Below are 48698 nucleotides of genomic sequence, written 5' to 3'. Positions count from 1 at the left end.
ACGTTTAAGACGAAGACGTGGATAGGCTGGGTGTGTAAGTGCAGCGATGCATTGAGCTGACCAGTACTAATGAACCGAGAGGCTTAACCTTACAACGCCAAAAGGGTTTTGGTGTTCGGAAGACAGCAAACAGCAGTCGGAAGACAGCAGAGAGATGAATTTTCAGCTTGTTGAACAGATTGATTCGGTGGTTGTGGATGAAAGCGTCACAACGGCCGGAATAAAACCGAATATGCCTGGCGGCGATAGCGCGGTGGTCCCACCTGACCCCATGCCGAACTCAGCAGTGAAACGCCGTAGCGCCGATGGTAGTGTGGGGTCTCCCCATGTGAGAGTAGGACACTGCCAGGCTTTAAATACAGTGGAAACCCTCAGCGTAAGCTGGGGGTTTTTGCGTTTGTACGACATGCGATGCATACGACAGTCGCTTTGGTGCCATAAACGTTACGATATTTGTCGAAATTTGCTTTTGTTGACCATATTTATCAGCGGTGGTCCGAAGGGGAAACGGCAGGAAAGCCGTTCGTCGACTGCAAAAATTTATAAAGTTGTCATGTTGCCTGTTTAATAGCGGGCAGTTTTGTATTTAGCGGTACACTGTTGTTTCCCTCTGACTGGAATTTGCCTTGGGCAAAGTTTTTTCCACACTTCTTAGATAATATAAGGTGTGCTTGTTCCTATAACCGTTGAAATTTAAATTTTTTGGGGATTTGTTTCATATACCGTAAAAATTCTTCATAAATAAGCGATAGTGCGTTAATGAGATTTTCTATATTTCTGGTTAATGTTTTAAACATTCTGACGATGAGTATCTATAAGATCAAAGTCGAAGCATATAAGCAAGTGAAATAATATTTCAGAAATATACTTCTTAAGTGAATGGTGATATTTAATTTTCGCTGTTCGTTATAGTTTTTTAGGAATACATAATATTTCAAAATGGGATTACATCGATAGTTTTTTCAAATATATTTGTTCCTTTGAATTTCTTTCCTGAAAGGCTATATTCCTTGTAATATAATATTTAATTGAAAGTAAAACATCATTATAAAAAGCTATTTATTTTTTTGAAGAAACATCGGATATTTAAGTATCGAAGATAAACTTCATTATTCGAGTTTTATTTTTATCAGTTATTGGAAATAAATCTGAAAGAGGGGGTGCTATTTTCGCTTAATTTACTAGGAACTACTATCCTTATTATATAATATATGAAACTTTAAAATAGTATATGATTAATAAAGCATATGACCTGTGATAATAATATTTTATAAAGATAACATTAGGAAATTATGATCCGATAAAATTTTGTTAGAAGCGAGAGTTGAAATTTATCAGATTAAAGTTAGATGGTAAAAAAATCTCCCGAAATTATTCAATATCAGGAGATTTGATTTAGAAAAGATAATTCGCTTTATCGATTCAATTACAGAATACGACTAATCAGTTTGTCTACTCGGATACGGCGTAAACGGCGGATAAGTTTACGCACTTTGACTGGGTAAAGCTGGATGCTATCCAATTCCTGATAATTATTGACAACCGTAGTATAAGTACGGATACAATGCAGTTCTTTTATACGTTGCTCCTGCATTTCTTTATGAGGATCGTGGATAAGAATGGCATTTTCTAAATCCAGTCCCCAGGCACGAGGATTAAGATTATTTCCTGTAATCAATTGCCATTGATTGTCCACCCATACACCTTTTAGATGGTAGCTATTATCACCATCTTTCCATAACCTGATCGTCAGTTGATTGTTGTCAACATAACGCTGTAGTCTACTGATGAAACGGCGCAAATTAATTTCATATAAATAGGGTAATGCGCCGATAATTTTAAATGGTTCTTCCGGTGGAATATAAAAATCATTAGCAGTCTTATCGCCAACAATAATTTCTACATGTTTACCTTTCCGAAGCAAGTTAATAATCCGACGAACAATGATGGCGGGAAGATTAAAATACGGAGTACAAATAATCAATTTTTGTTCTGTGCTAGCGATCAGATGACTAATGGTTTTATTTAGTAGATTTTTCTTTCCCAAACCGGCAAGTGGAGTGACAGATAGTTCATCATTCGTTGCCTGATTATTTATTTTATAGGTAGTGTGCCGCAGAGAAAAACGTAATTGACGGATCAAACTTTTAATTTCAGGAATACGAGGACGGTTCTTACAATCCAGTTTCTGTACGGCTCCTGTAGCGATAATGTAATTATCAACAAAGTGTTTCATTGCTTCTGCAAGTTTTGCATTGTGAAGCAAATGGTAGCGATCATAACGATATTTATCATGTTGGTGGAGGTAAACATCATTAATGCTTGCTCCGCTATAAATTACAGTGTCGTCAAAGATAAAACCTTTTAAATGTAAAACACCCAGTGCTTCGCGGGTATTTACAGGCACACCTAGTACTGGAATTTTCACATCGGGATAAGCTTCTGCCATAGAGCAATACCAATCGGCATTCGTTGCCATTGCAGCGGCACCAATTCGTCCACGTTGTGCCCGATGCCAGTCAACGAGCACTTTAATGTCTAAGCCCGGACGTTGTTGTTTAGCTGCATAAAGTGCATTCAGGATATCTCTCCCTGCATCATCATTTTCCAGATAGAGAGAGATGATATAAATATGTTTTTCAGCGTTAGCAATTTTTTCCAGCAGGGTGCTGCGGAACACTTCAGGTTGATAAAGTGTTTTAACATCAGCAACTGACTGAGGTAGCTTAGGCAGTTGTGCAAGGTGTTGTTGATGTTTAGCTTGTTTGAATTTAGACAACATCACAGTGCGCTTTTTCTCTTATGTTGGATGGCTAAAAGACTACTATGTAAAGCAATGAATCAAATGATCTGGCGATAATACCATTAGTTTGACTAATTGTGAGCATGATTTAACGCTCTAATGCCTAATGATTCAAGTCTGTGCGATTCATCACGAAGTTGATTTAAAGTTCGAGGGATAAGTTTACAATGCTATCCTCAAATTGAACATCTATGGTAAATCCCAGTTTTTTAGCCAGTTTTATCATAGTACGGTTTTCTGGCATGGTGATAGCATTAAGGCGGTTTATGCCATGCTCTCGTGTATAGTTAATCAGTTTTATCATAAGCTGATATCCAAGGGTAATCCCTTTTAAGTCAGAACGCACTAGCACAGCGAATTCTGCTTCGACATTATCAGGATCAGCTATGGCACGAGTAACCCCGATAATTTCAGGGGTCGTTTTAGGATGTCGCACGGCCACAAATGCCATTTCGCGGTCGTAATCAATCTGAGTCATATTTGCCAGATCGTCGTGGGTAAATTCGCTGATTTCACTAAAGTAGCGGTAATAGAGATCTTCTTTAGTGACCTGGCCGATAAAATCTTTCAGCAACGGTTCATCTTCTGGCAGTATTGGACGTAGCAGGCATTCTGCATCCCCTCTGAGTTTTATCGTTTCTTCTAGTTCGCTTGGATATGGGCGGATAGCTAATCTGGTTCGTGGATCACCTTCTATGGAAGATAATTCCATTGAAACATCTAATAATGTGAATTCATCACCAGAAGCCAGTAACGGATGAATATCTAGTCGTACAATCTGTGGGCAATCAAGTAGCAGATTAGAGACTTGAACTAACAGTCGGCTGAGTGCCAGTATGTCTAATGATTGGGGAGCCCCTCTGAGCTTAATTTTTCTACTTTTAATCGCCTGAATAACCAGGTATCGTGCTAACGCCATATTGAGAGGTGGCAACGCGACGGCTGCTTGTGTCTCCTGTGACCACTCAATGCCTCCTTCACCTAACATAATCAGTGGACCAAATACCTCATCTTGTTCTACTGCAATACGTAGCTCTTGTGCGCCGGCACGGTTTGCCATGCTCTGAACTAACAGCCCTTGAATTCTTGCGTGCGGGAAATTTTGATTAACACGCTCGATAATCGCTTGAGCAGAAGCCTTGACCTCATTTGCATTTCGCAAATAGAGCATAACCCCCTGAACTTCTGATTTATGCGGGATATCTGGCGAGCGTAATTTCAGAGCGACGGGATAACCGATCTGTTGGGCAATATTGACTGCTTCATCACTGTTATGAGCAATCCATGTTGGCAATGTATTGAGGCCATAGGCTGCCAGAATAGGTTGGACTTCATGGGTATCTAGACGAGAGTTTCCTCGTTCCAGCGCTTGTTGTATGCATTGATGAGCATGTGCAGTATTAGCGGTGATGTTTGCTGGTAGAGCGGGTGTTTCTGTTAATTGTTTTTGATTGCGGCGATATTCCACCATGTGCATGAAAGCAGTAATTGCACCTTCTGGGGTGCGATAAGTTGGAATACCTGCTTCACTGAATAGGCGGCGGGCTTCTTGAGAAGAGTATTCACCGCACCAATTGGTAAGAATAGTGAGCCATTTTCCCCTTGGGTGTTTACGGATTGTTTCAATGACTTTTGTGGCGGTTTGAATACCGGGAGCAATTGCACTAGGAGAATGGATGAGTAACAGAGCGTCATGGTCGTGGCTGTCTAGTAACGGTTTTAACGCAGCGATATAACGTTCCACTGTGGAGTCATCTCTTAAATCCAGCGGATTATGTAGGGAGATAGTTTCCGGTAATTGTGTTTTTAATGCTTTCGTTGTCTCTTCACCTAATATTGCCAGCTTACCATTACGACGGAATAGTTCATCCAGCGCCATTGCGGTTGGAGCGGCACCATTACTGACGATAAATAGTCGTTCTCCCCGTAAAGGTGACATATGGCTTAGGGTTTCTACAGCCGAAAACATTTCATGCGTGTCTTGTACGCGTAATAATCCTGCTCGCTGAATTGCTGCATCATAAGCTGCATCCAGATTTTGTTGCTCACCAAGTAATTTCTGTGCTCGCTTGGTACGGCCGCTTTTGACCACCAAAATAGGTTTATTGCGGGAAGCACTTCTGGATGCTGAAAGAAAGCGACGGGCGTCATGGATATGCTCTAAATAGAGCAGAATGGCACTGGTTTTACTGTCACGAGCCAGAAAATCGAGTAGATGATCAATATCGATATCAACACTATCGCCTAACGCGATAAAGTAGGAAAATCCGACTCCCCGATGTTGCGCCCAGTCAAGAATCGTATTTGAGACTGCCGCAGATTGAGAAATAAAGGCTAATTTCCCTTTGAGTATTGGAATCGGAGAAAAGCTGGCATTTAGCCCTTGCCAGGGAGCCAGTAGTCCCAAACTGTTTGGTCCAAGTAGCCGGATGCTATAGCGCTGGCAGCACTGTTTTAGTTCAGTAAATTGGGGCTTTGGTGAAGAAAGAATAATCACTGTTTTGCAACCCAATTGCCCCAGTTGTTCCAGACATTGCAAATTACGGTGGTGGTGAGTACAGATAATAGCTAAATCTGGCGTGATTGGTAATTTATCGATTGAAGGATAAGCTAATACGCCTTGAACAGAACGGCTATTGGGAGTTACCGGTAGTATTGGCCCGGCAAAGCTTCCTGCAAGCAGATTGCGCATCATAACTGAACCCGCTCGTTCTGGTTTTTCTGAGGCACCAATTACAGCAATGGATTTAGGGCGTAATAAAGCTTCAAGTCCGCGCTGGCTCATCAGGAGGCTCCTTATTTGTGGTTAATTGATAACTGTAGCTGATTTCGCAAATCATTGCTGTGACTTGCGCTATTGGATGTAGTTGTTGAGAAGCAATGAAATTGTCAGCTTGTTCCAAAATGGTACCAGGCTGTAGCTTGAATATCTTCGGTGGGTGTCTGTTTCAATAGGCAGCCTGACTGTGCTCTCCATAGCAAGTACGGCATGTCTCGCCGAGGGCAGGAAAATTAAGGGCGCATTTTAGTGGATTGATTATGGTTGTCAGAGGTAGCTTAAGATGCGCACATCAGGTAATCTTCGCGCCGTAAAGCAGTTGGAGAAACGAATGAACGATTCATATAGTGGTAAAAATGGCAAAGTCAAAGTGATGTATGTCCGCAGTGAGGGCGATAATGACAGCCGCAGTAATAATAAACGTCCGTCTGGCAAAGGGCGCGATCAAGGTCAGCGTCGTCGAGACAATGAGCGCACATCCCGTTCTCCGCGTGCCAATGAGCGTGAAAGATCGCCTTGGAAAACAGTGTCACGCCCTGAGAGTGATTCTTTAACGCCAGTGCATGGTGGTATCAGTGGGAAAAGCCAGATTGATCCTGAACAGCTCCGTCGTCAGCGCATGGAAGAAACCCGGATTTATGGTGAAAATGCTTGTCAGGCGATGTTTAAAAATCGTTCTGAAGCGATAGTTCGTGCCTGGTTCGTTGAGTCAGTGACACCACGTTTCCGCAATGCGCTGAAATGGATGGCGGCTAATCGTAAAGCCTATCATGTTGTGGATGAAGCTGAACTGGCAAAAGTGTCGGGTACTGAACATCATGGTGGTGTTTGTTTTCTGATTAAGAAACGCAACGGCTTGGATGCAGAAACCTATCTGAAAGATGCTCCAGTAAAAGATTGTGTTTTGGCTCTTGAAGATGTGGGTAATCCTCACAACCTTGGCGCTATCATGCGAAGCTGTGCACATTTCGGTGTGCAAGGGGTGATTTTGCAGGATGTGGCCTTGCTGGAGTCGGGGGCGGCTATCCGTACAGCAGAAGGTGGTGCTGAGCATATTAAAGGTATTGATGCTGATAGCTTGATCACTACACTGGATAAATTTCGTCAAGCGGGTTACACCATTGTAACGACATCCAGCCATAAAGGTAGTACCGATTTAGCTAAAGCTGAATTACCGCAAAAAATGGTTCTGGTTCTTGGCCAGGAACGTGATGGCTTGAGTGACAGTGCTTGGAAACATGGTGATATGAGCTTGTTTGTTGGTGGCACGGGTTTAGTTGAAAGCCTGAACGTTTCTGTAGCAACGGGCATTATGCTAGCTGAATGGTGGCGACAGAATAAAGCTTGATAGGAAAAGCGGGGAATGTCATGTTCCCCGCTTTACTATTTAAGATTTAGTGCGCACCGCCAATGTTCTCTTTACTTCCTTGTGTGAATGGTGGTTTCGCGAACCAGACAAGTATGATTAATATCAGGAATACGCAGGCGGAGAGCCAGAAAATTTCATTCGCTGAAATTATGAGCCCTTGATGGGTAATCTCTTTTGCCAGATAAGCGGGAATTTGTTGGTTATTCATTCCCGATTCCGATAATTGTTGATAGATCTGTTGAGTATCAGGGCTATAAGGGTTGATGTATTCGGTAAAATGGGAATGATGCATTGATTCGCGTTGGGTCCACATGGTTGTGGTTAGTGATGTTCCTATTGAACCTGCCAATGTTCGGATAAAATTCGATAGACTGGATGCAGATGCCACTCGCTCTGACGGTAAGCCGGAAAGGGTAATGGTTGTGAGTGGCATAAAGAAACAGGCAATAGCAAACCCTTGGATAAATTGAGGCCATGCGACGGCGGCAAAATCCATGCCTGGCTCGAATGTATATGCACGCCAGTAATAGCAAATGGCATAAACAACAAAGCTGAATGTCACGATATAGCGCATATCTGCTTTGTTGCCAAATTTGCCAATCAGTGGAGAAATGATTAGTGGCAACAATCCTACCGGTGCTGATGCAAGACCTGACCAAGTTGCGGTATAACCGAACACTTCCTGTAATAACTGCGGTAATAACACAATTGTGCCGAAATAGAGCATATAAGCTAAGCTCAAACAGAAGCAACCAATGGTAAAATTACGTTCTTTAAACAGTGATAGGTCAATAATCGGGTTATCGTCGGTCAGTTCCCATACCACTAAAAATGCTAATGAGATGATTGCGATAGCTGCCAAAATGATAATTTCTGTAGAATTAAACCAGTCTAGCTCTTTACCTTGATCTAGCATGATTTGTAAACAAGCAACGCCGACAACCAGTAACATCAGTCCTATTGTGTCGATCGGTTTGATCTCTGTTTTAGTTTCACGCCCTTTCAGCGTTTGCATAGCAATCAGAATAATCGCTATACCAACAGGAACGTTGATAAAGAAAATCCATCCCCAATGGTAGTTATCGCTGATGTAGCCACCCAGAATAGGGCCAAAAATCGGCGCGACAATAATCGTGATTGACCATAGCGCCAATGCCATATTTCCTTTGGCTGGTGGATAATTGTTTAGAAGTAGACTTTGTGAAAGGGGGATAAGAGGACCTGCAACTAATCCTTGAATAACCCGAAAAAAGATTAGCATGTTAAGACTGTTGGAAATACCGCATAGCCAAGAAGCGATGGAGAATAGAGCGGTTGACCAGATGAATAATTTAACTTCGCCGATGCGTTTTGCCAGCCATCCAGTAATTGGGATGGATATCGCATTGGCAACGCCGAAAGAGGTAATTACCCAGATCCCTTGAGAATTTGATGATCCCAGATTACCTGAAATAGTGGGTATCGCTACGTTAGCAATGGTAGAGTCTAACACTTGCATGAACGTAGCTAAGGATAACGCAATGGTCATCCATGCCAGTTTGGCACCTGTAAGCGGCTGTCTTGTCACCTTGGCCTCCGGTATTATTTTCCAGCATTACTATTAATAATGTCATTAACTATCTTATTGGCAGGAGACATATCTATTGCCAGAGCCGTGGTGTGATAAGCCGATTTAGTGCGTGTTCTATCAGACAGAACGGGTCCATCAGGATTTGTAGTATCTACTTTGACTTTAGTCGAGAGACCGATGCGTAGTGGGTATTTTTCTAATTGCCCAGGATCAAGTTCGATGCGGACGGGTAAACGTTGTACAACCTTAATCCAATTGCCACTGGCGTTCTGGGCGGGTAATAAAGAGAAAGCGCTGCCGGTACCCATATCAAGGCCGGTAATTTTGCCGCTAAATACTTTGCTTTCACCATAGAAATCGCTGGTGATTTCCACAGGTTGACCAATGCGCATACCAGAAATTTGCGTTTCCTTGAAGTTAGCTTCAATCCACATGTCGTTTGCCGAAACTATCGCCATCAGTGGAGTATTTTTATTGATTTGTGCGCCAACTTGTACACTACGGCGTGAGACATAGCCATCGATTGGGCTGACTATTTTCGTGCGTTGTAGTGCCAGCCAGGTATTACGGACTTCCGTTGCAGCTTGTTCAACGGCAGGTTGTTTCTCTAGAGGCGTATTCAAAACAATTGCTTGATTAGCGTTATATTGTTCGATAGCCATATCCAGCGCAGCTTGGGCACTGGCGACAGCTTCCTGTGCATGTTGCAATTCTTCTTTGCCAATGACTTTTTGAAAGCTAAGTATTTCACGACGGCTAAGATCATTTCGAACTTTGGTTAATTCGGATCTGCGTAGAGCGATGTTAGCCTGATATTGTTTACTGTTGACTATTTGTTGATGAGTTTGACGAACACTGTTGGCTAATGCGGTTTTTGCTTTTTCTAATGCTAATTCTGCATCACGGGGATCGAGTTGTACCAGTACACTACCGCTTTTCACAAAGTCAGTATTATCAAAGTTAACTGTGATGACACTGCCAGCAACTTGCGACATGATCTGAACTTGATTACCTGTAACGTAGGCGTTATCTGTTTCTTGGTGGTGGCGTAAAATGAGAAACCAATAGAAAAAGTAGGCAACACCGAGTAGGGCGAAGACAAGGGTTAGTAACACTAAGGCACGGCTGCGTTGCCTTTTTTTGCTACTGTTTGGATCTTGTGCCGCTTGTACTTCTATTTCCTCATTTGCGCTCATAGTAAATCCCCATGCTTGTTATTTATCTTCTAGTAATACTATTTTTTTCAGATCACCTTCCAGTAGTGGTATATCGTCACTACTGGAAAGGTGAATGACACAGGATCCAATGTTATCGAAGAATAATAGTTAGCTTTTTGCAGAAAATATCATCTTAGCTAACAGGAAAATGTTTTCGAACAATTTAACCAGGAAAGTATTATTTGGATAAAAATTGATCGATTAAACAACAAGCTATTTTTTGATACAATCGCCCATTGTATCAAGTCTGACCAGTAATTTTCTCATTAACTTTTCTAACTGTTTTTGTTCCTCCTGGTCAAGGCATGACCAAAGTCTTCTCAGGCATTCGTGTTGAGGTGGAAGCAAACTATTTAAAAATTTTGTACCTTGTTCTGTCAGATGAAGATGAAGGCAACGGCGGTCGTTATGACTTTCCTTTCTTTCAATCCACTCCTGCTTTTCTAATTCATCAGCAATACGAGTGGCGTTAGTACGGGAAGAACCCAATGCGGCACTTAATTCTGATGGCTGAATGCTGTGGCTTTCCTTAGTATCAAGGATCATCAGGGCCATGAACAAGGTTTCATTGATTCCTTGAGCTTTCAGCATATTATTACGGTTTTCAAGCAATTTACTTTGGACGTGCATTGATAACCTAGTCAACAGGATCTCTTGATAAGGGATATCTTTATTTAATTTGGCTTGCTGTGCTGCACGAATATTCAGTAATTCTTCGGTAGGCGTAAACGAACTTTCCATTATTTAGATACCTTATTAGTTTCAACTGGTAAGATAACTTTTGTTATCAAACATCCAAATGGTATATTAAAAGATAAATTTAGCAATTGTAGTTATTTGTTATCATCATATTTCTTTTGATATTGATACCTAATTCATAAATATTTTGAATGTTAGTCCAAAAAGTAGTGCGCCAAATAACGTTGCGAGTATAATTTTCCTTGTTTTGTAAAAGATTAAGCAGATGGTTAGACAACCTATGAGGGTAGGAAATAGCTTTTGACTCTCTTTCATCACATCAGGTACACCCGATACCATGAGTAAAGAACAAATGGATGCAATGCCAATACTGTCAAGAATAATGCTTGTTTTTCCACCTTTCCTTCCGGCAGATTGGCGTGCTTTCCCAAATCGCAGTGGCAGATAGCGAAATGAAAAGTTAGCTAACCCAACAAATAGCCCAATAAGCAAAATCTTGCTGTCAATCATGGTGTCTCCTTTTGTTCTGAAGAGTTATCGCAACTGTTTTGCGGTTGTAACAGTGCTGCGATACAACCACCGACAATACCTGCCAGAATAGCAACTGGAATTGAAAAGAATGTAATCCCCAACAGTGCTCCGGTTAGCGCGGTTGCAACACAATAACTATTTTGCTTTCTGCAAGAAGCAAGAAGAAAACTGAGAAATAGGGCTGGTAACATGAAAATCATGGCAGCTTCTACGGCAGGATAGGATTCCAAATAACCATTGCCAAGAAATGCCCCGGCTGCGGTACCTGCGCCCCAGGCCAGCCAGGAGCAGATCGCAATAGCAACCATCCAGTTTTCACTCCAGCTTCGTTGGTTCTTAATGAGTTTTGCGGTAGCGGCGGCAAAAACTTCATCTGTCAGACCAAAAGCCCAGATAACGGTTTTTTTCTCCGTTAACTTATCTCTGATACGGTGCCTTAAAGATGGGCCATAAAGAACATGGCGAACATCCATTGCTATGATTGTTAGGGCAGAGATCCATAGTGATGTACCTGCACTTAATAAAGCTGTGATGACGAATTGACTTGCACCGGCGTAGATGATGCATGAAAAGAAAATGGCTTCTATTGGGTTGAAGCCAAGTTTTACGGCATTAAGACCAAAAGCAAAGGCTACGGGAATGTAACCGATGACAATAGGTAAACTGTCTATTATTCCTTCAGTAAAAGAAGATTTTTTACTGGTTAAGGGGGATGATGTATCAGAAACAGGCATAAAGTCCATCTGGTTATATAAATGTTATGTAACATTAACAAAAGGAAATCAAATAGAAAATATCATCCTTAATAAATGTTTCATAAATGTTTTTATTTAAGCATTTTTTATCATAGCCTGTTTTTTTACAACGTCTTTGGTTCGTACTTTTTGCCCAAAAACCATACGATTAGGCTGATTATACAGATAGCCATGCCAGCGGCGGCAACGCCATACCAACCTGCGTGTTTGTAAGCATAGCCTGAAACCAGAGAGCCAAAGGCCCCGCCGATAAAATAGATGGTCATGTAAGCGGCAGTGAGTCGGTTTCTGGCTTCTGGCATAATGCGGTATATCGTGCTTTGATTCGTAACGTGAACACCTTGAATCGCAATATCAAGGAGAAAAATACCAATCAGAAAGCCAATTAATGATTCTTTGGCTAAGCTGATCGGTATCCAGGAAAGAAGTAATAGCACCAAAGAAATGGTAGTGGTTAGAGGACCTTTCCCTTTATCAACGAGTTGTCCGGCTTTGGTTGCCATCAGCGCTCCGGCAGCACCGACTAACCCAAATAAGCCGATTACGCCTTCGGAATAGTTGAAAGGAGGCGCTGAGAGCAGGAATGCCATTGATGTCCATAGCAGGCTGAAATTGGCAAATGTCAGTGCTCCCAGTATAGAGCGCACTCTTAGAAGAGGGGTTGTAGTAACGAGTTTTGCAATAGAGCGAAGTAATTGGAAGTAATTGAGATCGGTTACTTGTTTATAACGGGGCAGGTAGCGCCATAATGTTAAAGAAAGGATCACCAATAAGACGCTGGCAACCCAAAAAACAGTTCGCCAGCCACCAAGAGTCGCCATTGTTCCTGATATGGTTCTTGCCAGTAATATTCCAAGCAGCAAACCGCTCATAATCGTACCGACAGCTTTTCCACGCTGGTGGGGGAGGGCAAGTGTTGCGGCCAGAGGAACCAGTACTTGGGCGACTACCGAAAATAAGCCTGTCAGTGCCGTTCCTAATAGCATTTGCCAGATGTTCTGCGATGTAGCGGTAATCAATAATCCAATGGCGGCTAATATTGTCATTGAGACAATCAGGCCACGTCGCTCAAACATATCACCTAGTGGTACAAGGAATATCAGGCCGACGGCATAGCTCAATTGAGCTGTAGTCACAATAAATCCCGCTTCATTGGCGGTCAGATTAAATTGTAACGCGATAGTATCGAGCAGCGGTTGTGCATAGTAGTTGCTGGCGACAGCTAGACCTGTGGCAATTGCTATCAGGGCAATCAAAGCTGGACTTAATGACGTGCGAGAAATATTTTCTTCCATAAAAGTTTTTTCTTATGTTTAAACGGCAGGTTGAGGATGAGTAAATAACTTGTTATAAAACTGTAGTCACTAGCTGGATTTTTTGCATTGTAATGAATTTGTATTGTCAAATTCAATGGTGGAACCGAGAGAATAGAATGTGAAATAGAAATTAATCCTAATTATTTGTCATAATTAGGATGAAAACACTATGGAATTATTAAAATATAAATTCTAATAAGAATTTTGCGTAAGAAAAAATAGCAGTAAAAAAACAGTGAATTGTTTTATATCAATTCACTGTTGCTTTAAATATTAATTTTTTCCGGCGGCTTCAATGGCAGTTTTAACCCAACCATCAAACAATTTTTGATGAGCCTTAATCCAACCATTGGCGTGACGTTCAATCTCCGCTTGTGATGCTTCACCATTATGCATCCGCAGGTTTTGGGCATTAATATCAGCGAGAGGCATTTTCATGATAGAAAATAGTTTGGCGGCGGACGGGTTGACTTCTGCCCACTTTTTATTGGCGGCAATGTGCATAATACTTGGTGGGAAACCATAGTTAGCACCATTTGGTAGTTTCGTATCTATTTTTTCATCGTTCGGCATAGCGGAGAAAGGAACTTGCAGCCAGACAACATCTTTACCCGGTTTCAGTACATCACTAACCCAATAAGGTGTCCATGTGTAATATAAGATGGGTTTGCCTTCTTTATAGCGGGTAATGGTATCTGCCATCATGGCTGCGTAGTTACCTTGATTATGCTCAACGCTATTGTTTAAACCATAAGCTTGAAGATGATGGTTAATGGCGATTTCACAGCCCCAACCGGGATTACAGCCAGTCAAATCGGCTTTGCCATTACCGTTAGTATCGAATAATTTGGCTATTTTAGGGTCTTTCAATTGGGCAATATTCGTGATGTTGTATTTTTCCGCTGTTTTTTTGTCGATTAAGTACCCCTGAGCGGCATTCTCTACATAGTTACCAACACGGTAGAATTTTGCATTACCACCTACTGCTTGATATTGGGTGTTGTGCAGTGGTTCCCAACTTACGGCCATAAAGGTTGCGTCACCGGAAGCGATAGAGGAATAGGCGACGTTATAGTCTACTTCTTTGATAGGTTTGACATCATAGCCAAGCTTTTCCAATGCCTTATTGACGATCAGCGTCTGGAATGTTTCTTCGCTAAGGGTGCTTTGTACAGGTTGTACGCTGATACCTTGACCTGGTAATTCGACAGCGAATAATTGAGAGCTTATCAGTGATGACAGGGATATAGCCCAGATAACTATTTTGCGCATGGTTTTTCCTCCTGTTGCAGTCATCATGTGTTTACCAAACTCTTGTGGTTTGATAGGTGTTTTTGAAGGTTATGCTTTTTGGCTGAATAAACGGGTAATTAATCCAATTGGTCCGGTGGCATACCAGCGATTTACCCCTTTAGTTCGGTTATCGCGGCCAAGAGACTGTGTTAGGCGATCAAGGAGAATCGCCAGAATAACAATCCCGACGCCACCTACTGCGGCAAGTCCCATATCAAGGCGGCCAATGCCTCGCAAAACCATCTGGCCTAAACCACCAACTGCAATCATTGATGCAATAACAACCATTGATAGGGCCAGCATCAGGGTTTGGTTGACACCGGCCATAATGGTTGGCATAGCCAGAGGTAACTGAACTTTAAACAGCATCTGGCGAGGGCTGGCACCAAAAGATTCGGCTGCTTCTATCAGATCTGTCGGAACTTGTTTGATGCCTAAAATTGTCAGACGGACAATCGGGGGTAGAGCAAAAATAATGGTGACGATAACCCCAGGTACGTTACCGATGCCAAACAGCATGACAATCGGAACCAGATAGACGAATGCTGGTGTGGTTTGCATGGCATCAAGCAGAGGTTGGATGATTTTTGCAGCTCTCTTGCTGTGTGCCAGCCATATACCAAGTGGTAAGCCAACGATAATGCAGAACAACAGCGATGTCAGAGCTAGTGATAGAGTGACCATTGCTTCAGACCATGCGCCTATTGCACCAATAATTACCAGAGAAATCAGCGCGGTAATACCCATACCAATGCCTGATAACTGCCAGGCAATCAGGGCAAAGAATAGAATGGCAATAGGGGCCGGTATTGAAGTCAAACATTGTTCAAAGCCACTGAGAACGAAATCAATGGGGACGCGTATTCCCTGAAATGCAGGACGAAAATTTAGCACAATCCAATCAATAGCATGGGTTACCCATGAATCTAAGGGGATAAGTGGGTGTTGGAATGGGTCCATGATATTGAAATGTTCAGGCTGTACCGTAGCTGCGGGGGCATCCAGCCAGTCAAAACCCGTTGAATTGTCAGCACTGGTCCCGTTGCTCCAGGGATCTGTATTATCGGCAGCGGTGGAAGGGGTATCCTGTGTATTCTGTTCAGGCTGAGTTTGATGTTCGTTTTGGTTACTCATTTGGTGTCTCCTTATCTAATGCCTGCAACAGCATCCCTTTGGAAATAACGCCGATATATTTGTCGTTATTTCCAACAACCGGAACCGCACAAGGTGATTGTGCTACAACAGCAATCAGCTCATTGAGGGGCATATCCGCGGCAACCGCGGGCGGTTCCGCCAATATGGCGTGTTCGATAGGTTTTTTTTCCCGTAATGCTTTTTCCAATGAATTTGTGGAAACTATACCGGCGAATTTTTGCCCATGTTCGATCAGGTAACCATAGTTTCTGTTTTCGTCATCGAGGACTTTCAATGCAGAAAGAGGACCAAAACCGGGTGCAATATGAAGCAGGGAGTCTGGACGACGACGGGCAATATCTTTAGCACTAAATACATGGCTGATATCTACGCCACGAAAGAAAGTTTTCACATAGTCATTTGCCGGATTATTCAGGATTTCGTCAGGTGTGCCGACTTGTACAACAACACCGTCTTGCATAATGGCAATCCGATCGCCGATGCGCATGGCCTCATCTAAGTCATGAGAAATAAAGACAATAGTCCGCGGCTGATTGCCTTGCAGACTGAGTAATTCATCTTGCATTTCTGTACGAATTAATGGGTCAAGGGCAGAAAACGCTTCATCCATTAGCAAAATATCTGGGTTATTAGCGAGTGCTCTGGCAAGCCCGACACGTTGGCGCATTCCACCTGAAAGCTCATCCGGATAGGATTGCGCATAATTTTCCAGGTTTACTTGCTTCAATGCGTCCAGCGCTTTTTGATCGCGCTCTTGTTTGGCGATACCAGCAAGTTCCATACCAAAGGCGCTGTTTTCCAGTACGTTTAGGTGTGGCATCAGTGCAAATGATTGGAAAACCATACTGATTTTGTTACGGCGAATTTCTCTTAACACTGTTTCTGAAATTTCAGAAATATCTTCACCGTCAATTAATACCTGGCCGCGAGTCGGTTTTATCAGACGATTGAGAAGGCGTACCATTGTGGATTTGCCGGAGCCTGATAATCCCATGATGACAAATATTTCGCCTTCTTCAATGGCCAGATTGGCATTTTGTATACCAACAGTCATGCCTGTCTTTTCAAATATCTGATCTTTGTTTAAGCCTGAATTCAATAATTTGAAAGCATATTCTGGATGATCGCCAAATATCTTATAGAGGTTTTTAACTTCAAGTTTAATTGCCATGAAATAGTTACTTTCCTTTCAATGGTTATGTAATGGTGTTATGCATTATTCATCTCTGCATGATTCATTGAATATATATACCCTAACATACTGAGAGAGCCTGACAACCCTATGTTAATGATAATTAATGTAAAAAATGGTAATATTAAATGATTTAAATTAGATATATTTGTAGTAATTTCATTGTTATTGGCCATTTATTTCATATAAATTAATGTGGTTATTGAAAGGATAATTTCATTCTATGTTGCTGTTATTAATATATTTTTACATTTAATTACCAAATGAATCATTCGCTATATCGTAAATGGAATCGATTATTAGTTTATAGTGTTGATTATATCTAATTGGAATGAAATTTAATTTAAAATCAATTAGCTATATTAATGTTTTTTGTTGTTTCGGATGATAATAAGAGGTGGAGATGGCAAAAAATATCCATAGAAATGGCAACAATCATGAAAAAATGCCATAAAAATATAGGGTTCTTATGGCGTTTTATCGTTTAAAAAACAAGCTCAATAATATGGCGATTAAAATATTAGAGTATTATGGTTATTTTGAAGTATTCTATATAAAATCAAATTATTCTCTTTAGAAATTCCAATCTTCATCCTCAGTATTAACTGCTTTACCGATAACATATGATGAACCTGAACCAGAAAAGAAATCATGGTTTTCATTGGCATTTGGTGATAATGCAGAGAGGATTGCAGGGCTGACATCTGTCATTTCTGGAGGAAATAAGGTTTCATAGCCAAGATTCATTAACGCTTTATTGGCATTATAATGCAAGAATTTTTTAACATCTTCACTCCAGCCAATAATATCATAAAGCTCTTCTGTATATTTAATTTCATTTTCGTATAATTCTAATAATAATGAAAAAGTGAATTCTTTAATTTCTTTTTTCTCTAATGTTGAATATTTATTTAATGATTGTTGGAGTTTATATCCAATATAATAACCGTGGATGGCTTCATCTCGGATAATTAGTCGGATTAAATCGGCTGTATTTGTTAATATTCCTCGGCTTGACCAATACATAGGTAAATAGAAACCTGAATAGAATAAAAATGATTCAAGAAAAACACTGGCGACTTTTTTCTTTAATGGATGATGATAACTATAATGATTTAATATAATTTTGGCTTTATTCTGTAATGAAACATTCCTTTCACTCCAGCGATAAGCATCATCTACATCAGTTGTTAGGCATAATGTTGAAAAAATAGAACTATAAGAACGTGCGTGAACGGCTTCCATAAAGCTAATATTGGACATAACCGCTTCTTCGTGAGGTGTCAGAGCATCTTCCATTAGCGCTGGAGCGCCAATCGTATTCTGAATCGTATCCAGCAGTGTCAGCCCGGTGAATACCCGAATAGTCAGCTCTTTTTCTTCTGTCGTCAGGGTATTCCATGAAGGAATGTCATTGGATAATGGAATTTTTTCCGGTAGCCAAAAATTAGTTGTCAGCCGGTTCCAAACTTCTAGATCTTTGTCATCTTCAATTCGGTTCCAGTTAATTGCGCGTATGGGATTACTAATCATAATAAATTTCCAGAATTCGTTTTACAGTGAACATGAAACACAATCTTGTACTTCTGTGCCTTCCAGAGCAGTTTGTTTCAGGCGGATGTAATAAAGTGTTTTAATTCCTTTACGCCAGGCATAAATTTGCGCTTTGTTAATATCACGGGTAGTGTCATCGTCTTTGAAGAAAAGTGTCAGTGATAATCCTTGGTCGATGTGTTGAGTGGCGGTAGCATAGGTATCAATAATCTTTTCCGGTCCTATTTCGTAAGCATCTTGGTAATATTCAAGATTACTATTCGTCATAAATGGTGCCGGGTAATATACTCGTCCTGTTTTACCATCTTTACGGATCTCAATACGGGATACAATCGGGTGAATGCTTGAGGTTGAATTGTTGATATATGAAATAGAACCTGTAGGCGCAATAGCTTGGAGATTTTGATTGTAAATACCGTGAGCCATAATTGAGGCTTTTAATGCAAGCCAGTCTTGTTGATTAGGAATGGTTATTCCTGCTTGTTCAAACAATTGAGCGACCTTTTTTGTCTGAGGTTGCCATGCTCTTTCTGTATATTTATTGAAAAATTCACCACTGGCATAACGAGAATCTTTAAAACCTTTAAAGTAACTATCGCGCTCAATGGCGATCTGATTGGAAGTACGCAGAGCGTGATAAGTGACGGTGTAGAAATAGATATTGGTGAAATCTATTCCCTCGTCAGAACCATAATGAATTTTTTCCCTTGCCAGATAGCCGTGAAGATTCATTTGCCCCAAACCAATAGCATGAGAATCCTGATTTCCTTTTTCGATGGAAGGAACTGAACGGATATGGCTCATGTCTGATACCGAGGTTAAAGCACGGACGGCCGTTTCAATTGAGAGGGCAAAATCAGGTGAATCCATAGTATGAGCAATATTCATTGATCCCAGATTACAACTAATATCTTTTCCAATATGGCGGTAACTTAAATCATCTTCATATTCGCTGGCACTGTTAACCTGTAAAATTTCGGAACATAAATTACTCATATTAATCCGACCTTTAATCGGGTTAGCATTATTCACCGTGTCTTCATACATAATATAGGGATAACCAGACTCGAATTGGAGCTCAGCTAACGTCATGAAAAATTCACGGGCATTGATTTTTGATTTCCGAATGTGTTGGTTATTCACCATTTCAGCATATTTTTCTGTAATGCTAATTTCAGACATTGGCACACCATAAACCCGTTGAATATCATAAGGTGAGAATAGATACATATCTTCATTATGTTTAGCCAGATTAAAAGTGATATCAGGAATAACGACGCCAATAGAGAGTGTTTTTATACGGATTTTTTCGTCGGCATTTTCCCGTTTTGTATCCATAAAACGGAGAATATCGGGGTGATGGGCATGAAGATAAACCGCACCTGCACCTTGACGTGCACCGAGTTGATTGGCGTATGAAAATGCATCTTCCAGCATTTTCATCACTGGGATAACACCTGATGATTGATTTTCAATCATTTTTATCGGTGCGCCCGTTTCCCGCAGGTTACTGAGTAAGCATGCGACACCACCACCACGTTTTGAAAGCTGTAATGCTGAATTCACTGAACGTCCGATGGATTCCATATTGTCTTCAATACGCAGCAGGAAACAGGAAACCAATTCTCCTCGCTGTTTCTTACCGCAATTAAGAAAGGTTGGCGTTGCTGGTTGAAAACGGCCACTGATCATCTCATCCACCAGACGACAAGCCAGCATCTGATCGCCTTGGGCCAGGGTCAATGCTACCATGCATAGCCGATCTTCATAGCGTTCCAGATAACGTTTATTATCGAAGGTTTTCAGAGTATAGCCGGTATAATATTTGAATGCGCCCAGAAAGGTTTGGAAGCGGAATTTTTTGCTATAGGCTTGCTGAAAGAGTTTTTTAATAAAAGCAAAATCGTATTGCTCCAGCACGCTTGTTTCGTAATATCCCTCTTGTTGGAGGAAATCCAACTTCTCTTTTAAGCTATCGAAAAATAGCGTGTTTGGATTTACATGTTGGCTAAAGTAGTCATGAATAGCCAGTTTGTCTTTATCAAATTGAATCTTTCCTTCACTATCGTACAGATTGAGCAGGGCATTTAAAGCATGATAATCCTGTTGTGCATTAATTTGAAAAGTCATAATTACGTGTTCTCTAAAATGAATCATGTTGCCAGAATCTTTGGATACCTTGGTGTACCCGTTGTACATCTTCTTCAGTACCTAACAGTTCAAAACGGTATAGGAGGGGGATTTGACATTTCTCTGAAATTATCCGTCCAGCAATGCCGTAAGCTTCGCCAAAGTTTGTATTCCCGGCCGCGATGACTCCCCGGATTAATGCTCGGTTTTTGGCGATATTTAAAAACCGGATCACTTGTGGTGGAACAGCACCTTTGGCACTGCCACCACCATAACTGGGTGTCAGTAAAATGTAAGGAGAGGTTATGTTTAATAGGCTGCCTGATTGATTGATCGGAATACGAAGGGCTGGTATCTCCAGTTTTTGAACAAATCTATGGCTATTACTGGATGAACTGGAGAAATAGATCAGCGGATTTATGTTCATAATAAACCTATAAATTCTCGGTTAATGCGTTGATTTTATCAGGACGAAATCCTGACCAATGCTGTGTGCCTGCGACAACCACAGGAACTTGCTGGTAGCCCATAGCACGGATAGTCGCTAAAGCCTGCGGATTTTCGGTCAAATCGACAATCTGATAAGGAATGTTTCTTCGGCTTAGCACCTGATAGGTTGCGTTGCATTGTACGCAATCCGGTTTGCTATAAATGGTAATGCTCATTAACGACTCCTTTGTCAGTTTGTGGGCATGTAATGGCAAAATTTGGTTCATGAGTAATAATTTTACTAAAGGCCATAACTTGAACTATACTATATATAGTGAAATTTTATTTCAACCATACTATATATGGTGTTAATTTTACATCGAGTGACTATCATTAAAATTACAATGTTGGTTATTCTCTGTTTGTTGGCAAGTTTTTCGTCTTTAGACAAGTTTAAGTTTTCTAGTCGGTGGTAAGGGAGCAACTGAATTCATCATTGCAATTTGTCGAAAAGACGATTTACTCTAATCCCTATAATGATTGATATTTTTTTCAATGGAGGTGGTTATGTATCATCACTATTTTGATACACCCAAAGGATTTCCTAAACCGTATATTCATATCACTGCGGATGATAAGGGGGTGACCAGTCTATATTTTGTTGATGAAAAAACAGCGCCCGAAGTAAAAAATGATATTACTAAGCAGTGCGTGAAAGAGTTACGAGGATATTTTGCGGGTAAGCGTACTGAGTTTTCTGTTCCACTCAACCCAACAGGAACTGAATTCCAGCAGCGTGTATGGTTACAGCTATGCAAGATCCCATTTGGAGAAGTATGGAGTTATAAGCAGCTTTCATTAGCATTAGGTTCTGTTAATTATTGTCGCGCGGTAGGAATGGCTAATTCCCGGAATCCAATCTCATTAATTGTGCCTTGTCATCGTGTTATTGGACATGATGGTAAATTGGTGGGATATACCGGAGGTTTGAATATTAAAAGTTGGCTATTGGAGCATGAAAAAACCTAGTCATTTGTTTATTAGATAAATTGTGTGATAAAAGACCAGGGAGGGTTATAGATATTTATATATGTGTATTATTTAGTAGTAAAACTAAATTAAAGATAACATCTATCGTATTTTATTATGCTTTTCGTGATCTTGGTTGTAGACAATGAACCAACTTATTTGCTGTACTGTATGTGACACAGATTTTGTGTCTTAATTTTCACGTTAAAGGTAAGTTTGATGTCAAAAATTAAAGGTAACGTTAAGTGGTTTAATGAATCTAAAGGATTCGGGTTTATCACTCCAGAAGATGGTAGCAAAGACGTATTCGTGCATTTCTCTGCTATTCAGAGTAACGGATTTAAAACTTTGGCAGAAGGTCAAAAAGTAGAGTTTGAAATCACTGACGGCGCTAAAGGTCCATCTGCTGTAAACGTTGTCGCTATCTGATTTTAACTCCGTATTTCGAAAACCCGTTATTTCAACGGGTTTTTTTTGGCTTGTGTGATATGTAGGTAATTTTAATTTAAAGTTCATGCATCAATACAAAAGCTAACATGGTCATTAATAATGACCCAAAAAGATTAAGCAAAATTGTTCCCAGTGCCCATCCCAGTTTCCCTTCTTGTAACAGATAAACAACTTCAACAGAAAATGTGGAAAAGGTTGTTAAACCTCCACAGAAACCGGTGGTCAACATCAATTTCCAAGCCGGATCGAGATGGGTAGATTTATTAAAATAGGCCAATCCCAGCCCGATAATTAATGCACCGATACAGTTAACGGTAAGGGTGCCAATCGCGATATTAGAAAAAATATTATTAAGGCGGAGGCTGATAAACCAGCGTAATACGCTGCCTAAGCCACCTCCGATAAATACAGCCAGAATAATATTAATCATAATATACCCGTCATCTTTCAAGTTGCCTCTTTGTTGACTGCACTCGCTCACCCCGGTCACATAGTTTGTATGCTCCCGGGGATTCACTCCCTTGCCGCCGCGATGCAGCTTGAAATCCATAGGGTATAAGAAACTGGGTTATTTGACCTCTTCACCTTTGGCCTGCAAGTCAGCATGATAAGAAGAACGGACAAATGGACCACAGGCGGCATGGGTGAAACCCATAGCTAACGCTTCTTCTTTCATTTCATCAAATTCCTGTGGGCTGACGTAGCGCTGTACCGGTAAATGATGACGACTAGGCTGTAGATATTGGCCCAAGGTCAGCATGGTAACACCGTGGCGGCGCAGGTCACGCATAACGTCAAGAATTTCTTCGTTAGTTTCACCGAGGCCGACCATCAGACCTGATTTAGTTGGAATATCAGGGTGGGCTTCTTTAAACTTTTCAAGTAATTTTAGTGACCACTCATAGTTTGCTCCAGGGCGCACTTGACGGTAAACCCGGGGTACGTTTTCCAGGTTATGGTTAAAGACGTCGGGCGGTGTCGCTGTCAGTATTTCAAGTGCGCGATCCATACGCCCACGGAAGTCAGGCACTAAGGTTTCAATTTTGATGGATGGATTTTTTTCACGAATAGCAGAAATGCAATCAGCAAAGTGTTGAGCGCCACCGTCACGTAGGTCATCACGGTCAACGGAGGTGATGACAACGTAGCGCAGAGCCATATCTTTAATGGTTTGTGCCAGTTTTACCGGTTCGTTGGTGTCAGGTGCCATTGGGCGGCCGTGTGCAACATCACAGAAAGGGCAACGACGGGTGCAAATTGCGCCAAGGATCATGAAGGTTGCTGTACCGTGATTGAAGCATTCGGCCAGATTAGGGCAGGACGCTTCTTCACAAACGGAATGCAGACCATTTTTGCGCATGGCAGATTTGATGCCCTGAATGCGGCTGGAATCCGCAGGAAGTTTGATTTTCATCCACTCAGGTTTACGCAAGATTTCTGTACGTTCGGTCATCACTGTTTTGACAGGGATCAGCGCCATTTTGTCTGCGTCACGGTACTTAACGCCGCGTTCCATCTGAATTGGTTTACTCATAATCGTGCCGGTTCCAGTGTTAAATTCATCAGGTTGAGATTTATCATTCAATCTACTGTATGATAAGCTATTAAAAAATTTTTGAAAAATGTTAAAAAATTATAGCATCTTTAATTGTTCAGTTTAAATCCTAACTGTTGGCAAAATTTCTCCACCAAAATAGGTTGTACTTGCTCAACAGTAATTCTAGGAACTAAGTCACTGAGTTGAATCATTTTCATGCCAGCATAGCCACAAGGGTTAATACGTAAAAAGGGTTCTAAATCCATTGCGATATTGAGGGCTAATCCGTGGAAAGAACAACCTTTACGTATCCGTAATCCAAGAGAGCAAATTTTGGCTTCATTGACGTAGACACCAGGGGCATCCGGACGGGCATAGGCTTCCACACCAAAGTGAGCAAGGGTTTTAATGACAGTATCCTCTATCGCCGTAACCAGTTGCCGTACACCAATTTTGGCGCGTTTGATGTCAATCATGACATACATAACTTGCTGACCAGGGCCATGATAGGTGACTTGTCCACCACGATCGGATTGAATAATCGGAATATCACCGAGGGACAGCAAATGTTCAGCTTTACCTGCTTGTCCTTGAGTAAAGACTTTTGGATGCTGTACCAGCCAGATTTCGTCAGGTGTATTGGTATCTCGCTGCTCAGTAAACAAGTGCATTGCATCAGAAATCGGCCCGTAGGGTTGTATTCCTAATTGACGTAAGAAAATCGTTTTATGTTGCAATTGAAACTTCATTTGATAGCTATAAGATTTGGTCAGTATAACCCTCGGAAGAGGTTCTCACCAGTTTAGTGCGCCTGAAACAGTGGTATTTCTGATAGATAAAGAATCCCCTGTGAAATTATAGGGGATTCTTTGGCTTCTATTACAACACGACCCGTACCAGTTCAAGGTTACCTAACTCTTCATACAGCGTTTCTACCTGTTCAATATGAGTCGCATTGATGGTAATGGATACTGAGTGGTAGTTGCCTTTGCTGCTTGGTTTTACTTGTGGAGAGTAATCGCCCGGCGCATGGCGTTGAACTACTTCAACGACCTGATTGACTAGCTCAGGTTCCGCCAAGCCCATCACTTTGTAAGTGAATGAACAAGGGAACTCAAGTAGTTCATTTAATTTCGTTTTCATGGGCGCTCCTGTTTTGCTTTCCGCGATATGTACGGTCAGTGTTTTCTGTAAAATTTAATACTTTCCCCCGTTTTAAAACGCGGGGGTGCTTATTGCGATCGGGCGGTAGCCCGATTCGCTTTGGCGGGCTCTGTTTATCGCTTAATTATCTCAAGAATTAGCCAAACCAATGATGAAATAGTAGCTTGATGTAATCGATAAAGCGGCTAAAGATGCCGCCTTCTTTTACTTCATTCATGACGACTAAAGGCCGCTGTTCAATAGTCTTGCCATCAAGTTGAAAGTTGATAGTACCGACGACTTGACTTTTCGTCAGGGGCGCATGTAATTCACTATTATTCATGACATAGCTGGCTTTCAGATCTTTCAGACGACCTCGGGGAATAGTCAGATAAACATCTTTATCAACACCTAACTGAACCCTATCGTTATCTCCAAACCAGACGGGTTCAGAAGCAAATTCTTTGTTTGCTTGCACAGGAGCAACAGTTTCAAAGAAACGGAAACCCCAAGTTAGGAGTTTCTTACTTTCTGTTTCCCGGCCTTTATGAGTGTGGCCGCCTAATACCGCAGAGATCAGACGCATATCGCCTTCCGTTGCAGAAGCAACCAAGTTATAGCCCGCAGCGCTAGTGTGACCGGTTTTGATACCATCGACATTCAAGCTTTTATCCCACAACAAGCCGTTACGGTTTGTCTGGCGAATATTGTTGTAGGTAAACTCTTTTTCTTTGTAGATGGCGTACTCTTCGGGCACATCACGGATCAGAGCTTGACCAATCAGCGCCATATCGCGGGCAGAGCTGTATTGGCCTTCTGCATCCAGACCATGAACGGTTTTGAAATTCGTATTCTTTAATCCAAGGGATTTCACATAACCATTCATTAAATTAACGAAAGACTCTTGGCTGCCGGCAACATAATCTGCCATTGCAACACAGGCATCGTTACCGGATTGCAAGTTTATACCGCGGGATAACATAGAAACCGAGACCTGATCGCCTGGCTTGAGGAACATCAGGGAAGAGCCTTTAAATACCGGATTACCGGTTGCCCATGCATCAGTACCAACAGTGACCATATCATTTGGGTGGATTTTGCCTGATTTAATGGCTTGACCAATAACATAACTGGTCATCATTTTTGTCAGACTGGCAGGATCACGGTGGGCATCTGCATTCATCTCAGCCAGAACTTTGCCTGAATTGTAGTCGATAAGGATATAAGCTTCCGCATCGATTTGAGGCACGCCTGGGATCATCGTTTTCAGGTTGACATCATTTCCATCGGCAAAGGCAGAAGCACTTATTGCCAGCGCCATACCCAAGGTGGCGCTTTTTATAAAATGAGAAGTGGTTGTATATTTCATGGTCGGTTGGACAGCATCCGTGAGAAAAGGTTGATATCGAGCCACATCATAGCAAATGAAAAAAATAGTGACATTGCCAAATTTTGACAAGACTCAGGTTTACATTTTTTTACTCCTCTTACTGATATCTGAATCAAAGTGAGATATCAGTAAGAAAACGATTAGGGACTGACGATAAAAGAAGATTGTTGTATCTGGTCAGCCAGTTTTTGTTGTAAATCGGCAGCTTGCTGGCGATTGTTGAATGGCCCCAACTGTACACGATAAACGTTACTGTATTGAGTTATGCGTCCTTGAACATTAAAGCGTTGAGCTAGTGTTTGTTGCCACTCTTTTGCTCGTTGTTCACTGCTAACAGCGCCAACCTGAACCATAAAACCATTTGCTGAGGCGGTTGTTGGCGCGGTTGCTGTCGAAGTACTGTTTGTAACAGGTTTAGGGGGTTGCAGCTTCATTGCGGGTAGTTGACCGGTAGTTTCCGGTTGTGCCATCGATGATTGAGCCTGTCCCACCGGCTGATTTGTTAAAGGCTGGCTGCCAGTCTGATCAGGAACGTTCTCCATTGTTGGTGTTCCCAGCGGGCTGGTTGTCAGCATTGGTCTACCCGGTAGAGCGTAACTCTGTTTAACTATCTGGCTGCCAATGGTACCGGGACCAGATACAGAACCGTCTTGGGCAACCTCAATAAAATCAACTTTGACTTTGGTACTTTGCGTCAGGTTTAAGCGTTCAGCGGAAGCTTTCGATAGATCGATAATCCGTCCTGGTTTATAAGGACCACGGTCATTGACTCTAACAATCATCATACGGCCATTGCTCAAGTTGGTCACCCGGACATAACTTGGAATTGGCAGGGTAGGATGGGCGGCTGTCAGCGCATAAGGATTAAAACGCTCACCAATTGCGGTCATTTTGCCGCTAGATTCTTCACCGTACCAACTCGCATAACCTGTTTCACTGAACTGAGAAGGATCTTGCACAATGTGATAAGTATGTCCGTTCACCTGATAATCATTATTGGCGCTAGGGTGATAAGGCTCGTAGCGAGGTTCTGCTCCCAGAACATCCTGCGTTGGTACTGCTGGTAACGGGGAAGGTTTTTGTTTGTCAGGAGTAGTACAGCCGGATAGCAGGGCTGCAATCATGCCAAGTATAAGCCAGTGTTGACGCATTGAAACCTCTTCTCTATAAACTTTTAGACAACAATTTTCGGTGTGTGTGAATCGACATAATAATGCCGAAACCAGCCATTAAGACAATTAACGCTGAGCCGCCATAACTGACAAATGGCAAGGGAACGCCTACTACAGGCAGGATACCGCTCACCATGCCGATATTGACGAAGATATAAACAAACAGGATTAACACTAGACCGCCGACCATAACCCGGCCAAAAGTGTTCTGTGCCCTGGTTGCGATGGCCAGTCCGCGTGTAATTAATAACATATATAATGCTAATAACAGTAATACGCCAATTAAACCAAGTTCTTCCGACAGTACAGCAAATATGAAATCTGTATGACGTTCTGGCAGGAATTCTAATTGAGATTGTGTTCCTAATAGCCAACCTTTACCTGATAAACCACCGGAGCCAATCGCGATTTTTGATTGAATAATATGATAACCCTTGCCTAGTGGATCGCTTTCTGGATCAAGTAGCATCATGACGCGATCGCGCTGATAGCCATGCATCAGGAAGAACCACAAAATGGGAATAAAACAGGCTAACAGCAGAGCTGCGATACCAATCAACCGCCAACTCATGCCCGAAAGGAACAGGACGAATAGACCGGAAGCCGCGATGAGAATTGAAGTTCCCAAGTCTGGCTGAGCGGCGACCAGTAAAGTCGGCAGAAAAATGAGCATCAGCGCGATGGTGGTATTTTTCAGCGATGGGGGACATAAATCGCGGTTCATAAAGCGTGCGATCATCAGTGGTACTGCGATCTTGGCAATCTCAGAAGGTTGGAAGCGGATAATGCCTAAATCCAGCCAGCGTTGCGCACCTTTACTTATTTGCCCGAAAGCATCGACAAAAATCAGTAAAATGACACAAACAATATAGAGATGGGGTGCCCAGCTTTCATAAACTCTTGGCGGAATCTGCGCCATGATGAGCATGATAACCAGCCCCGCGCCAATTTGGCCAATTTTGCGCTCCATCATACCCATATCTTGACCGCTGGCACTCCACATAACAAAAGCGCTGTATATCAGCAAGGCCAAAATGCACAGTAGTAACGGTAAGTCGATATGTAATCTGGTCCAGAGAGGAACCCTTTTTTGATTTTCTGTCATAGCGTTAATCAGTCACTTTCTGTTCCTGGAGGTGTAGGGGCAGCATTTGGCAATGTTGTGTTGTTATCCCCTAACAGTACATGGTCGAGGATTTGGCGAACAAGGGTTCCCACTGCTGGACCTGCGCCACCATTCTCCAAAATAATGGCAAGGGCTACTGTCGGATTCTCATAAGGGGCGAAAGCAATCATCAGCTTGTGATCTCGTAAATGCTCGGCAACTTTACTGGCGTTGTAGGTTTCATAACTGTAGACCTGTGCTGTTCCCGATTTGGCGGCTGCTTTATAAGGCGTGCCGATAAAACTCTTGTGGCCGGTGCCGTTTGGCAGGTTAGCAACGCCGTACATACCGCTTTTTGCCAATTCCCAGTATCCTGAATGGATATCGCCAATCTGAATATTTTCTGTTTGTTGATAAGGGATCATCTCACCTTTCAGCTTCTTGCTTAGCAGCAGATGTGGTGTTTTTACATTACCGTCGTTAATTAAGGTTATCAGCGCTTTTACTATTTGAATGGGGGTTGCTGTCCAATATCCCTGGCCGATACCAACAGGAATGGTATCTCCTTGGTACCAAGGTTTTTTATATTTTCTTTGTTTCCATTCACGAGTAGGCATGATACCGGTGCGTTCTTCGGCTAGGTCGATGCCAGTGTTTTCGCCATAGCCAAATTTGGTCATCCATTCAGATAGACGATCAATTCCCATATCATAGGCAACTTGATAGAAGAAAGTATCCGCCGATTCTACAATGGCTTTGTGTGCATTGATACTACCACGCCCCCAACGTTTCCAGTCACGGTAGCGTTTTTCTGAACCCGGTAATTGCCACCAACCCGGATCAAAAATGGTGGTATTTTTATTGATAACACCTGTGCTTAGTGCTGCAACGGTAATAAAAGGTTTCACTGTTGAAGCGGGAGGGTAGAGCCCTTGAGTAGCACGATTAATAAGCGGTCTATCAGGGTTGTTTAATAGTTCCTGGTAGTTTTTATTGGAGATACCGTTTACGAAGAGGTTTGGATCATAGCTTGGGTTAGATACCAGCGCCAGAATTTCCCCATTACGTGGATCACTGACAATGACCGCAGCACGGCTGGTTGTGAGGAGTTTCTCAATGTAGGTCTGCAATTCGAGATCGATAGTGAGGTAGATATCTTGTCCGGCCTGTGGTGGTTGTTCATGTAATTGGCGTATCACTCGGCCTCGGTTATTCACTTCGACTTCTTCATAACCTGTTTTGCCGTGTAAAACAGCTTCATAGTAGCGTTCAATACCCAGTTTGCCGATGTCATGGGTAGCTGCGTAATTAGGTAAAATACCTTCTTTATCCAGTCGTTCTACATCTTTATCATTAATTTTAGCAACATAGCCGATGATATGTGTCAGTGCTGAACCATAGGGATAGAAGCGACGTTGGTAGCCTTTTATTTCGAAACCAGGGAAACGATATTGGTTAACGGCAAAGCGTGCGACTTGAATATGATCAAGAGAAGTTTTTAATGGAATAGAGGTAAAGCGGCGCGAACGTTTACGCTCTTTTTCAAAATTGGCAATGTCTTCGTCAGTCAGATCGATAACATTACGTAAATCATTCAGCGTTTGCTCAAGGTTTTCTACCTTTTCGGGGATGATTTCCAACTGGTAGATGGTTCGATTAAGCGCCAATGGTGTGCCGTTACGGTCATAGATGATGCCGCGGCTTGGTGCAATTGGAACCAGTTTAATACGGTTTTCGTTTGAACGGGTTTGATAGTCTTCGTGGCGAGTAATTTGTAAATGGTAAAGATTGGCAATCAGGATACCAGTCAGTACCAGGATGATAATAAACGCCACTAATGCGCGGCGAGCAAATAGGGCTGATTCAGCCGTATAATCACGAAAAGGGGTACGTTTATTTTTCATCCCATTGCCAGAATTCGCTTTTATCCGTTGATAACCAAATTATTCCCGATGATAGGGATGATTGGTGGTAATGCTCCATGCCCGGTACAGGCTTTCCGCAACCAAAACCCGGACCAGAGGATGGGGTAAGGTCAGCGGTGACAGTGACCAACTTTGTTCCGCAGCAGCTTTACATGCTGGAGCGAGGCCCTCTGGCCCGCCTATCAATAAACTGACATCTCTACCATCTCGTTTCCAATGTTCAAGCTGTTGCGCCAGTTGAGGCGTTTCCCAACGGGAACCCGGAATGTCTAGGGTGACAATACGGCTGCCTTTGCCGACAGCGGCCAGCATTTGTTCGCCTTCTTTTTCCAGAATGCGTTTAATATCCGCATTTTTGCCCCGTTTGCCAGCCGGAATTTCTATCAGATCAAATGGCATGTCTTTGGGAAAACGACGCAAATAATCTATAAAGCCGGCCTGTATCCAGTCCGGCATTTTTGTACCTACAGCGATTAATTGCAGCTTCAAACTCAGCTCCAGAGCTTTTCAAGTTCGTACATGCGGCGGCTCTCTTCTTGCATGACATGTACGATAACTTCACCGAGGTCTACGACAATCCAGTCAGATATGCCTTGTCCTTCAACACCAAGTGGGATCAGGCCGCTTGCACGACAGTCATCAACCAGATTATCTGCGACAGACATCAGGTGGCGGTTGGAAGTTCCGGTGCAGATAATCATACAATCGGTAATACTGGATTTCCCTTGGACATCCAGGGAAACGATATCCTGTGCTTTGGAGTTTTCAAGCTTATCAATAACAAACTGTTGGAGTTCTTTACCTTGCAAAAGGCTCATCCTTATTTTTTTATCACAATTGATTAAATAGTGCGGAATAATAGCATGTCAGGTCACTTAAGGGTAAGCCAACTAAGCGACTAATCGAGGCAGATTTCGCTATTGGCGATATAACCCCTGTGAATCTATATACTTTTGTACTGAAAGGGGGAGTAAATCGTCACAACTTAACCCTTGCTGGTGGCGCTGACGGATGTCTGTTGCTGAGATAGGCAGCAGAGGTGTATCTGCCAGATAGATATAACCGTTAGGTTGATTACTAAGCTGGTTTGGATCGCAGATTTGATGTTCTGTAAACCATTGTTGCATTTTAGTTGTGGAAAACTGGGTTTGATAACCAGGACGAGCGCAAACCAGTAAATGGCAGAGGCTCAGCAGTTCTTGCCAACGATGCCAAGTATGCAGTGATAACAAAGCATCTTGGCCAATTATAAATGCCAAAGGTTGCTTGTTACCAAATTCCTGGCGGAATGACTCTAACGTATCAATTGTGTAGGAGGGCGTGGTGCGCTCTAGTTCACGTTTATCGATGGTAAACAGAGGGTTATTTTGTACTGCCAGTTGTACCATTTCAAGCCGCTGTTGTGCGGAGGCTTCTGGCTGTGGGCGGTGTGGCGGAACGTGATTTGGTAGTAAAATCACTTGTTTTAGGCCAATTTGATATGCCAGGGTTTCAACTGGCTGCAAGTGCCCGTAATGGATGGGGTCGAATGTTCCACCAAATAATGCTTGAATAACGGGTTGTTTCGGGCAAGTTGAATTAGTGGTATGAGGCATTAAGAAAGCTCTCAGGTAAGATTTTTCCACATAACAGCATGGAAAGAGTTTCCAAATCTGACCAAATAGATTGGCCGTAATCCTGTTTGATCTGGCGTTCCATCTGTACAAGTAAATGAATTGCTCGCTGCAAATCATGTTGAGTGAGACGTTGTAGTGCACTTGTCAGTAATGGGCGACGGTTTTGCCATACCCGATGCTGATCTAACAGCGCTTTCATTGGCGTTATGGTACCTTGACGTTTCAGCGTGAGTAGTAGCAGTAACTCCCGCTGTACGGTACGTAGTAGAATAACAGCTTCGCAATCTTCCTGTTTTAACTGTTTCAGAATATGCCAGGCTCGTTTTGCTTTACCTGCTAATAACGCGTCTACCCAGTGATAGGGTGTAAAGTGAGCCGCATCATTCACTGCGTTTTCAATACGATGTAAGGTCAGTTTACCATCTGGATATAGCAACGAGAGTCGTTCAAGTGCTTGAGCCAACGCCAGTAAATTTCCTTCATAGCAGTAACACAGTAGTTGATTGGCCTGTTCTTCCAACATCAATTTCATGGCTTTGGCCCGTTGTGCAACCCATTGCGGCAGACGGTTCTGTTCGGGGGTCTGACAACTGACGTAAACACCGTTTTTTCCTAGCACTTTGAACCAGTTACTGTTCTCCTGAGCTTTGGTCAATTTTAGACCACGTAGTATTAACAGTATATCTGGGTGAAGAAGCTCTGCCAGTTTTACCAGTTGTTCAGCCATTGCTGCGTTAGGGCCATTTTCCGGCAGAAGCAAAGTGAGTGTTTGACGGCTAGCAAATAGACTTAATGACTGACAGATACCAAATATCTCATCCCATTCGGTATGATTATCCAGCGTATAGGTGAAGTGTTCAGTGAAAGCGTGTTTTTCAGCAGCCTTGCGGATATGATCCTGACTTTCCTGTAATAGTAGGGGTTCATTACCCCATATCAGATAACAGTTTCGCAGCCCCTCATTGAGCTGCGAAATTAGTTGTTCGGGATAGAGTTTGATCATTGTGCTTGCGCAGCTTGCTGTCCCGCCTGTTTTTCTCTGGCTTTCTGCTCTTCTGCGTTATGAACAGTCAATAACTGGCGAACTAGCCGACGAGCGGCTTGTTCACGCATTTCCTGATTGATTATCTCGTTTTCAGCATCTTTCGCCAGGGCCTCTAATGGGTTGTCGAAAAAAGAGCGGTCAACCCTGGATCGTATTGGATATACGCTGCCGTCTGGCATAATGACTTGTGCATTAACGTACAATGTCAGTTGGCGTTCAGCAGCTTTACCATCTTGGAAAACAGAGACAGTATCTTTATTTTCAGAAGAGTCGATTAACTTCAAAATAGGAATATCAGCACTACCATCCTCAATAATAGTGACGTTATTCAGACGAAGCTGTTGGCGAACAGAACGGGCTAGTGGCCCATATGGGTCACTGCTTGTTAATTGCAGCTTTTTGAGTTCTGGTGGTACCTGAGTGGTGCCGCGCAGATGAAAACCGCAGCCAGCGGTGACTAGCACCGCCAACCCCAGCAACAACGTTAAAATACGATGTCGCACATTGCCTCCTTTATCAGCCGACGACCAGATTCAGCAGTTTGCCTGGTACATAAATGACTTTGCGAATAGTGACGCCTTCAAGGTATTTCGCCACACCATACTCTTGTGCCGCCAGATCATGAACATATTCTTTCGTCGCATCGGCTGGCACAGTAACACGACCACGCACTTTACCGTTAACTTGAATGACGACCAGCTTGGTATCGTCAACCATTGCCTGTTCATCAGCTTGTGGCCAATCAGCCGTATCAATATCACCTTCACCACCCAGAGCTTGCCACATAATAAAGCAAGCATGAGGAGTTATTGGTGACAACATACGGACAACCGCCAACAGAGCCTCTTGCATCAGAGCGCGATCCTGCTCGGTTTCCTGTGGTGCGCGGGTCAGTTTATTCATCAATTCCATTACCGCAGCGATAGCCGTATTGAATGCTTGGCGGCGACCAACATCATCTGTGACTTTAGCGATGGTTTTGTGCAGATCACGGAATAGATCTTTTTGTTCCACTGTCAGGTTTGTGATGTCTAGCGGTTGAGTCGTCCCTTTGCTGCTATGCTCATAAACCAAGCGCCACACACGTTTCAGGAAGCGATTTGCTCCTTCAACGCTGGATTCTTGCCATTCTAGCGTCAGCTCTGGTGGCGCAGCAAACATCATAAACAGGCGAACGGTATCAGCACCATATTTTTCTACCATCAATTGTGGGTCAATACCGTTGTTTTTGGATTTAGACATTTTGCTCATGCCGGTATAAACCAGCTCATGGCCTTCTTTATCCGTCGCTTTAACGATACGGCCTTTATCATCACGTTCAACGATAGTATCAGCCGGGGAAACCCAAATTTTTTCACCATTTTTGCCGATGTAATAAAAAGCATCGGCTAGAACCATGCCCTGACATAACAAGCGTTTGGCAGGTTCATTGGAATTGACCAGGCCGGCGTCACGCATCAGTTTGTGGAAGAAACGGAAATACATCAGATGCATGATGGCATGTTCGATACCACCGATGTACTGGTCAACTGGCAGCCAATAGTTAGCCGCTGCTGGATCGAGCAGACCTTTGTCATAATCTGGGCAGGTGTAGCGAGCGTAGTACCAGGATGATTCCATAAAGGTATCAAAGGTATCAGTCTCACGTAGTGCTGGCTGGCCGTTGATAGTGGTTTTTGCCCACTCAGGATCAGCTTTAATTGGGCTGGTGATGCCATCCATTTTGACATCTTCCGGCAGAATAACAGGCAGTTGATCTGCTGGAACTGGCACAACTGTGCCATCTTCCAGTGTTGCCATTGGAATAGGAGCACCCCAGTAACGTTGACGGGAAACCCCCCAGTCACGCAGACGATAGTTGACTTTACGCTTACCTACGCCCATTTCCACCAGTTTATTAGCGATGGCATTAAAACCGGCTTCGTGATTCAGACCGCTAAATTCACCGGAATTAAACAGAACATTTTTATCCGTTATCGGGGCTTCATGAACATTTGGTTCATTACCTTCATTGTCCAGAATAACGGTTTTCATTGGCAGGTTATATTTTGTCGCAAATTCCCAATCGCGTTGATCGTGGCCGGGAACTGCCATGACAGCGCCAGTGCCGTATTCCATCAGGACGAAGTTTGCAACCCAGATTGCTACTTTCTCTTTGGTCAATGGATGAATAGCAAACATACCGGTTGCCATGCCTTTTTTCTCCATTGTTGCCATATCTGCTTCTGCAACTTTGGTATTACGGCACTCATCAATGAAAGCAACCAGTTCAGCATTATTTTCTGCTGCTTGTTTTGCCAGAGGATGACCGGCGGCAATCGCAACATAAGTGGCACCGAGGAACGTATCAGGACGAGTGGTATAGACGGTCAGCTTCTCCTGACTATCAGCCACATCAAAAGTGATTTCTACCCCTTCGGAGCGACCAATCCAATTGCGCTGCATGGTTTTGACCTGTTCAGGCCACTCTTCCAGCGTATCCAGATCATTTAACAACTCTTCGGCATAATCAGTGATCTTGATAAACCACTGTGGAATTTCTTTACGTTCAACTTTAGTGTCACAACGCCAACAACAGCCATCGACCACTTGTTCATTAGCTAGAACGGTCAGATCGTGAGGGCACCAGTTAACTGCGGAGGTCTTTTTATAAACCAGACCCTTTTCATACAATTTGGTGAAAAACCACTGTTCCCAACGGTAATATTCTGGGGTACAGGTTGTGACTTCACGATCCCAATCGTAACCGAAGCCCAGTGTTTTCAACTGACCTTTCATATATTCGATGTTGGCATAGGTCCACGGAGCGGGCGCGGTATTATTTTTGACCGCGGCCCCTTCCGCAGGCAGGCCAAACGCATCCCAACCGATAGGTTGCAGGACGTTTTTACCCAGCATACGTTGGTAGCGAGAGATAACATCGCCGATAGTGTAATTGCGTACATGGCCCATGTGTAGTCGGCCAGAAGGGTAAGGTAGCATGGACAGGCAGTAATATTTTTCTTTGCTGTTATCTTCTGTCACTTTAAAAGTTTGCTTCTCTTGCCAGTGAAGCTGAACTTGCGGCTCTATATCTTCTGGACGGTATTGTTCTTGCATGGCACCGATAATCCTATGGTGAGTAAAAAGCTACGCTTGTAGCAATCATTTAGTTGGTAAAATATGAGATCGGCATAGCATATCTGATTTGATATATAAGAAACAGTGGTTCTGAGGGAAAATCCGATGGTGACGGGAGTCACCACCAGAGATGAAATGAGGTTAGTGAAGAATTTTAGCGAGAAATTCTTTGGCGCGATCTGATTTTGGATTCGCAAAGAAATCTTCTTTCTTACTATCTTCAACAATTTTGCCTTCATCCATAAAGATAACTCGGTTAGCTACCTTACGCGCGAAGCCCATCTCGTGAGTAACAACCATCATGGTCATCCCTTCGTCTGCCAGTTTAACCATGACATCAAGTACTTCATTAATCATTTCAGGATCGAGTGCGGAAGTGGGTTCGTCGAATAGCATGGCAATTGGGTCCATACAAAGGGCACGGGCGATTGCTACACGTTGCTGTTGACCACCGGAAAGTTGAGACGGGAATTTATTCGCCTGACTGGCAAGCCCAACGCGTTCAAGTAATTTCAACCCTTTTTCTTCCGCCGCTTTTTTATCACGATTAAGCACTTTAATCTGTGCCAGAGTTAAATTCTCGATGATGGAGAGATGAGGGAACAGTTCAAAATGCTGGAACACCATGCCGACTTTAGAACGTAATTGTGCCAGATTGGTGTTTTTGTCATTGACTTTAATGTCATTAACCAGAATTTCACCCTGTTGGATGGATTCCAGGCCATTAACCGTTTTTATCAGGGTGGATTTGCCTGAGCCAGATGGGCCACAGACCACAACGACTTCACCTTTTTTAACTTCAGTTGAGCAGTCGGAGAGAACCTGAAATTGGCCATACCACTTGGATACATTTTTCAGGGAGATCATCAAACAGTCCTTTTCTTCAAATAGTTAACCAGCATAGATGCGGCAATACTAATAATAAAATAAACCAAACCAGCAAATAGGATCATTTCGACCTGAGTGCCATCACGCTCACCGATATTTGCCGCAGTACGGAAAAAGTCCGCCAGACTGAGCACATACACCAATGAGGTGTCTTGAAACAGTACGATCCCCTGTGTTAGTAACAGCGGAGTCATCGCACGGAATGCCTGAGGCAGGATAACTAGCCTCATACTTTGCATTGGCGTCATACCCAATGCCAGTGCTGCCGAAGATTGCCCGCGGGAGATACTCTGAATTCCTGCCCGGATAATTTCTGAATAGTAAGCGGCTTCGAAAAAGGCAAACGCGACCATAGCTGAAATTAAACGAATATCTGTTTTCGGAGAAATCCCCAGAACATTTTGCACTAGACTAGGCACAATCAGGTAGAACCATAACAGTACCATAACTAGTGGCACAGAACGGAACAGATTGACATATAAAGTGGCAAACCAGCTCAGTACTTTTATCGAAGAGAGCCGCATCACGGCCAGTACGGTTCCCCAGAGAATACCGACAACAACAGCAATAATAGTGATTTTTGCTGTAATGACTAAGCCTTGTAGCAGAAACGGGATACTGGGGATAATCGAACTCCAGTCAAACTCGTACATTTATTGACCTCCAATATTACCCGGTAAACGTACTTTTTTCTCAAGCAAGTGCATGGCAAGCATGATCACCAGATTGATTCCGACATAGGCCAGTGTAATTGCCGTGAATGTCTCATAAGCATGTGCTGAGTAATCAAGTAACTTACCTGCCTGTGCTGCCATATCGACCAGGCCAATAGTGGAGGCGATGGCGGAGTTTTTTACCAGATTCATCATTTCTGACGTCATGGGTGGAATGATCACTCGATAGGCATTGGGTAATAGGACATAGCGATAGGTTTGTGGCAAGGTTAGCCCCATTGCCAATCCTGCCGATTTCTGACCGCGTGGTAGTGATTGTATGGCGGCACGAACCTGCTCACACACACGTGCCGCGGTGAAAAGACCTAAACAGACAGTGGATGAGAGAAAAAATTGAATATTAGGGTCCAGTTCAGTTTTAAACCACAGGCTGATTTTTTCTGGCAGTAGTTCAGGTACAACCAGGTACCAGATAAAAAATTGAACTATCAGCGGTACGTTACGAAAGAGCTCAACATAACAGGTACCTATTCCAGATAGTATTTTATTGGGAGCAGTACGCAAGATGCCGAACAGTGAGCCGACAACGAAAGCGATAATCCAGGCGCAGATAGACAAGGCAATCGTCACCTGAAATCCAGCTATTAACCAGCCTAGATAAGTCGTATTGCCGAAAGGGGCAGCTTGCAAAAAGATGCCCCAGTTCCAATCGATTGACATAATAATACTCCCTGTGAGGGTGTAGCTTAATCCCCTAAAAGCGATTGATTGGCTGAGAAAAAAAAGCGAGGTAGGGAACGGCCACCTCGCACCCTGTGATGCCAATCAAATAGCCATTTTTTTAATTATATTTCTAGTCAAGCGCCTTATCATTTGGCGATTTAAATAGTGCTTTCATTTCATCAGACAAAGAGAAATTCAAATTCAGGTTCTTGGGTGGAATCGGGTGTTTGAACCAGCGCTCAAATGATTTCTCTGCCACGCCAGAGGTTTGCGCCTGAACAATGGTCTCATCGATCAGCTTCTTGAATTGAAGATCGTCTTTGCGCGATATACAACCATAGGCTTCTCTAGACTGAGGTGTACCAACAATTTCCCACTGATCAGGTTTTTTCGCTTTGGCGCGTTCACCTGCTAGCAGAGCGTCGTCCACCATAAAGGCGATGGCACGGCCGGACTCCAGAGTACGGAATGAGTCGCCATGATCTTTTGCACTGATGATGCGCATTTTCATGTTTTTCTCATCGTTAAGTTTATTCAGCAATATTTCAGATGTGGTACCTGCTGAGACAACGACATTTTTACCGGCTAAATCAGGGAAATCTTTTATACCGGAACCTTTTTTAGTCAACAAACGGGTATTAACAATAAAGATAGAGTTTGAGAAAGAGACTTGTTTTTGGCGTTCAAGGTTATTGGAAGTGGAACCGCATTCGAAATCATAAGTGCCATTTTGTAGCAATGGGATGCGATTTTGAGAAGTCACGGGTATCAATTTTACTTGCAGATTTGGTATATCCAGTTTCTTCTTCACTGCTTCAACAATCAGATTAGAATAATCCTGAGAGTAGCCGACGACTTTTTGCTGATTATCGTAGTAAGCAAAAGGTACGGAAGATTCACGATGCCCTACAATGATCACGCCATCATCTTTAATCTTTTTCAGTGTTCCCGTTAACTCTTCGGCCTGAACAGCCCCCGCCATGCCAAGTAACATCATGGTTAGTACTAGGTTACGCATACGCATATACAACTCCTTTAATGTGGCTATCGTTTGCGATGTTGTTGTGTTTGCAAAAGTCTCTCTGTGATTTGTTTTTAATCGAGGATCATTTGCTGTTATATGTATATATAGTGTTAAAAAATAGTACAAAAGGGTTAGTCAATGAAAATGAATTGTTTCTGTTTCGGGAGCTGTCTCGCACTATAAATGAACAATGTTGTTTATCTTGCACAATAAAGGTGCTTGATTATCATTTTTTTAGTGCGTTTTCCCATTTTGGGTTAGTTAAACAGCTATTTTCCTTTTCATTCATAGAGATAACAGCAATTAGCGTGCCAAAATAGTAAAGAGGGTAAAAAATTAATACCAATAAGTTGTTTAAGTAAATTATTTGTATAACGTAGAGTAATATCAGTTATTGAGAGTTGGCACTGTTGATTATTAACCATGCCAAATTATTTTAGGATAGGTCAGAGGTAGAATTGGGCAAAGTATATTTCATACCAATTGCCAGACGATTCCACAGGTTGATAAGGCCGATTAACAATGTTAAATCGACAATCTCTTTTTCATCAAATTCTGCTAATAACGGGGTGTAATGTTCATCTTCTGCCCCAGTCTCGGCAACCCGAGATAAAGCCTCTGTCCAGCCTAACGCCGCACGTTCCCGTGATGTAAAAATAGTTGCTTCTTTCCAAGCACTCAGGAGGTAGAGTTTTTGTTCGCTATTTCCTGCCTTGCGGGCAGCCTTGTAATGCATATTAAGGCAAAAGGCACAGCCATTGATTTGGGAAACTCTGACTTTGATGAGTTCGATGAGTGCCTTACCGAGAGTGGATTGGTAAGTTAATTCATCGACTTTCACGACTGCGTTATAAAGCTCCGGTGAAATTTCCGATGGTTGCAGACGTTTTGCTTGCATAACTTGTTACTCCTTTGTTTTTCTATCAATTGGATGGAAAATGGATTAAAAGTTAATCTGTTTTTGCGTGGTGCAAGGGAGCAGTTTTGCTCCCTTTTGGCTACATGGATTAAGATTTACGGCGGTTATATGTTAAGGCAAACAGGGCAAACAATACGGTAATTATCCATACCGGCCAGTTACCCCAGCGAGCATAGGGTGTTATCCCGGTTGCGGGTGTCACTTTAGCTGCCAAAACATTACGGGTAAATTGTGGGAGTGCTGCTTGCACTTCTCCGTCCGGGCTGATAACGGCTGTAATGCCGTTATTGGTACTACGTAGTAATGGGCGTCCTAATTCGAGGGAGCGCATGCGTGCCATTTGGAAATGTTGCCAGGGGCCAATTGAACCGCCAAACCAAGCATCATTGGAAACAGTAAGTAAGAATTCGGTATCCGGTTTGAAATTCGCACGAACCTGTTCACCCAGTATGATTTCATAACAGATAGCGGTGGTCAGGTTATATCCTGCAACAGAAAGCTGTGGTTGAATGTAGTTGCCACGGCTGAATGAAGACATGGGTAAGTTGAAGAATGGTGCCAGAGGACGGAGTAGAGATTCCAGCGGAACAAATTCGCCGAATGGTACCAGATGATATTTATCGTAACGAATAGCTGCCGGATATTGATAAGGTATTTTATCGCCGAGTACAATCACGCTGTTATAGATCTTATCACTGTTGCCAACGGCTCTTTCATCGACAATACCGGTAATAAGGCTGGTATGTTGATTGCGTAACAGCTCATCCAATTTTGTTAGAAAATGACGTTGATAACTTTCCAATGAAGGAATGGCAGACTCCGGCCAGATGATTATCGGTATTTTGCCGATATAGGGCAGGCTATTGTCCATGTAGATGTCCATAGTTTCGTTGAGCATGTTAGGGACCCATTTTAGGGATTGTGGGATATTTCCCTGAACTAGCGCGACGTCAACTGTTTTTTCAGGCAGTAGGTTGTACCACTGATAATGGCGTATTGACCACGGTAATAGCAAAATGGCGGCAGCGATAATACCGGCGACTATTTTCCGATGTATGACGGCCAGAACGGATAACCCACTGATAGCCATCAACAGGAATGTGATGGCCTCAACACCCAAAATTGGCGCAATGGCTTTCATTGGACCATCTAATTGGCTATAGCCGAATTGTAGCCAGGGGAAACCGGTTAGAATCCAGCCTCGCAGGAATTCAGTGAGTTGCCATAATGCAGGTGCTGCTACAGCCAGCCTCACCCCGTTCGTTTTTGCGAAGAAACGGTTGAGTAAGCCAGCGAATAAAGCAGGATAGAGTGAGAGATAGGCGGCAAGTAATATGACCAGCAGAATATTGACCGCGGTTGGCATGCCACCGAAATTGGCAATGCTGACATACACCCAGTTTGTACCACTGCCAAACAGACCGAATCCCCAACAAAAAGCAATAAATGCCGCTTGTCGGGGTGTTCTATTCAAAGTCAGAAGTTGTAGTCCAAACAGGGAGATAATAGCGGCAGGCCAGAAGTCAAAAGGCGAAAAAGCCAGTGTTCCACTGGCTCCAAAGAATAGTGCCAGCAGGGCGCGCAGCCGCTGGCAATTTAATAATGAAGCTTTGTTCATTCAGATTTTATTCTTCTTCAAGGTTAGGTATTGGCGCATCGTCCGGTATCGTAACATAAACCTGAATAATTCTTCGGCTATCGGCCATAGCAACTTTAAAGAGATAACCGTTGATATCAACGGACTCCCCTCTGGCTGGCAAATGACCGAATGCCTGCATAACCAGACCGCCAATAGTATCCACTTCTTCATCACTGAATTGGGTGCTAAAGGCTTCATTAAAGTCTTCAATCTGAGTTAGAGCTCGTACCGTATAGGTATGACGGCTCAAGGCACGAATATCGACATCTTCTTCTTCATCGTATTCGTCTTCAATTTCACCGACGATCAGTTCAAGAATATCTTCGATAGTGACTAGGCCCGATACACCACCAAACTCATCAATGACGATTGCCATATGATAACGTTGAGAACGGAACTCTTTCAGCATGCGGTCAACCCGTTTACTTTCAGGTACAACGACAGCCTGACGCAGAACCTTATCTATGCTGAATGGAGGGGCATCGGTGCGCATAAATGGCAATAGGTCTTTTGCCATCAAAATCCCTTCAATATGATCTTTATCTTCACTGATCACAGGGAAACGAGAGTGAGCCGAATCGATAATTACATCCAGACATTCGTCCAGGGTTTGATTACGTTTTAAGGTAACGATTTGAGAACGGGGGATCATGATATCCCGGACACGTTGATCGGAAATATCCATTACCCCTTCGAGCATATCGCGGGTATCAGGATCAATCAGATCGTTTTGTTCAGAGTCACGGATCAATTCCACCAGTTCATCACGGCTTTTTGGCTCACCGTGAAAAAGCTGGTTAAGAAGAAGAGTGAAAAACCCTTTCTTAGGGCCAGGATTATCGTTACTTGAAGGATGGTCGTCGCTCATGGCGTTTTAATGAAAATTTCCCATTAAATAAGTTATTGTTGGTATTTTTTAGCATAAAAATGGTACGAATGGTTACTCTTTTTCTGCAAGGTAGGGGTCAGAATAACCCAACTCTTGCATAATTTCTGTTTCCAAAGATTCCATTTCTTCCGCTTCGTCATCTTCGATATGGTCATAACCCAGCAAATGTAAGCAGCCGTGCACAACCATATGCGCCCAATGTTCTTCTACTGTTTTTTGTTGCTCCTCTGCTTCTTTTTCAACAACCTGACGACAGATAATGAGATCACCAAGCAGGGGTAAATCAACCTCTGGTGGTGCTTCAAATGGGAAAGATAACACATTTGTTGGCTTATCTTTACCACGGTAGGTCAGATTTAAATCGTGGCTTTCTGCCTCATCAACAATGCGGATAGTGACTTCACTTTCTGGTTGAAATTGAGGTAAAACCCCATCCAGCCAGCGCTGGAACAGGGTTTCTTCAGGAAGACCTTGTGAATGTTCACAAGCAATTTGTAAATCAAGTATGACTGAACTCATTGTGCTTCCTGCTTGCGTTGCTCGTTGAGTGTCTGTTTGCGTTTTTGCTCGGTTGCTTCCCACTCTTCATAGGCAATGACAACTTTGGCTACCACCGGGTGGCGGACAACATCATCACTGTGGAAAAAGTTGAAACTCAGCTCACCGACGCCTGATAGAACTTCAATGGCATGGCGTAGGCCGGATTTCTGTCCACGAGGCAGGTCGATTTGCGTAACATCACCGGTAACAACCGCTTTGGAGTTGAAGCCGATACGAGTCAGGAACATCTTCATCTGTTCGATGGTCGTGTTCTGGCTCTCATCCAGAATAATAAAAGCGTCGTTTAAGGTTCGTCCACGCATATAAGCTAACGGAGCAACTTCAATAACGTTACGCTCGATCAGCTTTTCAACTTTTTCAAAACCTAGCATTTCAAATAGAGCATCGTAGAGTGGACGCAGGTACGGATCAACTTTTTGGCTCAGGTCGCCAGGTAGAAAACCCAATTTTTCACCCGCTTCTACTGCCGGTCGGGTTAGCAGGATACGGCGGATTTCCTGCCGTTCCAGTGCATCAACCGCAGCAGCGACGGCCAGGTAAGTTTTTCCCGTACCGGCAGGGCCAATCCCAAACGTAATATCATGGCTAAGGATATTGGCAATATACTGCGCCTGATTGGGCGTCCGTGGTTTCACCATGCCGCGTTTGGTGCGAATGTTAACAGCTTTACCGTATTCGGGTATGCTCTCGGCGGTTTGTTCCAGAACTCGGCTCTCAGTAATTGCCAGATGGATCTGTTCTGGTTTGATATCTGGCCTCACCCCACGGACAGGGGAAGTTTCCGCATATAAATGCCGTAGGATATTAGTGGCTGCGCTAACGCACAGCGGTTTGCCCATCAGTTTAAAACGGTTATCACGACGGCTAATTTCAATACCTAACCGGCGTTCAAGCTGCTTCAAATTGTCATCAAACGGCCCACACAGGCTCATTAGGCGCTGATTATCGGCTGGTTCGAGGAAAATTTCCTGAGTTGCTATTTGTGAATGAATTTGTTGAATCACTGATTATCTCTATATTTAGGGCTGATAAGTGCCGACCCCGATTTCATCTTCTTTACGGGTACGGGCTATAACGGACTCAGGTGATTCGTGTGTACGAAGATCCATTTGATCTTCGGTACGGATAACTTTACCGCGTAGTGAGTTGGCGTAAACATCAACAATTTCAACATCAACGAATTTGCCAATCATATCAGGCTGACCTTCAAAGTTGACAACCCGATTGTTTTCGGTACGGCCAGAAAGTTCCATCACATTCTTACGGGAAGTTCCTTCAACCAGAATACGTTGTACACTGCCCAACATAGCACGGCTGTAGCTCATTGCTTGTTGGTTGATACGTTGTTGTAACAGGTAAAGACGCTGTTTCTTCTCTTCTTCGCTGACGTCATCAGGCAGATCGGCTGCCGGTGTTCCCGGACGAGCGGAATAGATGAAGCTGTAGCTCATATCGAAATTGACATCAGCGATCAGTTTCATGGTTCTCTCGAAGTCATCTTGGGTTTCACCTGGGAATCCGACAATGAAATCAGAGCTTATCAAGATATCAGGACGTGCTTTACGCAGTTTGCGGATAATGCTCTTATACTCAAGGGCGGTGTGGGCACGTTTCATCAACGTTAGAATACGGTCCGAGCCACTTTGCACCGGTAGATGCAGGAAGCTAACCAATTCCGGTGTATCTTCGTAAACAGCAATAATATCGTCTGTAAACTCAATTGGGTGGCTAGTCGTAAAGCGAATACGGTCAATACCATCTATAGCCGCGACTAAACGAATTAGCTCAGCGAAAGAGCAAATATCACCATCATAAGTCGCGCCACGATAAGCGTTCACGTTCTGACCGAGAAGGTTGACTTCACGTACGCCTTGCGCGGCAAGTTGTGCGATTTCAAACAGAACATCATCACATGGGCGGCTAACCTCTTCTCCGCGGGTATAAGGTACGACACAGAAAGTACAGTATTTGTTGCAGCCTTCCATAATAGAAACGAAAGCAGACGGGCCTTCAGCGCGTGGTTCAGGAAGGCGGTCAAATTTCTCGATTTCTGGGAAGCTGATATCAACAACTGGGCTGCGGGTACCTTTCACCTGGTTGATCATCTCAGGTAAACGGTGCAATGTTTGCGGCCCGAAAATAATATCTACGCATTGAGCACGCTGACGGATGAAATCCCCTTCCTGAGAGGCGACACAGCCACCGACTCCAATGATGATATCTGGATTAGTATCTTTTAGGTTTTTCCAGCGGCCTAATTGATGGAAAACCTTTTCCTGTGCTTTTTCGCGGATTGAACAGGTATTTAATAGCAAAATGTCTGCTTCTTCGGCGACATCGGTTAACTGATAACCGTGAGTACTTTCCAGCAGGTCGGCCATTTTAGATGAATCATATTCATTCATCTGACAGCCCCAAGTTTTAATATACAGTTTTTTTATCGTCGACATTTTCTTGTGCATCCAAGCTTTCTACCGCGCTGAAAAGTGTTATTACACGGCAAAAGCAATTGTGTATTAGGCATAAAGTTGTCGGATATTGTAGTCATTTGCAGGAGCAGTGACCAGACTGTTAAACAGGATATTCTCTACCGGAGAATTAAAAATTCGGTACACTGTACTAATCAATGGGTTAATAGCATGACTGAGATGAATAATTCACAACAGATTTTTGATGTAGTGGTGGTTGGGGCTGGCATGATCGGCGCTGCGACAGCATTGGGGCTGGCACAGGAAGGTTGGACAGTTGCTTTATTGGATCATCAACCACCACAATCTTATGATGCACAGAGTCGTCCTGATGTACGTGTGTCAGCGATCAGTTGTGCCTCTGTAGATTTGCTCAAACAACTTGGTGCATGGGATGCGGTATTACAGATGCGCAGCGCGCCGTATCGTACATTAGAGACTTGGGAACAGAATGATTCTAATTTGGTGTTTGATGCCCAAAGTCTGGGGTTGCCTGAGTTGGGCTATATGGTTGAAAACCGTATCTTGCAACTGGCTCTGTGGCAGCAGTTTGAAAAATATCCCAATTTGACTTTGCTATGCCCGGCAGTATTGCAATCAATGCAGTGGCAGAAAGTGGGTTGGTTAGTGACTCTGGCTGATGGAACGGAAATGACTACTCGCTTGATTGTCGGGGCTGATGGTGCTCGTTCTCAGGTTCGGCAAATGGCGGGAATTGGCAGTCGTGGTTGGCAGTACAGACAGTCTTGTATGTTGATCACGGTAAAAACAGAACAGCCACAGCAGGATATTACCTGGCAGCAGTTTTTTCCTTCTGGCCCAAGAGCGTTTCTTCCACTGTTTGATCAATGGGCTTCGCTGGTGTGGTACGACAAACCGGCACGCATACGACAATTACAGGCAATGCCAATGGCTCAACTGGAGCAGGAGATTTTTCAGGCATTTCCTGTACGGTTAGGTAAAGTGACTCCCGTTGTTGCCGGTTCATTTCCTTTGACTCGTCATCATGCTAACAGTTATGTGCGTGAAGGATTAGTATTGTTGGGTGATGCGGCTCATACCATTAATCCGCTGGCTGGACAGGGAGTAAATCTTGGTTATCGGGATGTGGATACTCTGCTTGATGTTTTGGCGAAAGCGAGAGAATTAACGGAACAGTGGGATTCATTGGAAGTGTTGATGCGTTATCAGCGCCGCAGAATGCCGGATAACCTGATGATGCAAGCTGGAATGGATCTATTTTACACCGTGTTCAGCAATGAGCTGACAGGGCTGAAAGTTGTTCGTAATCTCGCGCTAATGGCAGGTCAACGGGCTGGCGTAATGAAAAAAGCGGTGCTTAAGTATGCGTTAGGATTGTAACCGTATAGGTTGGTAATGAAGATCACAAACACGTCGTAAATCTGTTTATGGCGTGGACAATTTGCTTTTCTTTGTATGTAGCTAATTGGCAAGCAAGAAAAGATAGAGGGCTGGAAAACAAAAAAACCACCTTTCGGCGGGCTTGTACATGTATATTCTTTTTCAACATGTCACTTCACGTAACACATTGATAAATATGGCTGGGGTACCAGGATTCGAACCTGGGAATGCCGGAATCAGAATCCGGTGCCTTACCGCTTGGCGATACCCCAATTGAGTGGTGGCTACGACGGGAATCGAACCTGTGACCCCAGCATTATGAGTGCTGTGCTCTAACCAGCTGAGCTACGTAGCCTTTTTTGAAGCGAGAAAATTTACTGCAAAACGATTAGTGAGCAACATTCAGTTAATGGCTGGGGTACCAGGATTCGAACCTGGGGATGCCAGGATCAAAACCTGGTGCCTTACCGCTTGGCGATACCCCAACTGAAAGTAGTCACTGTACAACATGTTGTCAGAATTGTGTTATCAAGATTATGGCTGGGGTACCAGGATTCGAACCTGGGAATGCCAGGATCAAAACCTGGTGCCTTACCGCTTGGCGATACCCCATCTGAATAACGACAACTCGATGAATGAATGGTGCGGGAGGCGAGACTTGAACTCGCACACCTTGCGGCGCCAGAACCTAAATCTGGTGCGTCTACCAATTTCGCCACTCCCGCAAAGATGGTGGCTACGACGGGAATCGAACCTGTGACCCCAGCATTATGAGTGCTGTGCTCTAACCAGCTGAGCTACGTAGCCATCTTTTTTGCATTACCTTCATCGGCGTTGCGGGGCGCATTATGCGTATATCAGCTAAATGCGTCAACTGCTTTTTTCTCGAAATCTGCTTAAAGTCGCCTGTTTGTTTGGCATATAATCATTTTGCTGACAAAACCAACAAAAAATGACATTACCCTTCGAGTAAGTGTTGTAATAGGACACCGTTAAGCATAGCACGTTTAGTCAGAGCGAAGGCACCAATAGCAGAACAGTGGACTAATTCAGAGACAACAATTGGCAGATCTTGACGAAATTCTTTCAAAACCTGAGAGTTGATACAACTTTGAATAGCGGGTAAGAGCACTTTCTGAGCTTCAGTAATTTCTCCCGCTAGCACAACCTTCTGTGGGTTAAATAAATTAATCGCGATAGAGATGGCTTTGCCGAGGTAATGGCCGA

44 protein-coding genes, 6 tRNA genes and 2 rRNA genes (1 of these 52 only partly in view) are annotated in these 48698 nt (G+C 43.2%); 6 read left to right on the top strand and 46 right to left on the bottom strand.

Translation table 11 applies throughout. The features are described 5' to 3' along the window. Both EAE91_RS12220 and rrf read left to right on the top strand, forming a co-directional pair. Nucleotides 1–91, top strand: a 23S ribosomal RNA gene (locus tag EAE91_RS12220); the annotation flags it as partial. 144 nt (nt 92–235) lie between these two features. Next, a 5S ribosomal RNA gene (gene rrf, locus EAE91_RS12215) occupies nt 236–351 on the top strand. A gap of 1075 nt (nt 352–1426) precedes the next feature. Here rrf and pssA read toward each other — a convergent pair. Together pssA and EAE91_RS12205 are read right to left on the bottom strand one after the other, a co-directional pair. Then, nucleotides 1427–2782 carry a CDP-diacylglycerol--serine O-phosphatidyltransferase gene (gene pssA, locus EAE91_RS12210; protein WP_214088728.1) on the bottom strand — a complete coding sequence of 452 codons (1356 nt, stop codon included), beginning with the start codon at nt 2780–2782 and terminating at the stop codon, nt 1427–1429. 163 nt (nt 2783–2945) lie between these two features. Further along, the gene (locus tag EAE91_RS12205) at nt 2946–5588 is read right to left on the bottom strand and encodes a bifunctional acetate--CoA ligase family protein/GNAT family N-acetyltransferase (protein ID WP_214088727.1); all 2643 of its coding nucleotides are present in this window, start codon (nt 5586–5588) and stop codon (nt 2946–2948) included. A gap of 325 nt (nt 5589–5913) precedes the next feature. Between EAE91_RS12205 and EAE91_RS12200 the strand changes: the two genes are divergently transcribed. Further along, on the top strand, nt 5914–6930 hold the full coding sequence (locus tag EAE91_RS12200; protein WP_214088726.1) for a tRNA/rRNA methyltransferase: 1017 nt from the start codon (nt 5914–5916) through the stop codon (nt 6928–6930). A gap of 46 nt (nt 6931–6976) precedes the next feature. Here the strand turns inward: EAE91_RS12200 and emrB are convergent, their stop codons facing one another. The 13 genes from emrB to nrdH form a co-directional block, all read right to left on the bottom strand. Next, a complete protein-coding gene (gene emrB / locus EAE91_RS12195) occupies nt 6977–8518 on the bottom strand; it encodes a multidrug efflux MFS transporter permease subunit EmrB (RefSeq protein ID WP_214088725.1) in 1542 nt (513 codons plus the stop codon). A gap of 14 nt (nt 8519–8532) precedes the next feature. Then, nucleotides 8533–9717 (bottom strand): multidrug efflux MFS transporter periplasmic adaptor subunit EmrA, encoded by a 1185-nt coding sequence (gene emrA / locus EAE91_RS12190; protein WP_214088724.1) that lies wholly within the window; start codon nt 9715–9717, stop codon nt 8533–8535. A gap of 234 nt (nt 9718–9951) precedes the next feature. After that, nucleotides 9952–10479 (bottom strand): transcriptional repressor MprA, encoded by a 528-nt coding sequence (gene mprA / locus EAE91_RS12185; RefSeq protein WP_011145601.1) that lies wholly within the window; start codon nt 10477–10479, stop codon nt 9952–9954. Nucleotides 10480–10608: 129 nt separating this feature from the next. After that, the gene (ygaH, locus tag EAE91_RS12180; protein ID WP_244868810.1) at nt 10609–10947 is read right to left on the bottom strand and encodes an L-valine transporter subunit YgaH; all 339 of its coding nucleotides are present in this window, start codon (nt 10945–10947) and stop codon (nt 10609–10611) included. Then, nucleotides 10944–11702 (bottom strand): AzlC family ABC transporter permease, encoded by a 759-nt coding sequence (locus EAE91_RS12175; RefSeq protein ID WP_214088723.1) that lies wholly within the window; start codon nt 11700–11702, stop codon nt 10944–10946. Before EAE91_RS12175 ends, ygaH begins: the two co-directional genes overlap by 4 nt. Nucleotides 11703–11827: 125 nt before the next feature. Beyond that, complete coding sequence (locus tag EAE91_RS12170; RefSeq protein WP_214088722.1) at nt 11828–13018, bottom strand: MFS transporter; 1191 nt, start codon at nt 13016–13018, stop codon at nt 11828–11830. Between the two features lie 294 nt (nt 13019–13312). After that, nucleotides 13313–14311, bottom strand: a complete 999-nt coding sequence (gene proX, locus EAE91_RS12165) for a glycine betaine/L-proline ABC transporter substrate-binding protein ProX (RefSeq protein WP_214088734.1) — start codon at nt 14309–14311, stop codon at nt 13313–13315. Nucleotides 14312–14380: 69 nt separating this feature from the next. Further along, nucleotides 14381–15466: a glycine betaine/L-proline ABC transporter permease ProW gene (gene proW, locus EAE91_RS12160; RefSeq protein WP_214088721.1), complete on the bottom strand. Its 1086-nt coding sequence runs from the start codon at nt 15464–15466 to the stop codon at nt 14381–14383. After that, a complete protein-coding gene (proV, locus tag EAE91_RS12155) occupies nt 15459–16658 on the bottom strand; it encodes a glycine betaine/L-proline ABC transporter ATP-binding protein ProV (protein WP_214088720.1) in 1200 nt (399 codons plus the stop codon). The genes proW and proV overlap by 8 nt, the downstream gene beginning before the upstream one ends. Before the next feature lie 594 nt (nt 16659–17252). Then, entirely contained in the window at nt 17253–18212 is a 960-nt protein-coding gene (nrdF, locus tag EAE91_RS12150; protein ID WP_214088719.1) for a class 1b ribonucleoside-diphosphate reductase subunit beta, read from the bottom strand. Between the two features lie 21 nt (nt 18213–18233). Beyond that, a complete protein-coding gene (gene nrdE / locus EAE91_RS12145) occupies nt 18234–20363 on the bottom strand; it encodes a class 1b ribonucleoside-diphosphate reductase subunit alpha (RefSeq protein WP_214088718.1) in 2130 nt (709 codons plus the stop codon). A gap of 13 nt (nt 20364–20376) precedes the next feature. Continuing rightward, nucleotides 20377–20784 carry a class Ib ribonucleoside-diphosphate reductase assembly flavoprotein NrdI gene (nrdI, locus tag EAE91_RS12140; protein ID WP_214088733.1) on the bottom strand — a complete coding sequence of 136 codons (408 nt, stop codon included), beginning with the start codon at nt 20782–20784 and terminating at the stop codon, nt 20377–20379. A gap of 13 nt (nt 20785–20797) precedes the next feature. After that, entirely contained in the window at nt 20798–21028 is a 231-nt protein-coding gene (gene nrdH / locus EAE91_RS12135; RefSeq protein ID WP_214088717.1) for a glutaredoxin-like protein NrdH, read from the bottom strand. Between the two features lie 331 nt (nt 21029–21359). Between nrdH and EAE91_RS12130 the strand changes: the two genes are divergently transcribed. Then, nucleotides 21360–21821: a methylated-DNA--[protein]-cysteine S-methyltransferase gene (locus EAE91_RS12130; protein ID WP_214088716.1), complete on the top strand. Its 462-nt coding sequence runs from the start codon at nt 21360–21362 to the stop codon at nt 21819–21821. A gap of 219 nt (nt 21822–22040) precedes the next feature. Beyond that, nucleotides 22041–22250 carry a transcription antiterminator/RNA stability regulator CspE gene (cspE, locus tag EAE91_RS12125; RefSeq protein ID WP_021323071.1) on the top strand — a complete coding sequence of 70 codons (210 nt, stop codon included), beginning with the start codon at nt 22041–22043 and terminating at the stop codon, nt 22248–22250. A gap of 76 nt (nt 22251–22326) precedes the next feature. Here the strand turns inward: cspE and crcB are convergent, their stop codons facing one another. From crcB to miaB, 24 genes are all read right to left on the bottom strand, one after another. Next, nucleotides 22327–22701, bottom strand: coding sequence for a fluoride efflux transporter CrcB (gene crcB / locus EAE91_RS12120; RefSeq protein WP_214088715.1), 375 nt, complete (start codon nt 22699–22701; stop codon nt 22327–22329). 138 nt (nt 22702–22839) lie between these two features. Further along, nucleotides 22840–23805: a lipoyl synthase gene (lipA, locus tag EAE91_RS12115; protein ID WP_011145615.1), complete on the bottom strand. Its 966-nt coding sequence runs from the start codon at nt 23803–23805 to the stop codon at nt 22840–22842. Between the two features lie 110 nt (nt 23806–23915). Continuing rightward, nucleotides 23916–24557, bottom strand: coding sequence for a lipoyl(octanoyl) transferase LipB (gene lipB / locus EAE91_RS12110; RefSeq protein WP_376744724.1), 642 nt, complete (start codon nt 24555–24557; stop codon nt 23916–23918). Nucleotides 24558–24687: 130 nt separating this feature from the next. Further along, complete coding sequence (gene ybeD / locus EAE91_RS12105) at nt 24688–24951, bottom strand: DUF493 family protein YbeD (protein WP_011145617.1); 264 nt, start codon at nt 24949–24951, stop codon at nt 24688–24690. Between the two features lie 157 nt (nt 24952–25108). After that, nucleotides 25109–26320: a D-alanyl-D-alanine carboxypeptidase DacA gene (dacA, locus tag EAE91_RS12100; RefSeq protein WP_214088714.1), complete on the bottom strand. Its 1212-nt coding sequence runs from the start codon at nt 26318–26320 to the stop codon at nt 25109–25111. A gap of 161 nt (nt 26321–26481) precedes the next feature. After that, nucleotides 26482–27492: an endolytic peptidoglycan transglycosylase RlpA gene (rlpA, locus tag EAE91_RS12095; RefSeq protein ID WP_214088713.1), complete on the bottom strand. Its 1011-nt coding sequence runs from the start codon at nt 27490–27492 to the stop codon at nt 26482–26484. 13 nt (nt 27493–27505) lie between these two features. Then, nucleotides 27506–28618, bottom strand: a complete 1113-nt coding sequence (mrdB, locus tag EAE91_RS12090; RefSeq protein WP_214088712.1) for a peptidoglycan glycosyltransferase MrdB — start codon at nt 28616–28618, stop codon at nt 27506–27508. A gap of 8 nt (nt 28619–28626) precedes the next feature. After that, nucleotides 28627–30522, bottom strand: coding sequence for a peptidoglycan DD-transpeptidase MrdA (mrdA, locus tag EAE91_RS12085; RefSeq protein ID WP_214088711.1), 1896 nt, complete (start codon nt 30520–30522; stop codon nt 28627–28629). 39 nt (nt 30523–30561) lie between these two features. Next, nucleotides 30562–31032, bottom strand: a complete 471-nt coding sequence (rlmH, locus tag EAE91_RS12080) for a 23S rRNA (pseudouridine(1915)-N(3))-methyltransferase RlmH (protein WP_214088710.1) — start codon at nt 31030–31032, stop codon at nt 30562–30564. Nucleotides 31033–31034: 2 nt separating this feature from the next. Continuing rightward, on the bottom strand, nt 31035–31361 hold the full coding sequence (rsfS, locus tag EAE91_RS12075) for a ribosome silencing factor (protein WP_082303637.1): 327 nt from the start codon (nt 31359–31361) through the stop codon (nt 31035–31037). 99 nt (nt 31362–31460) lie between these two features. Beyond that, nucleotides 31461–32138 carry a nicotinate-nucleotide adenylyltransferase gene (gene nadD, locus EAE91_RS12070; protein WP_214088709.1) on the bottom strand — a complete coding sequence of 226 codons (678 nt, stop codon included), beginning with the start codon at nt 32136–32138 and terminating at the stop codon, nt 31461–31463. Further along, nucleotides 32122–33162 carry a DNA polymerase III subunit delta gene (holA, locus tag EAE91_RS12065; RefSeq protein ID WP_214088708.1) on the bottom strand — a complete coding sequence of 347 codons (1041 nt, stop codon included), beginning with the start codon at nt 33160–33162 and terminating at the stop codon, nt 32122–32124. The genes nadD and holA overlap by 17 nt, the downstream gene beginning before the upstream one ends. Beyond that, nucleotides 33159–33707 (bottom strand): LPS assembly lipoprotein LptE, encoded by a 549-nt coding sequence (gene lptE, locus EAE91_RS12060; protein ID WP_214088707.1) that lies wholly within the window; start codon nt 33705–33707, stop codon nt 33159–33161. The genes holA and lptE overlap by 4 nt, the downstream gene beginning before the upstream one ends. Before the next feature lie 13 nt (nt 33708–33720). Further along, entirely contained in the window at nt 33721–36303 is a 2583-nt protein-coding gene (gene leuS / locus EAE91_RS12055) for a leucine--tRNA ligase (protein ID WP_214088706.1), read from the bottom strand. A gap of 162 nt (nt 36304–36465) precedes the next feature. Further along, complete coding sequence (locus tag EAE91_RS12050) at nt 36466–37191, bottom strand: amino acid ABC transporter ATP-binding protein (RefSeq protein WP_049583630.1); 726 nt, start codon at nt 37189–37191, stop codon at nt 36466–36468. After that, nucleotides 37191–37865, bottom strand: coding sequence for a glutamate/aspartate ABC transporter permease GltK (gene gltK / locus EAE91_RS12045; protein ID WP_036776721.1), 675 nt, complete (start codon nt 37863–37865; stop codon nt 37191–37193). Before gltK ends, EAE91_RS12050 begins: the two co-directional genes overlap by 1 nt. After that, nucleotides 37866–38606, bottom strand: coding sequence for an amino acid ABC transporter permease (locus EAE91_RS12040; RefSeq protein ID WP_214088705.1), 741 nt, complete (start codon nt 38604–38606; stop codon nt 37866–37868). Nucleotides 38607–38739: 133 nt separating this feature from the next. Next, nucleotides 38740–39633, bottom strand: coding sequence for an amino acid ABC transporter substrate-binding protein (locus EAE91_RS12035; protein WP_214088704.1), 894 nt, complete (start codon nt 39631–39633; stop codon nt 38740–38742). Nucleotides 39634–40069: 436 nt separating this feature from the next. Further along, a complete protein-coding gene (locus EAE91_RS12030; protein WP_214088703.1) occupies nt 40070–40531 on the bottom strand; it encodes a carboxymuconolactone decarboxylase family protein in 462 nt (153 codons plus the stop codon). 109 nt (nt 40532–40640) lie between these two features. Continuing rightward, nucleotides 40641–42170 (bottom strand): apolipoprotein N-acyltransferase, encoded by a 1530-nt coding sequence (gene lnt, locus EAE91_RS12025; RefSeq protein WP_214088702.1) that lies wholly within the window; start codon nt 42168–42170, stop codon nt 40641–40643. Nucleotides 42171–42177: 7 nt separating this feature from the next. Then, nucleotides 42178–43059 (bottom strand): CNNM family magnesium/cobalt transport protein CorC, encoded by an 882-nt coding sequence (corC, locus tag EAE91_RS12020; RefSeq protein WP_036776710.1) that lies wholly within the window; start codon nt 43057–43059, stop codon nt 42178–42180. Nucleotides 43060–43131: 72 nt separating this feature from the next. Next, nucleotides 43132–43599 (bottom strand): rRNA maturation RNase YbeY, encoded by a 468-nt coding sequence (ybeY, locus tag EAE91_RS12015; RefSeq protein WP_214088701.1) that lies wholly within the window; start codon nt 43597–43599, stop codon nt 43132–43134. Continuing rightward, nucleotides 43596–44573: a PhoH family protein gene (locus tag EAE91_RS12010; protein ID WP_214088731.1), complete on the bottom strand. Its 978-nt coding sequence runs from the start codon at nt 44571–44573 to the stop codon at nt 43596–43598. The genes ybeY and EAE91_RS12010 overlap by 4 nt, the downstream gene beginning before the upstream one ends. A gap of 87 nt (nt 44574–44660) precedes the next feature. Beyond that, nucleotides 44661–46091 carry a tRNA (N6-isopentenyl adenosine(37)-C2)-methylthiotransferase MiaB gene (miaB, locus tag EAE91_RS12005; RefSeq protein ID WP_214088700.1) on the bottom strand — a complete coding sequence of 477 codons (1431 nt, stop codon included), beginning with the start codon at nt 46089–46091 and terminating at the stop codon, nt 44661–44663. A 198-nt stretch (nt 46092–46289) separates the two neighbouring features. On the opposite strand from miaB, the gene ubiF reads away from it, so the two are divergent. Then, nucleotides 46290–47471: a 3-demethoxyubiquinol 3-hydroxylase gene (gene ubiF / locus EAE91_RS12000; protein WP_214088730.1), complete on the top strand. Its 1182-nt coding sequence runs from the start codon at nt 46290–46292 to the stop codon at nt 47469–47471. Between the two features lie 197 nt (nt 47472–47668). Here ubiF and EAE91_RS11995 read toward each other — a convergent pair. From EAE91_RS11995 to nagC, 7 genes are all read right to left on the bottom strand, one after another. Further along, a tRNA-Gln gene (locus EAE91_RS11995) sits at nt 47669–47743 on the bottom strand. 6 nt (nt 47744–47749) lie between these two features. Beyond that, nucleotides 47750–47826 (bottom strand) — tRNA-Met (locus tag EAE91_RS11990). Between the two features lie 55 nt (nt 47827–47881). Further along, nucleotides 47882–47956: transfer RNA gene (locus EAE91_RS11985), tRNA-Gln, on the bottom strand. Nucleotides 47957–48008: 52 nt separating this feature from the next. Continuing rightward, nucleotides 48009–48083: transfer RNA gene (locus tag EAE91_RS11980), tRNA-Gln, on the bottom strand. Nucleotides 48084–48111: 28 nt separating this feature from the next. Then, a tRNA-Leu gene (locus tag EAE91_RS11975) sits at nt 48112–48196 on the bottom strand. A 5-nt stretch (nt 48197–48201) separates the two neighbouring features. Continuing rightward, a tRNA-Met gene (locus EAE91_RS11970) sits at nt 48202–48278 on the bottom strand. Nucleotides 48279–48429: 151 nt separating this feature from the next. Continuing rightward, nucleotides 48430–48698: the end of a DNA-binding transcriptional regulator NagC gene (gene nagC, locus EAE91_RS11965; RefSeq protein WP_214088699.1), read on the bottom strand. The gene runs 955 nt beyond the window's last position; 269 of the gene's 1224 nt are visible here — the last part of the coding sequence; its start codon lies off the right edge, out of view — the gene reads right to left on this strand; it ends in the stop codon at nt 48430–48432.

It is taken from the genome of Photorhabdus noenieputensis (assembly GCF_018448935.1).
Lineage (GTDB): Bacteria > Pseudomonadota > Gammaproteobacteria > Enterobacterales > Enterobacteriaceae > Photorhabdus > Photorhabdus noenieputensis.
Note: the sequence above shows the minus strand (reverse complement) of the source record. Positions and strands in the feature narration are given on the sequence as shown.

Excerpts from the sequence above, each read along its gene's own strand:
- pssA (WP_214088728.1), bottom strand. The coding sequence starts at position 2,782 with ATGTTGTCTAAATTCAAACAAGCTAAACATCAACAACACCTTGCACAA.
- EAE91_RS12205 (WP_214088727.1), bottom strand. The coding sequence starts at position 5,588 with ATGAGCCAGCGCGGACTTGAAGCTTTATTACGCCCTAAATCCATTGCT.
- EAE91_RS12200 (WP_214088726.1), top strand. The coding sequence starts at position 5,914 with ATGAACGATTCATATAGTGGTAAAAATGGCAAAGTCAAAGTGATGTAT.
- emrA (WP_214088724.1), bottom strand. The coding sequence starts at position 9,717 with ATGAGCGCAAATGAGGAAATAGAAGTACAAGCGGCACAAGATCCAAAC.
- mprA (WP_011145601.1), bottom strand. The coding sequence starts at position 10,479 with ATGGAAAGTTCGTTTACGCCTACCGAAGAATTACTGAATATTCGTGCA.
- ygaH (WP_244868810.1), bottom strand. The coding sequence starts at position 10,947 with ATGATTGACAGCAAGATTTTGCTTATTGGGCTATTTGTTGGGTTAGCT.
- EAE91_RS12175 (WP_214088723.1), bottom strand. The coding sequence starts at position 11,702 with ATGCCTGTTTCTGATACATCATCCCCCTTAACCAGTAAAAAATCTTCT.
- EAE91_RS12170 (WP_214088722.1), bottom strand. The coding sequence starts at position 13,018 with ATGGAAGAAAATATTTCTCGCACGTCATTAAGTCCAGCTTTGATTGCC.
- proX (WP_214088734.1), bottom strand. The coding sequence starts at position 14,311 with ATGCGCAAAATAGTTATCTGGGCTATATCCCTGTCATCACTGATAAGC.
- proW (WP_214088721.1), bottom strand. The coding sequence starts at position 15,466 with ATGAGTAACCAAAACGAACATCAAACTCAGCCTGAACAGAATACACAG.
- proV (WP_214088720.1), bottom strand. The coding sequence starts at position 16,658 with ATGGCAATTAAACTTGAAGTTAAAAACCTCTATAAGATATTTGGCGAT.
- nrdF (WP_214088719.1), bottom strand. The coding sequence starts at position 18,212 with ATGATTAGTAATCCCATACGCGCAATTAACTGGAACCGAATTGAAGAT.
- nrdE (WP_214088718.1), bottom strand. The coding sequence starts at position 20,363 with ATGACTTTTCAAATTAATGCACAACAGGATTATCATGCTTTAAATGCC.
- nrdH (WP_214088717.1), bottom strand. The coding sequence starts at position 21,028 with ATGAGCATTACCATTTATAGCAAACCGGATTGCGTACAATGCAACGCA.
- EAE91_RS12130 (WP_214088716.1), top strand. The coding sequence starts at position 21,360 with ATGTATCATCACTATTTTGATACACCCAAAGGATTTCCTAAACCGTAT.
- cspE (WP_021323071.1), top strand. The coding sequence starts at position 22,041 with ATGTCAAAAATTAAAGGTAACGTTAAGTGGTTTAATGAATCTAAAGGA.
- crcB (WP_214088715.1), bottom strand. The coding sequence starts at position 22,701 with ATGATTAATATTATTCTGGCTGTATTTATCGGAGGTGGCTTAGGCAGC.
- lipA (WP_011145615.1), bottom strand. The coding sequence starts at position 23,805 with ATGAGTAAACCAATTCAGATGGAACGCGGCGTTAAGTACCGTGACGCA.
- lipB (WP_376744724.1), bottom strand. The coding sequence starts at position 24,557 with ATGAAGTTTCAATTGCAACATAAAACGATTTTCTTACGTCAATTAGGA.
- ybeD (WP_011145617.1), bottom strand. The coding sequence starts at position 24,951 with ATGAAAACGAAATTAAATGAACTACTTGAGTTCCCTTGTTCATTCACT.
- dacA (WP_214088714.1), bottom strand. The coding sequence starts at position 26,320 with ATGAAATATACAACCACTTCTCATTTTATAAAAAGCGCCACCTTGGGT.
- rlpA (WP_214088713.1), bottom strand. The coding sequence starts at position 27,492 with ATGCGTCAACACTGGCTTATACTTGGCATGATTGCAGCCCTGCTATCC.
- mrdB (WP_214088712.1), bottom strand. The coding sequence starts at position 28,618 with ATGACAGAAAATCAAAAAAGGGTTCCTCTCTGGACCAGATTACATATC.
- mrdA (WP_214088711.1), bottom strand. The coding sequence starts at position 30,522 with ATGAAAAATAAACGTACCCCTTTTCGTGATTATACGGCTGAATCAGCC.
- rsfS (WP_082303637.1), bottom strand. The coding sequence starts at position 31,361 with ATGAGCCTTTTGCAAGGTAAAGAACTCCAACAGTTTGTTATTGATAAG.
- nadD (WP_214088709.1), bottom strand. The coding sequence starts at position 32,138 with ATGCCTCATACCACTAATTCAACTTGCCCGAAACAACCCGTTATTCAA.
- holA (WP_214088708.1), bottom strand. The coding sequence starts at position 33,162 with ATGATCAAACTCTATCCCGAACAACTAATTTCGCAGCTCAATGAGGGG.
- leuS (WP_214088706.1), bottom strand. The coding sequence starts at position 36,303 with ATGCAAGAACAATACCGTCCAGAAGATATAGAGCCGCAAGTTCAGCTT.
- EAE91_RS12050 (WP_049583630.1), bottom strand. The coding sequence starts at position 37,191 with ATGATCTCCCTGAAAAATGTATCCAAGTGGTATGGCCAATTTCAGGTT.
- gltK (WP_036776721.1), bottom strand. The coding sequence starts at position 37,865 with ATGTACGAGTTTGACTGGAGTTCGATTATCCCCAGTATCCCGTTTCTG.
- EAE91_RS12040 (WP_214088705.1), bottom strand. The coding sequence starts at position 38,606 with ATGTCAATCGATTGGAACTGGGGCATCTTTTTGCAAGCTGCCCCTTTC.
- EAE91_RS12035 (WP_214088704.1), bottom strand. The coding sequence starts at position 39,633 with ATGCGTATGCGTAACCTAGTACTAACCATGATGTTACTTGGCATGGCG.
- EAE91_RS12030 (WP_214088703.1), bottom strand. The coding sequence starts at position 40,531 with ATGCAAGCAAAACGTCTGCAACCATCGGAAATTTCACCGGAGCTTTAT.
- lnt (WP_214088702.1), bottom strand. The coding sequence starts at position 42,170 with ATGAACAAAGCTTCATTATTAAATTGCCAGCGGCTGCGCGCCCTGCTG.
- corC (WP_036776710.1), bottom strand. The coding sequence starts at position 43,059 with ATGAGCGACGACCATCCTTCAAGTAACGATAATCCTGGCCCTAAGAAA.
- ybeY (WP_214088701.1), bottom strand. The coding sequence starts at position 43,599 with ATGAGTTCAGTCATACTTGATTTACAAATTGCTTGTGAACATTCACAA.
- EAE91_RS12010 (WP_214088731.1), bottom strand. The coding sequence starts at position 44,573 with ATGAGCCTGTGTGGGCCGTTTGATGACAATTTGAAGCAGCTTGAACGC.
- miaB (WP_214088700.1), bottom strand. The coding sequence starts at position 46,091 with ATGTCGACGATAAAAAAACTGTATATTAAAACTTGGGGCTGTCAGATG.
- ubiF (WP_214088730.1), top strand. The coding sequence starts at position 46,290 with ATGAATAATTCACAACAGATTTTTGATGTAGTGGTGGTTGGGGCTGGC.